Source organism: Pantoea sp. CFSAN033090, assembly GCF_001264395.1.
Taxonomy (GTDB): domain Bacteria; phylum Pseudomonadota; class Gammaproteobacteria; order Enterobacterales; family Enterobacteriaceae; genus Pantoea; species Pantoea agglomerans.
Window position 1 is genome coordinate 173,015 of record NZ_LGYX01000011.1, and the last position, 42,658, is coordinate 215,672.

Here is a 42,658-nt window from a genome sequence, read left to right on the forward strand (position 1 = left end):
CTGTTCGGTCTGGATATCGGCGTTATCGCCGGTGCTCTGCCGTTTATCGCAAAGGACTTTAACGTCACCCCTCATCAGCAGGAGTGGATCGTCAGTTCCATGATGTTTGGTGCGGCGGTCGGTGCTATCGGCAGCGGCTGGATGTCATCCCGCCTGGGCCGTAAAAAAAGCCTGATGGCCGGTGCGATTCTGTTCGTTATCGGTTCACTCTGGTCGGCGATGTCGCCAAACCCGGAAATGCTGATCAGCGCCCGCGTTCTGCTGGGCCTGGCAGTCGGTATCGCCTCTTATACTGCCCCGCTTTATCTTTCTGAGATCGCTCCGGAGAAAATTCGCGGCAGTATGATTTCGCTTTATCAGCTGATGATCACCATCGGTATTCTTGGTGCTTACCTGTCCGATACGGCGTTCAGCTTTACCGGCAACTGGCGCTGGATGCTGGGCATCATCACTATTCCGGCACTGTTGCTGCTGGTCGGCGTTTTCTTCCTGCCAAACAGCCCACGCTGGCTGGCGGCGCGAGGCAACTTCCGCGATGCACAACGCGTACTGGATCGTCTGCGTGACACCAGCGAGCAGGCAAAACGTGAGCTGGAAGAGATCCGTGAAAGCCTGAAGATCAAACAGTCTGGCTGGGGTCTGTTCACCAGCAGCAGCCACTTCCGTCGTGCGGTCTATCTCGGCATCCTGCTGCAGGTGATGCAGCAGTTTACCGGCATGAACGTCATCATGTACTACGCGCCAAAAATCTTTGAAATCGCGGGCTTTACCAACACCACCCAGCAGATGTGGGGCACGGTGATTGTGGGTCTGGTTAACGTACTGGCGACCTTTATTGCCATTGGCCTGGTGGATCGCTGGGGTCGTAAACCTACCCTGATTCTGGGCTTTATGGTGATGGCAGCCGGTATGGGCGTTCTGGGTACGATGCTGCACTTCGGCATTCACTCGCCGGGCGCACAGTACTTTGCGGTAGGTATGCTGCTGATGTTCATCATCGGTTTTGCGATGTCAGCCGGTCCGTTGATCTGGGTACTCTGTTCCGAAATTCAGCCGCTGAAAGGCCGCGATTTCGGTATCACTGTCTCCACCACCACCAACTGGATCGCGAACATGATCGTAGGTGCGACCTTCCTGACGATGCTGAATACGCTGGGCAATGCGAACACCTTCTGGGTCTACGCACTGCTTAACCTGTTCTTCATTCTGCTGACGGTGATGCTGATCCCTGAGACCAAAAACGTCTCGCTGGAACACATCGAACGTAACCTGATGGCAGGTAAAAAACTGCGCGACATCGGTTCACGCGACTAACTTTACCCGGTAAAAAACGCGGTAACAAAAACGGCGGGGTTTCTCTGGAAACCCCGCCGTTTTTATTTGTTCAACGCCCCACTACGCTGTGGTTACCCGCGTTACCGGCAGGGGCCGCCGTATGCAGCAGAGCGCCAGCGCCATAATGAAAATGGTCGCGGTCTGATTATAGGGCAGCACCGAATCGGTCAGTCCGGTGGTAAACAGTGCCACCATCGGCAGCGCCACGCCACGCAGATCACACTTCTTCAGCCAGCCCGCCAGCACCGTCAGATAGAGCAGCGCCAGCGACGCCGTACCCAGCCAGCCCTGCAATGACGTCACTTCGAGGAACTCGTTGTGCATGTTGTATTTAACGTTGGTAAAGCCTTCAACATTGAGAGGATAGTGCGCAGTGATGAACTGACGCGCCTCAGTGGTGCGCGCATCCGGCGTCGCAAAACCGCCATGGTGCTCAATAAAGTTGACCGCCCCGCCCCAGATGGCGACACGTGCGCCCAGCGAGGTCGAACTGTTTGAACCAAAGTTCTCAATATCCTGCACTCCCTCTACCCAGCGGTTGCTGGTCATCAGAATCAGCACCGCCATTACGCCCACCAGCAAAGCGCTAATCCGCCAGTTAGTCAGCAGCGACAGCCGGTAGGTCTGCACCAGGAACAGCAGCCCCACTGCAATCAGCGCAATCAGAGTCACACGGGTGCCGCACAGGTAGAGCAAGGCAAAGGTCACTGCCAGCACAGCGATATCGGCCACCTTCCAGTAAGCGTGCGTCTCATAGCGGCTTAGCCACAGCCAGGCACAGTAGATAAACAGAATCATGTAAGAAGACATGGAGGCGGCTTCGGTGGTGAGCTTGATGCGGATATTCTCAGTGTAGAGATGCTCGTGGATACCAAAGCCCAGCGTAATCAGCAGGCCAAGAAGGATGAGCCCTTTTCCGACGCGTAGCGTAGTCAGGGAGACACGATCCCCATAAACAGCCAGACTGAGCAGCACAAAGGCCCCCATCAACAGCCGCTTCGCGCCCAGCAGATAGTTGCCCATATTAGTGATGGCATCGCCTGAGGGCGCGGTTTCGATCCCCTTCACGTGAATCGCCCAGAACAGCCGAATCAGGGCAAAGATAATCACCACAGCAAACAGGGCGATATAAAAACCGTTCTCTTTAAAGTCCACCCGCCTGCGCACCAGGCCATACAGCACGGACGCGATAGAGAGATAAGAGACCAGATAGAATATTTTTTGCGGCAGGCCGGTAACAAACATATTCAGTGACAGCGCCAGGCAGAGCGCAATAACTGAAAAATTAACCATTAACGTTAATCCATTGCGACTGATTTTATTCGTCATGCTTAACCTCAGTAAGGCGGTTAAACACACTCATCAGGTGCTTCATATAATTTTCCTCATAAAAACCGGTGATGCTCGCTTTAATAGCCTGATGATCGGGGAAGTGGAAATCCCCGCTCATGGCGTTGAGAATCGCGGCCAGCGCCATGCTGTCATGGGTGGGATAGAGCTGACCATTAATACCGTTCTGAATAATTTCCGCCGGGCCGCTGATGCAGTCGGATGAAATACAGTAGACGCCGCGCGACATCGCCTCCAGCAGGATCAGCGGGAAGCCTTCGAAGTTAGAGGTCATGACCAGGCAGGTGACCTGTCTGATATGGCGGATGACATACTCCCAGGCATTCTCCTGCCAGCCATGCCAGGTGATGCGATCCTGAATGCCGAGTTGCGTCACGTAGTGCTGACATTGCGTCAGATCTTCCCCGTCACCCACTATCTCCAGCGTCCAGGGCGCATCCAGCTGCTGCAGGGCATCAAACAGATCTTTAAGCTGTTTCTGCCGCTGATAATGGACGCGACCAATATAGAGAAACTTCAGCGCCTGGGGTCTGCCGATTACCGTGTCATTGCGTTTGATCGGGTTATAGATCACGTCAACGTCAGTGGCGCGTGCACCCAGTTCCACCAGCTGCTCTTTAATCTGATTACTGATCGCAAAATGGTGATCGGCCCGCAGCAGATAATGGGGACGATAACGTTCACGCGGAGGCAGGTGCATCCAGCTCGACAATACGATTTTACGTCCTGAAAGCGTGATTGCCCGGCGCGTCATCAGGCAGGGAATGGTGTTGAGGGTCAGGACATGATCGGGCTGATAACGACGAAAGAAGGCGGCCATTCTCAGCGTATGAATAAGATTTTTTATTTTCTTATTCCGCAGCGTGCAGACGCTCTCAGCCAGAACAGCATTGGCGGTCCAGGCGCGGGAGTGGCTCTCCTCTCCGCTGTTGATAATAAACAGCCCTGCTTCGGTACCGGGTTCCGCATTCAGGGCCGTGATCAACTGACCGGTCACATTTTCCATCCCACCACGACCGGCCATCAGATCCGTCACCAGCACAATCCGTTGTTTCCTGACGTTATCATTATTTTTCATTGGTTTATCCATGCCCTGTGCCGTTCGCTTTTCATCCATCCACTCTGCGGTGAATGTCATTAATAGAATATTCTAAAAAAGCCCATAACAATATTTAAACCAGAAATTTTCCCCCAGCCAGAACCACACTTGTCGCTGGCGACGTTGAGTTCCTGCGTGGCGGCGATTATTCTGAGCGCCATGAAAACGCCTCGTCTCCCCATTGCCCTGCAGCAGGCCGTAATGCGCTCGCTGCGCCAGTCGCTTGAACGTGCGAATCAGGCGCTGAAAACCCGTTATCCGGAACCGAAGCTGCTCTACCAGCAGCGTGGTACGGCGGCGGGCACCGCCTGGCTGGCGTCCTGGGAAATTCGCATCAATCCTGTGCTGCTGCTGGAAAACCAGCAGGCATTTATCGATGAAGTGGTGCCGCATGAGCTGGCGCATCTGCTGGTCTGGAAGCAATTTGGTCGCGTTGCGCCGCACGGCAAAGAGTGGAAGTGGATGATGGAGCAGGTGCTGGGCGTTCCGGCACGGCGTACTCACCAGTTTGAGATCGCATCCGTGCGCAGCAACACCTTTGCTTACCGCTGTCAGTGCCAGCAGCATCAGCTGACCGTGCGCCGCCACAATCGTATACTGCGCAAAGAGAGTGAATATCGCTGCGTGCACTGTGGCAGCCTGCTGATCGCGGGTGAATTTGTCGCGTCCTGAGAAGAATCCCCATTCCGCCCTATTCCACATTCTGTTACCCTGCCGCCCTTTTTCGTACTGAGTAGAAATCTGGAATATGTCTCGCATACTAAGTCTGGCGGTTGCGCTGCTGTTTGCGCCCGCCGCTGACGCCCTTAACCTGAATAACTATCATCAAAATAACTTTCAGCAGGCCAAAACCTTTGCGGCGGCGATCAACGCCGATGCGCCGGGTTCTTTTTACTGTGGCTGTAAGATTCAGTGGCAGGGAAAAAAGGGGATTCCCGATCTCAACAGCTGTGGCTATCAGGTGCGCAAAAACGCCAATCGCGCCGCACGCATTGAGTGGGAACATGTGATGCCGGCCTGGGAGTTTGGTCATCAGCGCCAGTGCTGGCAGGATGGCGGTCGTAAAAACTGCAGCAAAGATCCCGACTACCGCCGCATCGAAACCGACCTGCACAACCTGCAGCCTGCGGTGGGTGAAGTGAATGGCGACCGTGGCAACTTCGCCTACAGTCAATGGAACGGCAGCGAGCAGCAGTACGGCCAGTGTGAGATGAAGATCGACTTTAAACTAAAACAGGCGGAGCCACCTGCGCGGGCGCGAGGTGCCATTGCCCGCACCTATTTCTATATGCGCGACCAGTATCATCTGCGTATTTCGCGCCAGCAGACGCAGCTGTTTACCGCCTGGAACAAGCTCTATCCCGTGACAATTTGGGAGTGCGAACGCGACCAGCGCATTGCAAAGGTTCAGGGCAATCACAATCCTTATGTGCAGCAGGCTTGCCAGCGCTAAAATCCCTGCCCTACACTAGCTCTTTTTCCAATGACGCCGCTGCAGCGCGGCGTCCGGTCTCAGGAACCTTATGCGTATACCTCGCATCTATCACGCCGGGCCATTAAGCATCGGCAGTGAAATTACCCTGGATGAAGATGCATCCAATCATGTGGGCCGGGTGCTCCGGATGACGGCAGGTCAGCGTCTGGAACTCTTTGATGGCACTAATCTGACTTTTGCAGCAGAGATCACGCATGTAGATAAAAAGCGTGTAAAAGTATCGGTCACAGAGAGCCAGCCGGACGATCGCGAGTCACCGTTACATCTGCATTTAGGTCAGGTGATGTCGCGCGGTGAAAAAATGGAATTCACTATCCAGAAATCGATCGAACTGGGCGTGAATGTCATTACACCCTTGTTTTCCGAGCGCTGTGGCGTAAAGCTTGATGCTGAGCGTCTGGCGAAGAAGATCCAGCAGTGGCAGAAAATTGCTATTGCCGCCTGCGAGCAGTGCGGCCGTAATCGCGTGCCGGAGATTCGTGAAGCGATGACGCTGGAAGCCTGGTGTGCAGAAGCAGATAGCGGACTGAAGCTTAATCTGCATCCGCGCGCCAGCCACAGCATCAACACGCTGCCACAGCCTGTTGAGCGGGTAAGGTTGCTGATTGGCCCTGAAGGCGGTTTGTCTGCGGACGAGATTGCGATGACGGCGCAGCACGATTTTACTGACATTCTGCTTGGCCCACGGGTATTGCGAACCGAAACTACCGCGCTGACGGCCATTACGGCACTTCAGGTGAGGTTTGGCGACCTGGGTTAAGCGATACTTTCAGCGGAAAGAGAGCAGGCATGATGTCCTGACCGATCGGCCCACTGCAGACCGAACCAGACGAGGCGGTAAATACCGCCTCACCGAGGAGATAATAATGATTAAACTTGGCATCGTGATGGACCCTATTTCGTCCATCAATATTAAAAAAGACTCCAGCTTCGCTATGCTGCTGGAAGCACAGCGCCGTGGTTATGAAATTCACTACATGGAGATGCACGATCTCTCCCTGCGCGGTGGCGTGGCCTCGGCCCGCACCCGCCTGCTGACCGTCGAGCAGAACCCTGAGAACTGGTATCAGTTTGGCAGCGAGCAGGTGATCCCGCTGGCTGACCTGAATGTGGTGCTGATGCGCAAAGATCCGCCATTCGATACCGAGTTCATCTATGCGACCTACATTCTGGAGCGCGCTGAAGAGCTGGGTACGCTGATCGTGAACAAACCGCAGAGCCTGCGTGACTGTAACGAAAAGCTCTACACTGCCTGGTTTGCCGAGTTTACGCCTGACACCCTGGTGACCCGCAGCAAAGCGCAGCTGCGCGCTTTCTGGCAGGAGCATGGCGACATCATCATGAAGCCGCTCGATGGCATGGGTGGTGCGTCGATTTTCCGCGTGAAGAAAGATGATCCTAACTTTGGCGTGATTACCGAAACCCTGACCGAGCATGAGAGCCGTTTCTGCATGGCGCAGAATTATATTGCGGCGATCACCGAGGGTGACAAACGCGTGCTGGTCGTCGATGGCGAGCCGGTGCCTTACTGCCTGGCGCGTATCCCGCAGGGCGGTGAAACGCGTGGTAACCTCGCCGCCGGTGGTCGCGGTGAAGCGCGTCCGCTGAGTGAAAGCGACTGGGAAATCGCGCGCCGTGTTGGTCCGACGCTGAAAGCAAAAGGGCTGATTTTTGTCGGTCTGGACATCATCGGTGATAAACTGACTGAAGTTAACGTGACCAGCCCAACCTGCATTCGTGAAATTGAGGCTGCGTTCCCGATCTCCATCACCGGCATGTTGATGGATGCCATTGAGAAGCGCCTGGGCTGAGCATGACGCCGGGGCGAAGCTCCGTGATCAACCCAATACCGGTGCGGCCGTCGCGTGCCGGTTATTTTTTTGGTACATCGTGTGAGAATGAATTTACAACATCACTTTTTGATTGCCATGCCTTCATTGCAGGATCCTTTCTTCAAACGTTCCGTAGTCTATCTCTGCGAACATAACGAAGAGGGTGCAATGGGACTGATCATCAATAAACCCATGGAAAACCTGACGGTTGAAGGCATTCTGAAGAAGCTTAAAATCTCTGCTGACGATCGCGATCCGGCGATCAAGCTGGATAAACCGGTGTTTACCGGCGGTCCGCTGGCGGAAGATCGTGGCTTTATCCTGCACTCCGCGCAACGCACCTTTACCTCCAGTATTCGTGTTTCAGATAACACGATCATCACCACGTCCCGTGACGTGCTGGAGTCGATCGGTACGGCGTCTCAGCCCACTAACGTGCTGGTAGCGCTGGGTTACTGCGCCTGGGAAAAAGATCAGCTGGAGAATGAGCTGATGGAAAATGCCTGGCTGACCACGCCCGCTAACAGCAACATCCTGTTCCAGACGCCGATTTCAGAGCGCTGGCGCGAAGCGGCGCGCAGTATTGGCGTCGATATTCACAACATGGCCAGCGACGCCGGACACGCCTGATGTCAACTCAAACTCTGTTAGGATTCGACTTCGGCACCAAAAGTATTGGTGTCGCCGTAGGTCAGCAACTCACTGGCAGCGCCCGTCCGCTGACCGCCCTGAAAGCGCAGGATGGCATCCCGGACTGGCTGGTAATTGAAAAACTGCTGAAAGAGTGGCAGCCCGATTTCGTGGTGGTGGGATTACCGCTGAATATGGATGGCACCGAGCAGCCGCTGACCGATCGCGCACGTAAATTTGCCAACCGCCTGCACGGGCGCTTTGGCATCCGCGTGGAGCTGCAGGATGAACGACTCAGCACGGTAGAAGCGCGTGCTGGCCTGTTTGAACGCGGCGGCTATCGCGCGCTCAATAAAGGATCGGTCGACTCACAGTCTGCTGCCATCATTTTGCAGGACTGGTTCGAAAACCATTACTGACATCCTCACTCAATCAGTCCGGCAGCCTGACGCGCCAGCCTGCTCTGCTCAAACGTCTGCATACCGGCCTGTGCGCCGGTTTGTAACAGCGCAGGGATCTGGTGCATCTTGCCTTCTCTGATCAGATTGGTGATGCCCGGTGTGGCGATCAGTACCTCAAACAGTCCGATGCGCGAACCGGCAACTGATGGCACCAGCCGCTGTGCAATTACCGCTTTCAGGCTGCCCGCCAGCTGAGTACGCACCAGCTGTTTCTCCTCTGCCGGAAAGACATCAACCAGCCGATCCACCGCCTGCGCTGCGCCACGGGTGTGCAGCGTCGCCAGCACCAGATGGCCGGTCTCCGCAGCAGTCAGCGCCTGACGAATAGTGTCGCTGTCGCGCAGTTCGCCCAGCAGGATGACGTCGGGATCTTCACGCAGTGCTGCCTTTACCCCCAGCGAGAACGAACCGCAGTGCAGGCCGATTTCACGCTGCTGTATCAGCGACTGCTGGCTGTGATGGATAAATTCAATCGGATCTTCCAGCGTGATGATATGCCGCGCCTGCTGGCGGTTCAGCGCATCGACCAGCGCCGCCAGCGTGGTTGATTTACCGCTGCCGGTCGCACCCGTCACCAGAATCAGCCCATCCTGCTGCTCCAGCAGCGTCGGGACAATGGCGGGCAGTTGCAGGCTCGCAAGCGTCGGACATGCCGTGGCGATGATGCGCAGTGCCAGTGACAGGCCGTTGCGCTGCATAAAGAGATTGGCGCGCAGACGCTGACCATCGGCCAGGCTCAGGGCGAAATCGAGCTGCCCTGCGCGCTCCAGCTCCTGACGCTGCGGGTCACTGAGCCAGCGGGCCATAAACTGCGCCATCCATGCGCCAGAAAGCGGGCACTGCTGCGGCATCGCCTCCAGCCTTCCCTGCCGCCGCCAGTAGGGCAAATGTCCGCTGCAAAGGTGCAGATCGGCGGCATTATGCTTTACACTAAGCCCCACCATTTCATCCAGATTCATAATTTCTCCTGACTATGACCTCAATCCAGCAGAACCTACAGCAAGTGCGGCAGCGAATCGCTGCTGCTGCCGCGAGTTGCGGCCGCGCACCAGAAGAAATTACCCTGCTTGCAGTCAGTAAAACCAAACCTGCGAGCGCGGTCGAAGAAGCCTTTGCCGCTGGCCAGATTGCCTTTGGTGAAAATTACGTTCAGGAAGGGGTTGAAAAGGTCCAGGCACTGGCCGCACATCCTGAGCTGGAGTGGCACTTCATCGGCCCGCTGCAGTCCAATAAAAGCCGTCTGGTGGCAGAACATTTCGCCTGGTGTCACACCATTGACCGTCAGCGCATCGCGCAGCGGCTCAACGATCAGCGGCCTGCTTCGCTGCCACCGCTGAATGTGTTAATTCAGGTAAATATCAGTGACGAGAACAGCAAATCTGGCATCATGCTGGAGGCCGTTTCCGGGCTGGCGGAGCAGATCGCTGCCCTGCCGCAACTGCGGCTGCGCGGATTAATGGCGATTCCGGCAGCAGAGAGTGATTACGCGCGGCAGCTGGCGGTGTGTCAGCAGATGGCGGAAGCCTTCCGGCAGCTGCAACAGCACTATCCGCATGCAGACACGCTTTCGCTGGGAATGAGCGATGACATGGAGGCGGCAATCGCCGCAGGCAGTACGATGGTGCGTATCGGCACCGCCATTTTTGGCGCACGAGATTATGCGCACAACTCACAACAATAACAGAGGAACTTCATGTTAACACTGACGTTTTTAGTAAAAACGCTGATCGATCTCTACGTCATGGTGCTGCTGTTACGCATCTGGATGCAGTGGTCCCGCTGCGATTTTTACAATCCAGTGGCGCAGTTTGTCGTAAAGGTGACACAGCCGATTGTTAAGCCGCTGCGCCGTATACTGCCGGCACTGGGACCGATAGATACCGCCTCGCTGCTGCTGGCATTTGTGCTGACTACGCTGAAATACCCGATTTTATTGCTGATTCAGGTGGGCGTCTTCTCAGTCGACCCAACCAATCTGCTGGTCGGCCTGCTGTCGCTGGTTAAATCCGCCGGCTATCTGGTCTTCTGGGTGATTATTATTCGCTCCCTGATGAGCTGGATCAGCCAGGGCCGGGGTCCTGTCGACTATCTGCTGGTGCAGTTAACCGAGCCGATGATGGCACCTGTTCGCCGTATTCTGCCTGCGATGGGCGGCATCGATTTCTCAGCAATGATCGTCATCCTGGTGCTGTATGCCCTGAACTTTCTCGGCATGGACCTGTTCCCGGGTCTCTGGTATCTGCTGTAAATGAATCAAACTGGAACTGTTATGCAAAAAGTTGTCCTCGCAACCGGCAATCCCGGCAAAGTGCGTGAACTGGCGGAGTTACTCTCCGCCTTTGGTCTGGATATCGTCGCACAGACCGACCTTGGGGTTGAATCGGCGGAAGAGACCGGCCTGACCTTTATTGAGAACGCGATTCTCAAGGCGCGTCACGCGGCACAGATCACCGGATTACCGGCCATTGCCGATGATTCCGGCCTGGCCGTAGATGCGCTGGGCGGCGCGCCCGGCATCTACTCGGCGCGCTACGCCGGTGAAGAGGCCAGCGATCAACAGAACCTGGAGAAGCTGCTGCAGGCGCTGGAAAACGTACCAGACGGTCAGCGCCAGGCACAATTTCACTGCGTGCTGGTCTATCTGCGTCATGCGGAAGATCCGACCCCGCTGGTGTTCCACGGCAGCTGGCAGGGTGAGATCACCCGCGCCGCCGCTGGTGCCGGTGGTTTTGGTTACGACCCGATTTTCTTTGTCCCGGCGCTGGGTAAAACCGCGGCCGAACTGAGTAAAGCGGAAAAAGGTGCAGTTTCTCACCGGGGTAAAGCATTGACGCTGTTGCTGGAAGCGATGTGTAATGCCTAATCTGCCGCCGTTAAGTCTCTATATCCACATTCCGTGGTGCGTACAGAAATGTCCCTACTGTGATTTTAATTCCCACGCGCTGAAAGATGAGGTGCCGCACGTTGAATACGTGCAGCACCTGTTGCGCGATCTGGAGATCGATTTACCGCTGATCAATGGCCGGGAAGTGCGCACGATCTTCATCGGTGGCGGCACGCCCAGCCTGCTGAGCAGCAGCGCGATGCAGATGCTGATGGATGGTGTGCGGGAGCGTCTGACGCTCTCGCCCGATGCGGAAGTGACCATGGAAGCCAATCCGGGCACCGTGGAAGCGGACCGGTTCAGCGCCTATCAGCGCGCCGGTATCAACCGTATTTCGATTGGCGTACAGAGTTTCAGTCCGCAAAAGCTGCAGCGCCTTGGCCGCATTCACGGCCCGGAAGAGGCGGTCCGCGCCGCTGAACTGGCCGAGTCGCTCTCGCTGCGCAGTTTTAACCTTGACCTGATGCATGGCCTGCCCGATCAGTCGCTGGAAGAGGCGCTCGATGATTTACGTCAGGCGATTGCGCTTAATCCACCGCATCTCTCCTGGTATCAGCTCACGATTGAACCCAACACCCTGTTTGGCTCACGCCCGCCGGTGCTGCCGGATGATGATGCGCTATGGGATATTTTCGAACAGGGCGATCAGCTGTTGCAGGCTGCCGGTTATCAGCAGTATGAGACCTCCGCCTACGCGAAGCCGGGTTATCGCTGTGAGCACAACCTCAACTACTGGCGCTTTGGCGACTATCTGGGGATTGGGTGTGGCGCACACGGTAAGCTGACGCAACCGGATGGCCGCATAGTCCGCACGGTGAAAACCCGTCATCCGCGTGGATTTATGCAGGGGAACTACCGCGAAAAGCAGTATGACGTTGCCGATAGCGACAAGCCGTTTGAATATTTCATGAACCGCTTTCGCCTGCTGGAAGCCGCGCCGCGTGACGAGTTCAGCCGCTATACCGGTTTATCAGAGCAGGTGATCCGTCCGCAGATGGATGCCGCGATTGCCGCGGGTTACGTGACTGAAACCGCGGAGCAGTGGCAGATTACGGAGAAAGGGAAGCTGTTCCTGAATTCGCTGCTGGAGCTGTTCTTAGCGGAAGAGTAACAAAAGCGCCTCAGCCCGACAGGCTGAGGCGTTGACCTATTTTTTCAGTGCGCCGGTAAGCTGTTTACGCTGATCTTCCAGCGAAATAACGCGATTACACACCTCGTGACCGAAGTTCTGGAAATCCTGCTCCTGCTTGCTCCACTCAGCCTGAATCGACTGCTGCAAACCGCCCAGATTACCCATAATCGCCTGCAGCGGATTACTGCCGCCGCTGCCCTGCTTACTGCCCATCTCGTTCAGGCTATCCTGCATCACGCCGCCCAGCGTCGACTGCACCAGCCTTTCACCTTCGGCGCGAACCTGATCAATCGCCTGATGGTGGAACGTCAGCCCATCTTCACGGTGTTCAATGATGCGGTTCATCTGCTGTTTCAGCTGACCATTCAGCGTGGTCAGGCGATTACGCACGTTGCTGTCGGTGCCCAGTTTTTCAACGATGACCTGATCCAGTGCCGCACGCCCTTTCTCCAGACGTGATGTCGCCCCGCTGTCGATCCACGGCAGATCGCGACGCAGCGCGTTCTGATAGTCGATCGCTTTCTGGCGTCCGGCCGTATCGAGCGTGACCTTCTGTCCATTGAACTGCACGTCGCCCTGCGGCGAGATTTCCATATTGCCGTTGGCACCGACCACCTGCACGCTCTGCGGCTTAATCACCACATCGTCCTGCGGCTTAACGCTGCATTCATAGGCTGCCTGAGCCTGGGTTGCTGCCACCAGCAGCACAGCAAGAAGCGCTTTACGCATCATATCTACTCCCTAAGATCGGGTCTGAAACCCTCTGATCGGGCCTCAGCCCGACACTGTGTGACGACTTAGTCCCACCAGACGTCAAAGAGTTCAGTCATCTGAACGTCCTGCAGCTTGCGATCTTCCAGCCATTTACGAACCAGAGCACGATGCTCATCGGTGCATTTGCCGGTTTTCTGCAGGCAAACCAGACCTTCCCACACCAGGTAACCGCTGCCATCGAAGGCCAGGCCGTTAGGGTCGATCGCTTCATTGATGAACTGGTTCAGCGTCTCATCAATTTCGCTTTCGCTGGTGCCTTCCGGGAAGCGCCAGGCAACCGAGAAGCCCAGTTCCTGAAACTCATCAATGTGCAGTTTTTTACGTAAACGGCGGCTGCGTTGTGTGGCCATTATTTCACCCTCTCAAACATTAAATCCCATACGCCGTGGCCTAAACGCTGCCCGCGCTGCTCAAACTTGGTCAGTGGACGCGTCTCAGGACGCGGCACATAATTCTGTTGTTCTGACTGGTTGCGGTAACCATCGATGCTGTTCATCACTTCCAGCATATGCTCCGCGTAGGCTTCCCAGTCGGTCGCCATGTGGAAAACGCCGCCCAGCTTCAGTTTACGCATCACCAGCTCGGCAAAAGGCACCTGGACGATACGGCGTTTATTGTGACGCGCTTTATGCCACGGATCGGGGAAGAAGAGCTGAACCATGCGCAGCGAGTTATCCGGAATCATCTTCTCCAGCACTTCCACCGCGTCATGGCACATCACCCGAAGGTTCTGCACATCGGCTTCTTTGGCGGCGGCCAGACAGGCACCCACGCCCGGCGCATGCACTTCAATACCCAGGAAGTTCTGATGCGGCGTGTTCTGCGCCATCGTTACCAGCGAAGCGCCCATGCCAAAGCCAATTTCCAGCGTCACCGGGGCTTCGCGGCCAAACAGCGCGGGCAGATCGACAGGCTCCGGCTGATATTCCACCCCCATGACCGGCCACAGGGTGTCCAGCGCCTGCTGCTGGCCTTTGGTTAAGCGGCCCTGGCGGCGCACAAAGCTGCGGATCCGGCGTAATGGCCGCCCGTTCTCATCAAATTCTGGGGTGATGACGTCATTAATCATGTAAAAGCCTGCTGGTTAGCCTGTTCCGGGAAACGGGCATTATGCAAAGTTCATAAGCAGAAGCAAGCCTTTGCAATCTTCCGGTTTACACCCAGGTGCGCATGTGCTGGAATTCCTGCCTGAGTGTAGAGTAAACACGGAAAATTTCCTTCTTATGATGCAAGCGCCGCAGTTCGCGCAACAGGTGCTGGACTGGTATCAGCGCTTTGGTCGCAAAACCCTGCCGTGGCAGCTGGAGAAAACGCCTTATAAGGTGTGGCTCTCCGAAGTGATGCTGCAGCAAACCCAGGTTGCCACGGTTATTCCCTATTTTGCACGCTTTATGGCGCGCTTCCCCACGGTTACCGATCTGGCTGCGGCTCCGCTGGATGAGGTGTTACATCTCTGGACCGGCCTCGGCTACTACGCCCGTGCGCGTAATCTGCATAAAGCCGCAAAGCAGATTGTCGAGGTTCATCAGGGCGAGTTCCCGCGTAATTTCGATGATGTCTCTGCCCTGCCCGGCGTAGGCCGCTCCACGGCGGGCGCGATCCTGTCGCTGTCACTGGGGCAGCATTTCCCGATTCTGGATGGTAACGTCAAGCGCGTGCTGGCCCGTTGCTATGCTGTCAGCGGCTGGCCGGGTAAGAAAGAGGTCGAAAAGCGGCTCTGGCAGATCAGCGAAGAGGTCACACCCGCCGAGGGCGTCAGCCAGTTTAATCAGGCGATGATGGATCTGGGTGCTATCGTCTGTACCCGATCAAAGCCGAAGTGCGAAATCTGCCCGCTGAACAGCGGTTGTGAGGCGTATGCCAGCAGCAGTTGGGCTAGCTATCCCGGTAAGAAGCCTAAGCAGGTGCTGCCAGAGCGCAGCGGCTGGTTCCTGATGATGCAGGATGGTGATGATGTCTGGCTGGAGCAGCGCCCGCCTGTGGGCTTGTGGGGCGGCCTGTTCTGCTTCCCGCAGTTCACAACTGAAGCGGCGATGACCGACTGGCTGGCGGCCCGCGGCATCCATGCAAAACCGCAGCAGCTTACTGCGTTCCGTCACACCTTCAGCCATTTCCATCTCGATATCGTGCCAATGTGGCTGACGTGGCCTTCTGTCGGGGCGGCGATGGATGAAGCAGGCGGTCTCTGGTATAACTTAGCGCTGCCACCATCTGTGGGATTAGCCGCACCCGTTGAGCGCCTGTTACACGAGCTGCGCCATCCCCGACAACTGGCTTTGAACAGTTGTGAGATTAATGAGGAAGAATAATGAGCCGCACTATTTTTTGTACTTTTTTACAGCGCGACGCGGAAGGACAGGATTTTCAGCTCTACCCGGGCGATCTGGGTAAGCGCATTTACAACGACATTTCTAAAGAAGCCTGGCAGAAGTGGATGGCGAAACAGACCATGTTGATCAACGAGAAGAAGCTCAACATGATGAATCCCGAAGATCGTAAAGTGCTGGAGAAGGAGATGATCAATTTCCTGTTCGAAGGTAAAGACGTTCATATCGAAGGCTATACACCGCCAGAAGCGTAAACATTCCGGGCCTCATCGCTGAGGCCGGTTATCCAGGTCAGGCTTGCATTCCCAATGAATAAAAAATTAATCGCCCTGCTGGTGATAGCACCACTTTTGGTTTCCTGTTCCGGGTCAAAGAAACAGCAGTCCCACGAGGAGTGGGTAAAAGATACCAACGCCTTTGATATTCTGATGGGGCAGTTTGCTCATAATATTGAGAATATCTGGGGTATCAATGAGGTCCTGATCGCCGGACCCAAAGATTACGTCAAATATAGCGACAACTATTACACCCGCAGCCACATTAACTTTGAAAGCGGTAAGCTGACCATCGAGACGATTTCTGGCACCGATCCTATGGCCAGCCTGCGTCAGGCAATCGTGACCACCCTGTTGATTGGCGAAGATCCGGGTAATGTCGATCTCTACTCTGACGCCAACGATATTGAAATCAGTAAAGAGCCGCTGCTGTATGGGCAGGTGCTGGATAATACCGGTCAGCCGATTCGCTGGCAGGGTCGCGCGGAAGCCTTTGCTGACTATCTGATTCAGAATAAATTGCAGCGCCGCACCTCGGGTCTGCATGTGATTTACACCATTTCGATTCCGATGGTGCCGAACCACCTGGATAAGCGTGCGCACAAATACCTGCCGATGGTGCGTAAAGCCGCCGATCAGTATGGTGTTGATGCCTCGTTGATTCTGGCGATTATGCAGACCGAGTCGAGCTTTAACCCCTACGCCGTGAGCCATTCTGATGCGCTGGGTCTGATGCAGGTGGTGCAGCATACTGCCGGTGTTGACGTGTTCCGCATGAAGGGTAAATGGGGCAAGCCGAGCCGCAGCTATCTGCTTGATCCGGAGAACAATATTGATGCGGGTACCGCTTATCTGTCGCTGTTGCAGCGTAGCTATCTGGGCGGTATTCAGGATCCGGTGTCACGTCGTTATGCGGTGATCACCGCCTATAACGGCGGCGCAGGCAGCGTGCTGCGCGTCTTCTCCAGCGATAAAGATCGGGCGTTTTCGATGATTAACGGCATGTCACCGAGCAAGGTTTACCAGACACTGGCGAACCAGCATCCGTCGGCGGAGTCGCGTCGTTATCTTTATAAGGTGAGTACCGCGCAGAAGAGTTATCGGGGATTCTGATGGGGGCTGCGCTAAAGCGGGGGAGTGTTCGCTGCGCGAACGGGCTTAGGTGCAGCGCCTGAAGCTGGGATTGTTCGCTGCGCGAACAGGCTATGAGAAGGTTTCGTTCGCTTAGCAGCGGGTATGCACTGAGCGGGTTCCGCCCGCCAGGCGATCAGGAGTGCAGCGCCTGAAGCTGGGATTGTTCGCTGCGCGAACAGGCTATGAGAAGGTTTCGTTCGCTTAGCCGCGGGTATGCACTGAGCGGGTTCCGCCCGCCAGGCGATCAGGAGTGCAACGCTGAAGCTGGGATTGCTCGCTGCGCGAACAGGCTATGAGAAGGTTTCGTTCGCCTGGTAAGCCGGGCAGTTTCAGATTCGCCTCTGCAGGCGACCGACAAGGGGGCGCCAGTCGCCGCGCCCCCTTGACCCCGGGCTCCGGCCTGCTTCACCGCCGCTTCGCGGTTCCTTCGCTACTTCAGGATTTCTCACGGAACGGCGGGACGCGCCATCCCTGGCGCGAACCCGCCTCTTCGCGACATCCCTGTCGCTCGTCCTGAAATCCCTCATCCGCTCAGCGGCTCTGACGGCCTCCCCACCCCCTCGCTGTTATCTCTTCTTTTTATGTTGGGTTCGCTGTCGCTGTGAGTTTGGAATTGCCTCTGACTTTCGGCTCAGCAAACAGAATGGCATTCAACTCGCCCGCTGTTATTTCTGCTTTTATGTTGAGTGCTTTTTCGCTGTAGTTTTTTTGGGATTGCCTCTGACTTTTGGCTCAGCAGACCGAATGTTATTCAACCCACCCGCTGTTATCTCATCTTGTTATGTCGGGTACTTTATCGCTGTATTTTTTTGGGATTGCCTCTGACTTTTGGCTCAGCACACAGAATGGCATTCAACCCTACCCGCTGTTATCTCGTTTTCAGGTAACTAAGATTGTTGCGGTGAACTTCAGGAATTGAGACTGGCTTTCAGACCACCAGAAAACTGTGCACCAAAGAAAACATAAAGAAATCACAGGCGGGGGTTTCCCAGAGGCGTCCGAAGCGCTGAGGAACAACCGTAGGCCAGGATGAGCCGACAGGACGTCGGCGAAAGGACGGTACGAGCCAGGGATGGCGAGTCCGGACGGTCCGTCGGCCGCAGGGCGTGACGAAGGCACCCCGCACAGCGGGGCGCGCAGGCAGCCGGACGCCGGGATTGTTAAGGGGCGGGCGTCCGCCCCTTGACGCGTCCGCCTGCTCAGGCAACCTGAAACTCCCCATCGCCTGGCGGGCGGAACCCGCTCAGTATTAGCCCGCTGCTAAGCGAATGAAACCTTCTCAGCCCCGTTCGCGCAGCGAACAAAAAGGCAGGCGGGCCGCTACCCGCCTCTGCCCACGCTCAGATCAGCGCCCCACTATCATATTGGCCACCAGATACTTCTGTCCCTGGTCATCCTCTTCGGTGTAAACGCCCTGCAGCTCTGGTGAGAAGCCAGGCAGCAGATTAAGCCCCTCTTCCAGCGCCAGGAAGTAACGCTGCACCGCGCCGCCCCAGACTTCCCCCGGGACGACGCACAGCACACCCGGTGGATAAGGCAGTGCACCTTCCGCGGCAACCCGGCCTTGCGCTTCGGCTATCGGCACCAGCTCCACTTCGCCGCGAATATAAGCCTGATGCGCATCCTGCGGATTCACCCTGACCGGCGGGAACTCCGCGGCGCGGAACATCAGGCGCTGCAGATCCTTGACGTTGTGACTGACGTAAAGGTCGTGCATCTCCTGACAGAGGCGACGCAGGGTATACCCGGCATAGCGTTCGGCATTTTTGCGGTAAATGGTCGGCAGCACTTCGGCCAGCGGCGCATCCTCTTTGACGTGCTGTTCGAACTGCGCCAGCATCGCCACCAGATTCGCCATCTTCTCCGGACTCTCTGCCGGGGTCAGCAGGAACAGGATTGAGTTGAGATCGCACTTCTCCGGCACAATGCCGTTTTCGCGCAGATAGTTCGCCAGAATGGTCGCCGGAATCCCGAAATCACTATACTCACCGCTGGCCGCATCAATCCCCGGCGTGGTCAGCAACAGCTTGCAGGGATCCACCCGATACTGATCGCGCGCATAACCCGCGAAACCGTGCCACTTCGCCTGCGGTTCAAAGCTGAAGTAGCGCAGATCGCGGGCGATCGTCTCAGTGGGCGCATCCTGCCAGCGCTGGCCATCCACCGTCTCCGGCACAAACGGCAGGATCATCTCACAGCGATCCAGGATCGATTTACGCGCCTCAATACCCAGCGTGACGCACTCATCCCACATGCGACGCCCCGCTTCGCCCTGATGCATTCTGGCGTTGATATCCAGCGCGGCAAACAGCGGATAAAACGGACTGGTGGATGCGTGCAGCATAAAAGCGTTATTCAGTCGCTTATGCGGGCAGAAGCGGCGCTGTCCGCGAATATGATTATCTTTTTTATGGATCTGCGAAGTCTGCGAAAAACCTGCCAGCTGCTTATGCACTGACTGCGTGACAAAAATGCCGGGATCGTTCTCATTCAGTTGCAGGGTCAGCGGCGAACAGCCTTCCATCAGTGGAATGAACTGCTCATAGCCCAGCCACGCGGAATCAAACAGGATGTAATCACACAGATGGCCGATGCGATCCACTACCTGGCGCGCGTTGTAGACCGTGCCGTCGTAGGTGCCCAGCTGGATGATCGCCAGACGGAAAGGCCGCTCTTCAGCCGCGCGCTGCGGAGCCACGGCCGCGATCTGCTCGCGCAGATAAGCCTCATCAAAACAGTGCGCGTCAATGCCGCCAATAAAGCCGAAAGGATTGCGCGTCGCTTCAAGATAAACCGGGGTCGCGCCCGCCTGAATCAGCGCGCCATGATGGTTCGACTTGTGATTGTTGCGGTCGAACAGCACCAGATCGCCACGCGTCAGCAGCGCATTGGTCACCACTTTGTTGGCACTTGAGGTGCCGTTGAGCACAAAGTAGGTTTTATCGGCGTTAAACACCTTTGCCGCATACTTCTGCGCATCTTTAGCCGAGCCTTCGTGGATCAGCAGATCGCCCAGTTTGACGTCGGCATTGCACATATCAGAGCGGAAAACATTCTCGCCGTAGAAGTCATAAAACTGTTTGCCCGCCGGATGCTTTTTAAAGAAAGCACCGCCCTGATGTCCGGGACAGGCAAAGGTGCTGTTCTGCATATCGACATAGCGGGTCAGCGTCTCGAAGAAAGGGGGCAGCAGCGCCGCTTCATACGCCTGCGCAGCCGCTTCCAGCGCGATCCACTCCTGAGGATCGCCATTCAGCTCACCGCTGACGCCGGGCAGGTGCATCACCTCTTCTTCAAACGCGTTAGCGACAAACACCGGCAGATTAAAGCCGGTATGACGCAGCAGCGCCAGCACGCCGCTACGGGTATCCGCCAGCGAGACGACAACCGCCGCCACATCAGTGAAGTCGGTGTTATCCAGCGTCACCACGTCTCGCGCAGTGTTCAGGGTCAGACTGGGCGCCACAGCGGCGCTGGCAGCAATTTTCAGTGGAGTCATAACAGAATCCCTAACGTCAGGGAGGAAGTGCCAGAGGCACAATTATGGGGACAGTGCCCCGGCGAATACTTAACAGTCAGAAGGCGTTACGCAGCCCGTGGAGAGCAGATCCATAGCCGCTGCCCGGCAGGCCTCACCGCATGGTGAATAACGGAGATATCGGAAAAGAGGATAACCCGGTGAGCGCCGGAAAAAGCGAACGGTAATCCGGGCGGATGCGCGGTGAACCGGACATGGCGACGTCCTCTGTGGCAAAGAAGCAGGGTCAAAAAGTGGCGGTCATGATGTCATCTTTTTCAGGCATGGACAACCCGAACCAGGTAATTATTCAGTCACCCTCTTCGCATGTAACAACATGATTTTTATAGTCTATTTATCATAAAAAATTCATAATGCGACTAATTATCTGAATTATATGCAGATTTATGCACTTAACTCACTGCCGCTGTCAGCGTGCTTTTCCGCTCGTGTTGTCTCCATTGCCTGCAGACGCGACCATTGCCCTACCGCATTGCATCTGCCAGGCGTAAACTGATCTTCTCTTTCCCACTCTGCCGGAGGCTGCATGTTCAAGGCACTGGTCATTGAAAATGACGAACAAGGTTACCGTTCCCTGCTGAAAGATCTCCCCGAATCTCAACTGCCTGACCACGATGTTACGCTCGACGTCAGCTACTCATCCCTGAACTACAAAGATGCCCTGGCTATCTGTAACAAAGGCCCGATTGTGCGCCACTTCCCGATGGTGCCAGGTATCGATTTTGTTGGCCGGGTGACGGCCAGCCGCCATCCCGACTGGAAAGAGGATGATGTGGCGCTGCTGACGGGCTGGGGCGTGGGCGAAAAACAGTGGGGCGGCCTGGCACAGAAAGCCAGCGTCAGTGGCGACTGGCTGGTGCGCCCGCCCGCCACGCTGAGTCCGCTGCAAACCATGGCAATCGGTACGGCGGGACTGACCGCAATGCTCTGCGTGATGGCGCTGGAAAAACAGGGCATTACACCTGAACAGGGGCCGGTACTGGTAACCGGTGCCAGTGGCGGCGTCGGCAGCTATAGCGTCAGCCTGCTGGCGCGTCTGGGTTATCAGGTGATCGCTTCCAGCGGGCGCACCAGCGACCATGCCTATCTGATTGATACGCTGGGCGCGGCATCGGTCATTGACCGTGAAGAACTCTCCCAACCCGGCAAGCCACTGGCAAAAGAGCGCTGGGCCGCCGCGATAGACAGCGTAGGCAGTCACACCCTGGCGAATGTGCTGGCCGCCACCCAGCGCGACGGCGCGGTTGCCGCCTGTGGTATGGCGCAGGGACTCGACCTGCCAGCCAGCGTCGCACCCTTTATTTTGCGTGGCGTTACGCTGGCCGGTGTCGATAGCGTGATGTGTCCGAAGCCGCTTCGTCAGCAGGCGTGGCAACGACTCGGTGAGCTGATGGATAGCGAACGGCTCAGTAAGCTGAGCCGGGTGATCCCGCTAAGTGAAGCCAGAGAAGGTGCGCAGGCATTGCTGGATGGTAAAGTGCAGGGTCGTCTGATTGTCGACTGCCGCTAAGCCTGTTTAAAGGCGCGTTTCGCGCCTTTAACGATCGGCTCGCTGCAGCCGTTTTATAAGTCCTTCCAGCGCGAACTGTGTCCCCTGCTCCATCACCGATTTCGGATCGCCGCTGAACTGATGGCACTCCGCTTCGTCTCTGCCGTCGGGCAATACCCAGCCAAACCAGATGGTGCCCGCCGGTGTACCATCTTCGCCGCCATCCGGTCCGGCATAGCCGGTAATGGATAATCCCACCGGCTCGCCGGAGCGGGCGCAGGCGCCCTGCACCATCTCCCGCGCCGTCTGTTCGCTCACCGCCGTATGCTGTTTCAGCGTGTCAGGGCGCACCCCCAGCAGACGGATTTTGGCATTTTCGCTGTAGGTCACAAAGCCGCTGGTATAAAAGTCTCCGCTGTTTTCCACCGCGGCCAGCGTCATGCTGATCAGCCCGGCGGTACAGGATTCGGCGGTCGCCAGATGAAGTCCGGAAGAGAGTAAAATATTCCCCAGTTGCTCAGCGGTCTGATCTAATGATTTTGCCATTATGGTCTCCTTGAATCTGTCCGGAACTCCAGGTATAGCGCAAAATCAGCGAATAAAACCGCGCAAGGCAATGTTTTTAAAGCGAAACGGTCTAAATACGCAGCTGGATATGCGGCTGTCCACTCCCGGTATGCGCCACTACCTGCAGATCGGCCTGGTACCAGCGCGTCAGCGTCGATTCCGTCATCACCGTCTGCGGCGAGCCTTGTGCCACCAGTCGGCCTGCGTGCAGCAGCAGTATGCGATCGGCCCATAATGAGGCCTGATTAAGGTCATGTAACACGGTACAGACGGTGAGATCTCCTGCGCGCGTAAGCTGGCGTAGTAAACGCAGGGTTTGCTGTTGCCAGAAGAGATCCAGCGCCGAAGTCGGCTCATCCAGAAACAGCCAGCCGCGTGGCCTTCCCTCATGCCAGAGCTGTGCCAGCACCCGCGCCAGCTGCACCCGTTGTTGTTCACCGCCAGAGAGCTGGCGGTAATCGCGCTGCGCCAGCCCTTCACAACCGGTCAGCCGCATAACCTCAGCCACAATCTGCGACGTCTGCGCCTCCGGCCAGGGCGCACGGCCCATCGCCACGACCGACTGCGCCGACTGCGCAAAGGTCAGGTTGTTCTGCTGGCGCATCACTGCCCGGCGTCGTGCCAGCTGCTCACGCGGCCATGCCGTCAGCCGTCGATCGCCCAGCCAGCACTCGCCCCGATCGGGCGACAGAAATCCCGTCAGCATCCGCAGTAGCGTCGACTTACCCGCGCCGTTGGGGCCAATCAGCGCCACCAGCTCGCCACCTGACAGCGTGACGTCGAGATTATCGATAACGGTTTTGCCGCCGCGCGCGAGACACAATCCCCTGGCCTGTAAAATGTCCATCACTCCAGCCCTCGCTGTTGACGCAGAATCAGCCAGAGAAACCACGGACCGCCAATCAGGCTGGTCAGCAGCCCCACCGGCATCTCTGCCGGAACCACCAGAGTGCGCGCCAGCGTATCGGCCAGCAGCAGCAGAATCGCCCCCGCCAGCGCTGAGCCGGGCAGCAGCCAGCGATGATCGCCGCCAAGGCAAAAACGCATCACGTGTGGCACCACCAGTCCGACGAAGCCGATCACGCCGCTGACCGAGACCGCCGTACCGACCAGCAACGCACTGAGGATCAGCAGCTGATGCTGAGTACGCTTCACATCAACGCCCATGTAGTGCGCATCCTCTTCGCCCGCCTGCAGCAGGTTAAGGTGGCGGGCGCGAGTCTGTAAAAGCAGCAAGGCTGGCAGAATCAGCAGCAGGCAGATCAGCAGTGCAGGCCACTGTGCCTGGCTGAGGCTTCCCATGCCCCATAACGACAGCTGGCGCAGCTGCTGGTCGTTGCTCAGCCATGACAGCACGCCTACCGCCGCCCCGCACAACGCATTAATCGCAATGCCGACCAGCAACAGCCGCGAAAGATTGCCGCGCGCCAGCCGACTGAAACTGAAGATCAGCAGTGTAACCAGCAGACTGCCGATAAACGCGGCGATCATCGGTAGCCACAATGCCAGCGGTGCTGGCAACGCCAGCGGAATAATGATTGCCAGCGCCACCGCCAGTCCCGCCCCGCTGCTGATCCCCAGCAGACCGGGATCGGCCAGTGGGTTACGAAAAACACCCTGCATCACTGCGCCAGAGACTGCCAGCGCCATGCCCATCACCACCGCCAGCAGCACGCGCGGCAGACGGATATCCAGCCAGATCTGCCAGATAAGATCGCTGAGCGGTGCCTGCCACAGCGCCCGCACTGAAAGCGACATCGCCCCCAGATTTGCCGCCAGCACCATCGCCACCAGCAGGAAGATCAGCATCAGCACCAGGCCACGCAGCGCATTATCCTTAATCATGGTTCAGCGATTCCGCCGCCTGACGCAATTTCACGATTGCCCGCGGCGTATCAAGGCCAAACCCCAGCAGTGCCATGGTGTCGATCACCAGCAGACGATGCTGCTGCCCGGCAGGCGTCAGCGCCAGACCCGGTAACTGCCACAGCTGCGCTTCGCCGCCCAGGGTTTTCAGGCCATCCTCGCCTATTACCACCAGATCCGGCGCGGCGGCGATCACCCCTTCCTGCGACAGTGCCTGATAGTGCGGCACCGAGCCCATAGCATTCTCCAGCCCGGCGCTGCGAATGGCGCCATCGGCCGCAGTCTGATTTCCCGCCGCCATCGACTTCATGCCGCTGTTCGCCATGATGTAGAGCACTTTTACCGGCAGCGGTTGCTGCGGCAACTGGCGAATCTGCTGCGTCATTTGCTGCGCCAGTGCCTGAGCTTCGCTTTCACGCTGCAGCGCCTGGCCCACAGTGATAATTTTCTGAGGAATCGCCTGCAGGCTGCTGTCGCCGCTGACCGTGACCACCCTGACGCCCGCGCGGGCAATCTGTTGCAGCACCAGCGACGGTTGCGCCTGCGCGCTGGCGATCACCAGCGTCGGTTTCAGTGCCAGAATGCCTTCGGCGTTGAGCTGGCGCATATAACCCACGTCCGGCAGTCGGGCGGCCTGCGCCGGACGCAGACTGGTGCTGTCGCGCGCCACCAGCTGTGACTGGGCATCCAGCGCATAGATAATCTGAGTGACGTCACCACCAATCGACACCACCCGCTCCGCCGCCAGTGATGGCAGCGTCATCAGCAGCCATAACAGCATCGCTCTTTTCATGCCGCCGCTCCCGGCGTGCGGAGTGCGCCAATCTGCTCGCGCCAGCGTGACTGCTCTGGCGTACCTTCCGTGCGCTGACCGTAGAGCTGGGCTATCTGCGTGCCGTCGGCGGCGAACAGTTCCAGGCTGGTAACAAAGCCATCGCCCGTTGGCTTGCGTGTTACCCAGCTTTCGCTGATCTGATCAGCCATCAGATGCAGGGTGAACTTCGGATTGAAGATGTTGAGCCAGTTTTCCACTGGCTGCAGCTTCTCTACCCTTCCGGTGAAAATCTGAGTACAGCCACGGTTGCCGACAAAAATCATAATTTCATTGCCCGCCTGCTGTGCCATCTGTAGCAGGCGCTCAAGCGCGTCGTTGCCGGTCTGCCAGGCGAGATCCTCACCCACCGCGCGAAAGGCCTGCGGCCGTGACACCTGGTGGCGCTTCAGCAACGCGAAAAACTGATGAACATCGGTCATGGCGCGCCATTCACGGTCGATGGCGGTGGCATCAATCGCCTCCGTCAGGGGAGCAGCGGCAACCGGCTCAACCACGAGCGGCGTCGCCACGGCGTCGGTAAAGTCGGCGATCAGCGTCTGCCACACTGCCATGCTGGTCTGCTCCGTGGCGTAAACTTTCAGCACCGCATCGCCATGACGATCAAAAATCTGAATGCTGTGACGAACGCCCTGCCCGGTCGGCTCCTGCAGAGCAAAGGCGCTGCACCACTGACCGACGAACAGGCGCAGATCGAGCGCACGGGGATTAAGCACCAGGCCACCATGTGCGCCAATCTGCACATTGTGGTATTCACCCAGATGTTCATGTACCGCATAAGCGTTACGGGTAATGTTTTTGGTTTCGCCGACTGCGCCCAGTGCCTTCAGCAACGCCGGAAAATCGCGTTTCAGCGCCACGGCATCAACGCCGATGCGCGCTTCACACAATTCCGCTTCGCTGATGCCGATCAGCGCGGCCAGGTCGCGGGCATATTTGTTCGGTTGTTCACCTTTAAGGACAAGATAGTGCTGATAAATCAGGTTCATGACTCAGGCTCTCTTAGTAGTGCCCTGCATCAGCGCAGGGCGACGGCTATCAAAAATCGACGTTAACACCTAACTGGAAAGTACGGCCCGGCATCACGGCCAGTGCCTGATCGTTGCGCTCCTGCTGAGTGGCGCTGGTCAGTTCACGGCTGCTGAGGTAATCCCGGTATTTGCGATCGGTTATGTTGTAAAGCCCGCCACTCAGCCTGACGTTGTGCGCGACACGCCAGTAAGCGGTCATATCCACCATGCCATAACCCGGCACCCGCATGTAATCGGTGCTGGAGTCGGCCAGGCTGCTGCCGTTGTTAGCGAAGCTTTCGCGGTTAGTCGCGCTGGCTTGCTTACCTTTGACAAAGGTAGCGGTAACGGCGGCACCGTAGCCGCGCGCCTCATCATCCCAGGCGAGTCCGACGATCGCTTTCATCGGGGCAACACTCTCAAGGTCGATGTAGCGGTCACCAAGGTAGCTCGACTTTGCCGCACCCTGCGTGTAACCAAACGCCAGATTGGCGCTCAGACCTTCGACCTCGCTGAACCAGCTGCCGAAGTTCACTTTACTGCTGATTTCAGCCCCGTAGATGTAGGCTTTATCGCGGTTCTCCGCCTGATAGGTGGTGTAAATGTTGGCGGGCACATTGACGAACTGACCCGGATTAGCCGCCCGGCTGTAGCGGGTAAAGGCAATAAAGTTTTTATAGTCGTTATAAAAAGCGGCAGCGTTAAGCGTGACGCCTTTTGCCACCTCTCCTTTTACACCCCACTCGTAGTTGTTGCTGGTTTCGGTTTTCAGATCTGCATTACCAATCAGCGCATACTGCGCGGTGCCGGCATAGCTGGAGCCAAGGTTCCATGAACCATAAAGCTGGGTATCGTTGGGGAACTGCGCGCCACGGGTATATTGCAGATAAGTCATCAGCTTCGGTGTCAGATCGTACTGGAAGGCGATCGACGGCAATACCTGCGTGTCGCTGTTTGGCGATCCATAGAGCGCTGAAACTTCGCTGGCGTCGAGCACGCTACTGTTCGTGGTCAGCGTCGCCACATCACGCGGTCGGGTGTTCTGATAGGCCACGCGCGCGCCCGGCACGATGGCCGCCCGATGTCCGTCAGCATCGAAGCTGATGGTATCCTGCAGATAACCACCCACGGTGTAGCTGCGACTGTTAGCCTGCGGCTGCATGATCGCAGTAAAAGTACTGGCTGGCGGTGACTGACGGAAAGGTCGCTCAGTATCCACCAGGCGCGCATTCAGCCCGGCACTCAGTTCATGTCGCCCGACGCTTTTAAGCGCGCGGGTGTCAAAACCGAAGCTGTCGCTGTTGTAATCGGAATAGACGGTTTGCCTGGCGGTGGCACTCGACGGCATGCGGGTGTTGTCATGCGCCTGGGTCTGCTGCCAGTAAATGCGGGTCGTCAGGCTGTCGATCAGGTCATTGTAAGGGGTGTACTCATCCGCCAGGCTGATGCCCCAGCGGCGGGTATCACTCTGCTGCTGTGCCGTCCCCCAGACTGTATTGCCTGAAGTGCTCCAGCTGTCGTAATGGCTGTGGTGGGTTTTGTGATAGTAATCGACCGTCGCGCTGAGCTTGTGAGCATCATTGGGCTGCCAGATGCCGGAGGTCATAAAGGCGTCGGAGTGCCAGTTAGCGGGATACGCATCCAGCGTATCGCTGTTGTTACGGGTCTGATGTCCGTCACGGCGGCTGTAAACAAAGATGCCGCGCAGCTCATCGTCACCGGCAGCGGCGGTGATGCCGTTATGCCAGCTGCGACTGGATGAGTCATAGTCGCTCTGATAACTGAACGCGGTCGCTTTTCCGGGATGCAGGTAATCGTCGGGAGACTTATTACGGAACGAGACGTTGCCGCCAATCGAGGTGTTCGGCTGTTCCACTGCTGTGGCGCCCTTCTCAATCTCAATACGGCCAAACATATAAGGATCGATGTAATCGCGGCCAATGCCAAAGCTGTCGAGACCTGCGCGTCCTACATAGCTGCGGCCAGTGGCCTGCGGCAACGGAATGCCGTCCACATCCAGACCGACGCGGTTGCTCTCGAGGCCACGAATGTTGTAGCCGGTATAACCGGCCCGATCAAAACCGCTCTTACCGGCTGATGAACCGCCACGGGTACCGGTAGCACTGATCAGCGGTTCATAGCGCATGATCGATCCAAAGTCAGTGGCACCACGCTGTTGCAGATCGCTGGCAGAGAGCGAGGTTTTACTGCCTGCCGTTTTTTTGATTTCCGGTGCTGTCACCGTCATTACCGGTTCGGCACTGCTGCCATAGCGGTCAGAAAGGGCTAGCGTGGCAGATTCACTGCCCGCAGCATAAGTGCAGGTGGTATTGATGAAGGTGGCGAGCAACGCCAGTTGAGTCAGACGCGGTTGCGTCAATCTCCGAAAACGTGGTGACATAGGCGCGAATTACCTGATTAATTGTTAGTATTCGCTCACTTGCTTGCTGGCAACAGTAAAACGGCTCCGCATAAAAGCCGTGAAAAGTCAGAACATCATGCTGGTGTAGTAATTATCGCCCGGAATTTAATGCAACTGATAATCATTATCAATCTTATTTACATTTAGATATAAACCACAGCGCACAAATTGTTAACCCGAATGCATTGGCATTTATCAACACGTAAAGGAATAGAGTTATGGCGCAAAAACCTGTGGTTGTTATTCACTACTGTATGCAATGCAACTGGCTGATGCGGTCAGCGTGGATGGCACAGGAACTTCTGCATACGTTCGCTGAGGATCTGGCGGAGGTGACGCTGAAACCGGGCACCGGCGGTATCTTTGAGATTACGCTGGATGAGCATCTGCTGTGGGAACGTAAGCGGGATGGTGGCTTCCCGGATGCGACCACGCTGAAACAGCGTGTGCGGGACATCTGCTTCCCGGATCGTACGCTGGGCCACATCGACAAACACAAAACTGAAGTCAGCTAACTCCGCGATTAGCTGAGGGTGATTTTTTCTGCCGCGTCGTGCAGCGCCTTAATCAGCGTCTGCAGCGCGGCTTCTGAGATATCTTCCTGCGCAAGCCGCCGGTTCAGCGCGACCTTCAGCCCATGAATCGCCTGCTCAACAGCAGGAATGCTGCGGTTATTGACCAGAATTGCCAGCGTAGAGAGCCGTGTAATCAGGCTGGTGACCGTTTCACGATTCTCTGCCAGCTGCGCTTCTCCCGCTGCCGTCAGGCGGTAGGCTTTACGCGTTGCCTGCGCATCCACCACCTGAATCGCCTCCATCTCTTCCAGCAGCGTCAGATTGGGGTAAATGATCCCCGGACTGGGCGAATACTCTCCCTTTGACAGCTCCTCAACAGACTTGATCAGCTCATAGCCATGCGCGGCATTCTGCGCCAGGAAATGGAGCATCAGCAGGCGAATCTCACTCGCTTCCAGCATCTTTTCACGTCGCTTGCGCCGTCCGCTGCAACTTCCTGCGCGCGCATTCTGATCGTCAGATGAAGTGGAAGTCGGATGCTGTTTCATGGTCTGCCCTGCTGCGAAAAAAGTGGGATTGATGGTAGTGCGCCGCCTGGCAAAACTCAATTGCCTTAGCGGCTTACTTCTGGTGCCAGTAGGCCACCGCCCGCACGAAGTCACTGTTGAGGCCGCGCTGCACCGTAAAGTAGTCACACAGCGCTTTAACAAACTCACCTTCGCCGGTCAGCCAGACAAAGTAATCTTCCGTCGGGATAGTGATCTGATCCAGCCGGGCAATCAGCTGGCTGAGCTGCGCTTTCTGCATCTGGCCGCTGCCGAGCCAGTTTGTCGTCACATCAGCCGTATCAGATAAATAGTCGCGGCCCGTCGCTTCATCGGTAAAAGCATAGAGATGCAGCGCCTGCGCCCGGGCGTCACGCTGACGGCGCGCAAAAGCCGGCAGCCCGGTTTCATCACAGACATAGAGCTGGAATGCGTAATCGGTCGGCACCACCAGCGAACCGCGTGGGCCGCCGACAATCAACCGATCGCCAGGCTGCGCCTGAGTTGCCCAGTCACTGGCTACGCCCTGCTCATGAATATAGAAATCGAGGGTCAGTGAAGATTCACCATCGAATTCCAGCGGTGTGTAATCACGCGCCTGCGGACGCAGCCCTTCGGGCCAGACAATCCCCGCATCGGTGATTTGTGGCAGAGCCAGTGTGGCTCCTTCAGCGGAAGGGAAGAAAACCTTAATGTGGTCATCAAAGCCTGGCGACGTAAAGCCCGCCAGATCGCTGCCGCTGAACCGGATGCGCCAGAATTTACCGGCAATGTTAGTTTTACTCGCGACCTGAATATGACGGAAACGCAATTCATTACGGACGCGCTGTGGTACACGCTGATCGGCTGATACAGGCAAAATTTCTCTCCTGAAACGGGATGGATGCCCGTGACTCAAGGGCATGCTGACAATCATGGAATAACAATCATTCTCATCTGAAGTGCCAAGATTAGCTATGATATATCTTCACTGCAAGAACGAAAAATGCGATCCAGCGGCTTAAGATATATTTTATGCCTGTACGGGTGTGCGTAGTGCAGACGAAGAGCGGCCCTGATAAGAGCGTTCAGTGAGAGGTAAGCAGCAGGTGCGGGGTGTTTACGGGTCAGGCAGAGAAGGCGGAAACTGTCCGGCTCCTGACGAGCCGGGCATGATGTTGCGCCGCACATTCTGGCAGCGCGTGACCACTTACAGTGTGTCGTTGAATCCTGAGAGGGAAGGATTGCTGCTGGAGTGTTCCGGCAGCTCACCATCACCCAGAATTTCATGCTGGGTGGCCTGAGAGTGCGGATGCAGTCCGGCAGGAGGTGAAAAAGGTTCAGCCTGTTGTGCCATCGCCATGACAGGCAATGCCAGGATCAGTGAAATCATTAAGCGTCGCATAGTTGTCTTCGTTTGTTTTTTTGACCAGAAAAGGCCTGAAATGCAGGTAAATATTCCAGCCCTGGCACAGATGCACGATGATTCAGGCATGGCAGGGTTTCGGGAGAGGATTTTACGCCAGAACGGCGAGTTATTTTATAAAATCGTGCGGTTTGTCACGGTTTACCGCACGAATTATGCATTAACAGGGTCGGGAGCCACACACCCTGCCCTGCTGGCTACGCCTGCATCACCGGAATAGAAAAAACGCCGCTCAGCCAGTCGGGCTTACAGTGCGCAAAATCGAGACGCAGCAGATCTTTACCCGGACGACGTGACACACCCAGTGCTGGCAGATGCTGATAGTAGATATCCTCGATAAAGCGTGTCAGCTGCTCCGGGCTGCCGCTCCAGCGGATCGACGCATAGAGTCCACGAACCTCGCTCCAGCTGGCGGTGTTGTCACCCAGCAGCCCGGCATGTTGCGGCTCCAGCGCCTGAAACAGGCTGATATTTTGCTGATCAGCAGAGCTATGGCCGGGGCCATACTGAAAGCCTAACCAGCCCTGCGACACGCGGCCGCCCGCCAGCGCCACCAGTTGCCGCGCCTGTTCAGCCACCCGGTGATCGCGATCGGCAATGTAATCGCCAAACTTACACTCCCACTCCAGCGTTTCTCCGCACAGATGCAGCTCTTCCTCACGCTCCACCAGCGTTGCACGCTCTGCCAGCGATCGCACCAGAATGCGGCCATGGAAGTTTTTAACCGGCAAATGGGGAATACGGCGAAACGCGCCAGGCGTCAGCGAAAAGTGACCTTTGAATACCCGGGTAAAATTTTGCTGGTTATCAAAACCAAAACGTACGGCGATATCGATCAGCGTCATGCGGGTCAGACGCAGCGCCATAGCGGCCATCGTCAGACGCCGTTTACGGGTGTAAGCCGCCAGGGTCTGTCCGGTCATCTCCTTAAACATGCGCTGCATGTGCCATTTGGAATAACCTGACTTGAGGGTAATCTGATCGATATTAAGATCGTCGGTGAGATTGGCTTCAATCCACTCGACCAGATCGTTGATGTGCTGTTTTTTAATGGCCTGACTGAGCATGATGGCGATTTACGACGCGGGTTAGGACTGGGATTTCAGTTACAAAAGGATAACAAAAATCGCAAATCGGTGTAAGGAAAGGGTAAGCATTGCGCGTCCGTTCAGGGCGTTTCCGCATTAATTGCTTAGGTTACTAACTAAAAAAGGCTGACTGTCGTCAGCCTTCTGATTATTGATAAAAACTGCGCCGGATAGCTGTAAGATGGAGCCTGCGACAACTAATGACTGCGCATTCCGGCCGCTGTCATCATCATGCGGAACAGCGAGGCGACAACGCCCAGCGCCAGTACGCTGGCGGCATAGATAAACACCAGCCACATCACACGCTTCCACCATGGCGCTTTCGTTTCTTGATTGTGATTGTGGTCTTTCATGCTGCTGAGGCTTTTCATATCAATGATATCCTGCGTCTGCTTTGATTTTTCCACGGAACACGTAGTAGCTCCAGAAGGTGTAGCCCAGGATCATCGGGATAATCAGCAGGCTACCCACCAGCATAAAGGCCTGGCTCTGCGGCGGTGAGGCGGCAGCCCAGATGGTCACTGATGGCGGAATAATGTTTGGCCAGATACTGATGCCCAGCCCGGAGAAGCCCAGGAAGATCAGCGCCAGCGTCAGCAGGAACGGTGAATAGTGCGCCTCGCGTTTAATGGCGCGCACAATGCCCCACGAACAGAGCAGCACCAATACCGGAACCGGCAGGAACAGGAACAGGTTGGGTTTGCTGAACCAGCGATGCGCGATATCCGCATGCGCAAACGGTGTCCACAGGCTGATGATGCCGATAATCACTAACAGCGCAATCACCAGCGGCGTAGCCAGCGCAGACATTTTACGGTGCAACTCATTCTCGGTCTTCATGATAAGCCAGGTGCAGCCCAGCAACGCGTAGGCAACAACCAGACCCACGCCGCAGAACAGCGGGAACGGTGCCAGCCAGTCCATTGCGGAACCGGCAAAACGGCGTCCCTCAACCGGAATACCATCCAGCAACGCACCCACGGCCACACCCTGACTGAAGGTGGCGATGACTGAACCGGCAATAAACGACTTATCCCAGAACGCCCGATGGCCTTCTACCGCCTTGAAACGGAACTCAAAGGCGACACCACGGAAAATCAGGCCAATCAGCATAGCGGTCAGCGGAATCGACAGCGCATCGGCAATCACCGCATAGGCCAGCGGGAACGCGCCGAACAGGCCAGCGCCACCCAGAACCAGCCAGGTTTCATTTCCGTCCCAGACCGGCGCGACGGTGTTAACCATCATGTCGCGCTCGCCAGCATCTTTATTGAACGGGAACAGCAGACCAATACCCAGGTCGAAGCCATCCATCACGATATACATCAGGGTTGCGAAAACGATAATCGCAAACCAGATAACGGAATAATCGATCATCTTAGTGGTCTCCATCCTTAAAGGTGGCAGCGGAAAGCGGACGCGCCGGGGTTTTCTTCTGACCAGGACCACCCTCTTCGGTGATATGGCCTTCGCCGGTAACCGGTCCCTGCTTAATCAGACGCATCATGTAGTGATACCCCACGCCGAACACCGAGCTGTAGACCAGAATAAAGGCCAGCAGGCTGATGCTCATGTGCATATCCCCATGTGCCGAGACCGCATCAATCGTGCGCTGCACGCCATAGACCACCCACGGCTGACGACCGATTTCAGTGGTAAACCAGCCTGCCAGAATCGCAATCAGACCCGACGGCCCCATCAATAGCGCAAACCACAGGAAAGGACGCGACTCATAGAGACGCCCTTTGAAACGCAGCCACAGGCTGACCACGCCCAGCGTAATCATCAGCAGGCCCAGCGCCACCATCACGCGGAAGGACCAGAAGATGACCGTTGAATTAGGCCGGTCCTCTTTCGGGAAGGACTTCAGCGCCGGGACCTGCTTGTCCAGGCTATGCGTCAGAATCAGGCTGCCAAGATAAGGCACCTCCAGCGCATATTTGGTACGTTCCTGCTCCATGTCGGGGATGCCGAACAGGATCAGCGGTGTGGCTTCACCCGGTGGGTTTTCCCAGTGCCCTTCAATCGCCGCGATTTTGGCAGGCTGGTGTTCCAGCGTATTCAGACCATGAGCATCACCAATCATCGCCTGAATCGGCGCGACAATCAGCGCCATCCACAACGCCATTGAGAACATTTTGCGGATAGCGGGATTGTTATTCCCCTTCAGCAGATGCCAGGCCGCCGACGATCCCACAAAGAAAGCACTCGCCAGGAACGCCGCTACGGACATATGGAACAGGCGATAAGGGAATGAGGGGTTAAAGACGATTTTGAACCAGTCCTGCGGAACCACGATGCCATTCTGGATGATGTAGCCCTGAGGCGTATGCATCCAGCTGTTAGAGGCCAGGATCCAGAAGGTGGAAATCAGCGTACCGAGGGCGACCATGCAGGTGGCAAAGAAGTGCAGCCCGGGACCCACGCGATTCCAGCCAAACAGCATCACGCCCAGGAAGCCCGCTTCCAGGAAGAACGCCGTCAGTACTTCATAGGTCAGCAGCGGCCCGGTAATACTGCCAGCAAACTCCGAGAAGCCGCTCCAGTTCGTCCCGAACTGATAAGCCATGACCAGTCCTGATACCACACCCATGCCGAAGTTAACGGCAAAGATTTTCGACCAGAAGTGGTAGAGATCGCGATAGGTGTGATCGCGGGTTTTGAGCCACATACCTTCGAGCACGGCCAGAAAACTGGCGAGACCGATGGTGATGGCGGGAAAGATAATATGGAAGGAAACAGTAAATGCGAACTGAATCCTGGCCAGATGAAAGGCATCTAATCCGAACATTGCTTACCTCTTTGCCACATAGAACACCATGTATTTACTTATAATTAACAACTTAAGCCTGATGCGCCTGGTTCTCTGCGCTTATTGAAATTCCCGCCGCAAATTTAAAACTATTCGCGGCGAGGAAATAGAAACAGTGGGGTTAATGAAAACTATAACAGTCTTTATTGATTCTGATCATTGTTTTTGACGGGAATTATTTATTTAAAAATAAGGCCTAAAGGTTAATCAGAGCGTGTTTATGTGTCGTTAATGTTACGGTAATTTGTACTTTAAAAATCGATAGCGCTAAAGCGAACCTTGCCTGAAAAATGCCTTCAACAGGCTGTTTTCAGGCACTATTTTGTTATAAACCCTGATTGAGTAAAGGTCAAATTTTAGAGCCTCCAAATTAAATACCCTTATTTTTTAACAGGTTAAAAGAGTAAATAGTTACCTCTGCCGCTTTGTTTGCTTTTTTGCTTTTGCCTGGCTAATGCAGCTATAACTTCTGACAGAAAAAACGCAGAACGGCGCTTTTAAGCGCCATCAGAGATGTTAATAAAATGAGTCAAAAAGAAGGTATGAATTAACAGCGCGCTGCGGGTAGTCGATTATTCCGGGCCAGAGATTCATAAAACGATTTAATAACCAGCAACCGTGCGAAAAGATCGACTGGATTATTTTCGCTGCCGTTACGTTATCGCGCTTTCAGGAAGTGAGATGACAGACAAATGGGGTCAGAAATTTTGCAGCGAGTATACCCATGCCGTCACGTTATGACGGCTGATACAGGGTGATTTTACTCTGCCGCAGATTTTTCGCGCTGTGCCAGAATCCGGCTCAGGTTCAGCTCCAGCCAGTCAGCCAGCCCCACAACCTGTTCACCGACTTCGCGTCCAAGCGGGGTTAAGCGATATTCCACGTGCGGTGGCACCACATCGTAGGCGATACGCTGCACGAAGCCATCTTCTTCCAGGTAGCGCAGATTCTGCGCCAGCATCCGCTCGCTGACGCCACCGACCGTCCGGCGCAACACGCTGAAGCGCAGCGTCTGGTCCTGCAGGGCCAGCAGAATTAATACGCTCCAGCGGCTGGTTACGCGTTTCAGCACGTCACGTGACGGGCAGTTGACGTTGAGCAATTCGCCGCGGATAAATTTTTCACTAATTTTTTCAGACATTTAACTTATCCACCTCAAACTAACAATTCTGTAAGTACTTACTAAAAATTAGTTTATACACTAGTCTGAATTTCACCAACAGCCACAGGAGTATTAACATGATTGCAGTTACAGGTGCCACCGGCCAGCTGGGCCGTTTCGTGATTGATGCATTACTGAAAAAAGTCCCGGCGGGAGAAATTATTGCCGCCGTCCGTACGCCTGCCAAAGCGGCCGATCTCGCAGCGCTGGGCGTCATTGTCCGTCAGGCCGATTATGGTCAGCCAGAGACGCTGGAGGCCGCTTTTGCAGGCGTGGATAAGCTGCTACTGATCTCCGGTAGTGAAGTGGGCCAGCGTGAAGCGCAGCATAAAGCCGTCATTGAGGCTGCTCGGGCGGCGGGCGTGGGCTTTATCGCTTACACCAGCCTGCTGCATGCGGATACCTCGCCGCTGGGCCTGGGCGTTGAACACCGCGCAACAGAAGCGCTGCTGAAAGCCTCTGGCATCCCGTTCGCCCTGCTGCGTAACGGCTGGTACAGCGAGAACTACGCAGCGAGCATCCCACCGGCGCTGGCGCATCATGCGTTTATTGGCGCAGCAGGCGAAGGTCGTATCGCCTCGGCAGCGCGTCAGGATTACGCCGAAGCGGCGGCAGAAGTAATGACCCGTGAGGATCAGGCGGGCAAAGTGTATGAACTGGCAGGTGATGACAGCTACACGCTGGCGCAGTTTGCTACGGAGATTGCCGCACAGAGCGGTGAAAAGGTTGATTACGTCAATCTCTCTCAGAGTGAGTTTGCGGCGGCGCTGAAAAACGCAGGCCTGCCAGAAGGTCTGGCGGAAATGCTGGCGGATTCTGATGCCGGTGCAGAGAAAGGCGGTTTGTTCGATGACTCCCGTCAGCTGAGCCAGCTCATCGGTCGCCCCACCACCACCTGGCAGGCGGTCATTCGCGCGGCACTGGCAAATCGTTAATTCTGTCATTCATGAGCGGGCAATCGGGTCCGCTCACCTCACTCTCCTGCCGAATTCCCGTTGGGTATGCCACTTTCTGCACTCTTTGCGGCTGCGGTTTCTTTTACAAAATGTGAATAAACGCCAGTTTTCTTCAGGTTAAATTTTTTTATTCAGGTCGCTAAGAGATTCATCTGAAATGCGTTTTTTGTGAACAGCGTTATATTTGGTTGAATTGTCTGGAATTTATCCAAAAACCTCGATTAATCGACAATATTTATTACGTTCATAGATATTCTGCATTGTTGTTCCGGGGGAGGAGAGGTCTATAATTTGTCCTTTGTGCAACCACGCCCGCTCAGGAGGCCGTTATTAATACCCATCGCCAGCAACAAAATGCACTTGAAGAGGTTCGTGCCGGGGCGGAAGTTGAGTATCAATACGATCCCCATGAACTGAAGCTGGATCGCATGCAGGATTCTGAACCGGAGCCGGAGCTGATTGAAGGCTTGCCGGCGCCGGATGCGCTGACCCCTGCCGATCGTTATCTGGAACTGTTTGAACATGTTCAGATGTCGCGGATTTTCGAGGACAGCAAAACCTTCCCCGACTGTTCGCCCAAGTACGATCCGCTGGATGTGCTGATGCGCTATCGTCGACAGAAACGCAGCAGTGATTTTGACCTGTCGCGTTTTGTCGCCGATCACTTTTATCTGCCTGGCGTAAACGAAAGCTTTTATGTCTCCAACCCGGATAAAACGCTCAATGAGCATATCGACGACCTGTGGCCGGTTCTGACCAAAATGCCGCAGCAGCATATGCCGCACTCATCGCTGCTGCCGTTACCCAAACCCTATGTGGTGCCGGGCGGACGTTTTGGCGAAACCTACTACTGGGACTCTTACTTCACCATGCTCGGCCTGGCAGAATCGGGCCGCGACGATCTGCTGCGTCACATGGCGGATAACTTTGCCTGGCTGATCGATAACTACGGTCATGTGCCAAACGGCAACCGTACCTATTATCTCAGCCGCTCGCAGCCGCCGGTGTTTGCCCTGATGGTTGAGCTGTTCGAAGAAGATGGCGTGCGCGGTGCTAAGCGCTATCAGGAACAGCTGATGAAGGAGTATCAGTTCTGGATGGACGGTGCCGGTTCACTGATGCCGAACCAGGCTTATCGTCACGTAGTGCGGATGCCAAACGGCTCACTGCTGAACCGCTACTGGGATGACCGCGATACGCCGCGCGATGAGTCGTGGATCGAAGATGTGGAAACCGCCCGCGAATCGAAACGTCCGGCCAGCGAAGTGTATCGTGACCTGCGTGCCGGAGCGGAATCGGGCTGGGATTACTCCTCGCGCTGGCTGCGTAACCCGAAACGGCTGTCGAGCATCCGTACCACTCAGTTTATTCCTATCGATCTGAACTCGTTCCTGTACAAGCTGGAGCTGATGATCGCCACCCTGTCGCACGCAAAAGGCGAAGAGCTGACCGCGCTGGCCTGGCAGAAAAAAGCGGAAGCGCGCAAGCGTGCGATTACCCGTTATCTCTGGGACAGCACCGCCGGTGTGTTCCGTGACTACGACTGGCGTCGGGAGCGTTTCGGTGCCTTTACCGTCGCCTCCGTGGTTCCGCTGTTTGTCGGTCTTGCGACGCCGCATCAGGCGCACCTGCAATCGATCTCGCTGCGCCATCTGCTATTGAGCAACGGCGGCCTGCTGACCTCAATGGTGGAAAGCGGTGAGCAGTGGGATCGACCCAACGGCTGGGCACCGATGCAGTGGATGGCGGTTGTTGGCCTGAATAATTACGGTGAAGAGACGCTGGCGACTGAAGTGGCAGTGAACTGGCTCAACACGGTCAACAACTTCTATCAGTTGCACCATAAGCTGGTAGAGAAGTATGACATCAGCGGCGAGCGCGCCCGCCCAGGCGGTGGTGGTGAGTATCCGTTACAGGATGGATTCGGCTGGACTAACGGCGTTACACGTAAGCTGATGACGATGTATGGGCATTTAATGGCTGACTGAGTATCGCAGCCGGTAAACCTTTAAAACGCAAAAAGCCGGGTTATCCCGGCTTTTTCATGTTTCATGCAGGCTATTCAGCGCTACTTCTTCGCTTCAGTACCTGGTTGTGACGCACGTTGCAGGAACTGCTGTGTCACTTCAGGCAGGTGCTGCAGCAGCCACTCCGCCATCGCCACTTCCTGATCGCGGATCTCATTCAGTATGCGCACGCCCTGCGCATCACCGACCTGCTCAGCCGCGGCGATCAGGCTGGTGTAGCTGGCGATCTCGGCATTTTCGAATACATAGCCACTGATAGCGCCCTTCACCACTTCATCTGAGTTAAACATGCCGCCCACGGCCTGGCCGGTGGCTGCCATTTTGCCCATCGCATCTTTCATTACAGAGTGATCGATACCGTGGCTGTCGAGCAGCTGTTCCAGCAGAGTCAGCTGATGTTTAGTTTCATCGAGATGTTGCGCCAGACGCTGTTCCAGCGCCGGATAGTGTTCAAGACGACCTGACATCTTGCTCAGCATGCTTTCTGCTTGTTTTTCCATCGCATGCGCATCGCGCAGCCAGTCGTGATAATGTTCAATCGCAGTCATGTGTTGCTCCTTAAGAGACGGTAATAGACTCAGCTACCGAGGTGAGCTTCTCATCCGTTTGCTTCTCTTCATTCAGGGTTTCTTCCAGCAGCTGTGCGGCTTTGGTGTAACCCAGCTTCAGCGCCAGCGCATGCAGCGTACCGTAGGTGGCAATCTCATAATGCTCAACTTTCTGCGCCGCACCGATCAGCCCCTGATCGCGAATCTCGCCCTTCTCGACCGAGTCGATAATTTCCTGCGCTTCTTCAACCAGACCTTCCAGCGCATGACATTTCATTCGTTTGATTTTGACTTCAGGTGTTACTTCCACCAGTTCGTCGAGTCGTTCAATCTGAGCACGGGTCTCTTCCAGATGCTGATTAAACGCAGCGATAAGATTTTCGTCACTGGCTGCACGCGCCATTTTAGGCAATGCACGGGTTATCTGCTTCTCAGCGCTGTATACATCGGATAAGTCATGGATGAACAGATCGTTTAACGTTTTCACTGTCATAAGATAGCCTCATTGATTAAAAAGCTGCGTCTGTAATAACGCAGCGCCAGTCATATCGTTGACACCTGAAAAGTCTAGTGGAGATTCTTAATATCGCACGCTGCATCAGTATGAATTTAAGACAAAAGTGGCATGTAAAATGCATTTTCCTTTTTACAGCAAAGATTTAGCTGAATAATGTTTTTATCGTTGCCGCTTCGTTAGCTGCGCTGGATTTTGTACAAAGTAATAAATCGTTGTATACATTTTTTAAGATTAACTGCATAAAAAAGTACCAGTCAAAAACTTACCTGTACAAAGTTCTATTTAACCGTATAGCTTTAATCGATCGGAAATAAAAAACCGGAAGGGTAAACCCTTCCGGTTCAATTAACAGCTCCCGCCATTGCCAATGATGGAGCAATGACATAATTCAGGGTGTAATTATCTTCACGAGGAACTAAACAGATTCAAAATGCCCGGCTAACAGAGTAACCCTGCCGTCACAGCAGTGTTAAAGACGTTCAGCTCCGGCGGCTAACCTTACCTCCCTTGCGCCCCGCTTCAATGGCACGTTCAGGATCGTTCTTGAAGTTACCGCCGCTTTTCTGGCCTCCTTTGCGTCCTGCTTCAGCAGCACGCTCTTTGTCGGCCGCAAAATTCCCGGCCCCACCGCGATATTGAGTCATATGCGTCCTCTTTGAATTTTAAAAATTGGAATTTGCACAGTTAACGCTTCATCAGGCCGATTCAGCAACATAAATGTAGACAGAAAATCGGACCGATCAAGTGAGATAAATAAAAAACCCGTCACAGTTCTGGCTTAATGATCGTACTACCCTCAACCGAAATGATAACGGATTCCAACCATCGCTCTTTTCAATTCATAAAAGAGCCGCGGCATGAAAAATCTTTATAACGAAAATCGCCGCGCCCTATTAATCGATCATTTTCAAAAAAAGTCCAATTGAAAAAAATATAAGCGAAGCGGTAAATAGATAGATTAATCAACATCAGGTAGTGAAGATGATCAACAAACGATCAATTTCCCCAAGCGAAGCGCTAAATAGAAATCTGAAACCCTGCTTTTACGTCAAAAATAAGCGAAGCGTGACGCATTGATGGCACCAGTTAAAAATAGCCGGAATCGATCAATAAACGATCAATTCTGCTGATTTAATGAAAATTTTTATTAAAAAGAGAGGTCAGATTTAGCGATGAAATTTGAATCTAAGCGAAGCGGATGAATTTCTGCTTCCTGAGGGCAAAAAACAGGTTTTCGGAATAGTACTAAAAAGCATTTTCTGCGGGGATACGCATAAATTTTGCATGCCTGCGAAAAGGGGAATTCAACGTTATGAATGAGATGGCGCAAAGCCATGAGGGGGAGCTTGTGCGTTAATGGCAGGCAAAACATATGCCCTGTTCAGCAGAGTCAGAGGGAGTCGGGAAAAGTGGAATCAAAAGCGACACCGCGCTTGCCATTTTTCTTGATGCGGTACATCGCTTCATCAGCACGCTGCAGTGCAGTATCAAAGTCATCTTTGTCCTGCGCCTGAGACACACCGACAGACGCCCCAATGAGGGCATGCCCGTTTGCCATATCAAAAGGTGTCATTACCGCGTCAAGACAGGCGTGCGCCAGTTTCTTTACCCGCGGATGGTTCAGCGCCCAGGGTATTAACAATACAAACTCGTCGCCGCCCAGTCGGCCAATGATCACTTCTGCCGGAGAGAGTTCCGTAAACCGCTGACTTAACTGGATGAGGACTTCATCTCCGCTACGGTGCCCCAGGGTGTCGTTGACGTGTTTGAAGTTATCCAGGTCAATAAAGACCACGCAGAGCGGACCCTGAGCTTTCATTTCACAGAAATAATTCTGCAGAGCATGACGATTGTTGAGCAGCGTAAGGGGATCGTGCAGCGCCAGCAGGGCGAGCTGCTCCTCATATTGCTTCTCTTTGGTCATATCGATGTGAGTGCCGATCACTTTAACCGGCTCTCCGTACGCATTCCATTCGCTGACCCGGCCCCGATCCAGCACCCACGTAATGCTGCCATTTTTGGCGATCATGCGGTGCAGAGCCTCGTAATAAGGCGCTTTCCCGGCGATGTGGTCGTTGAATGCCTGTAGAACGTCGGCGGCATCATCGGGATGCAGGCTCTCTTTCCAGGATTCAAAGTTGGCGTCGGTCTCTTTCGGCTGGAAGCCCAGCATCGCCCCCCAGCGCCGGTTGAAGATCACCAGTTTGCCGCTGGGAATATCCAGCTGCCACAGGAACAACCCGGTACCATCCAGCGCCGCATTGAGTTTTGTGCGGGCGTCATGCGCTATACGCTTCAGACGCGCATTGTGCTTTTTGAGGTTCTGTATCTGCAGACGCAGCGCTTCTTCTGACATAACCGTGTGAGAGGAGGAAAAAGGGGTATTGTGCCTGTCAGGCTGATTCTGTAAAGGGTGGCTTATAAAACACGATTAGCCGCGGTCAATTGCAGGCTGGACAGGATATCAGGCGGTGCCAGTCTGGCAATGCAGCACAGAGGCAAACCTGGCAATTGGTTTCGCCATGAAATCTGTTTGTGTTGCTACAGGGTTGAGAAGTGGAATGGGCGCGGGAGAGGCGAAATTCGGAATGTTCGGGAATGGCGGGAGTCTGTCGAACCTTCGATAACGGG

The 42,658-nt window shown here is 55.5% G+C and carries 43 protein-coding genes (1 of these 43 only partly in view); 18 read left to right on the forward strand and 25 right to left on the reverse strand.

Features of this window, described 5'->3' with window-relative positions; genetic code table 11:
* Positions 1-1,314: the 3' portion of a sugar porter family MFS transporter gene (locus AFL22_RS12450; RefSeq protein ID WP_010248855.1), read on the forward strand. The gene continues 84 nt to the left of window position 1, outside the view; only the last 1,314 of its 1,398 coding nucleotides appear in the window; the start codon falls outside the window, past its left edge; the stop codon is at positions 1,312-1,314.
* 81 nt (positions 1,315-1,395) lie between these two features.
* On the opposite strand, the gene AFL22_RS12455 is transcribed toward AFL22_RS12450, so the two are convergent.
* The gene (locus tag AFL22_RS12455; protein WP_082239208.1) at positions 1,396-2,628 is read right to left on the reverse strand and encodes an O-antigen ligase family protein; all 1,233 of its coding nucleotides are present in this window, start codon (positions 2,626-2,628) and stop codon (positions 1,396-1,398) included.
* Between the two features lie 25 nt (positions 2,629-2,653).
* Positions 2,654-3,802, reverse strand: coding sequence for a glycosyltransferase (locus tag AFL22_RS12460; RefSeq protein ID WP_052271519.1), 1,149 nt, complete (start codon positions 3,800-3,802; stop codon positions 2,654-2,656).
* A 141-nt stretch (positions 3,803-3,943) separates the two neighbouring features.
* Here AFL22_RS12460 and AFL22_RS12465 point away from each other — a divergent pair, with 141 nt between their 5' ends.
* The 6 genes from AFL22_RS12465 (at position 3,944) to ruvX (ending at position 8,160) form a co-directional block, all read left to right on the forward strand.
* Positions 3,944-4,456 carry a SprT family zinc-dependent metalloprotease gene (locus tag AFL22_RS12465; protein ID WP_010671067.1) on the forward strand — a complete coding sequence of 171 codons (513 nt, stop codon included), beginning with the start codon at positions 3,944-3,946 and terminating at the stop codon, positions 4,454-4,456.
* Positions 4,457-4,532: 76 nt separating this feature from the next.
* The gene (endA, locus tag AFL22_RS12470; RefSeq protein WP_031594098.1) at positions 4,533-5,237 is read left to right on the forward strand and encodes a deoxyribonuclease I; all 705 of its coding nucleotides are present in this window, start codon (positions 4,533-4,535) and stop codon (positions 5,235-5,237) included.
* Between the two features lie 70 nt (positions 5,238-5,307).
* Positions 5,308-6,039 carry a 16S rRNA (uracil(1498)-N(3))-methyltransferase gene (gene rsmE / locus AFL22_RS12475; protein ID WP_010248866.1) on the forward strand — a complete coding sequence of 244 codons (732 nt, stop codon included), beginning with the start codon at positions 5,308-5,310 and terminating at the stop codon, positions 6,037-6,039.
* 106 nt (positions 6,040-6,145) lie between these two features.
* On the forward strand, positions 6,146-7,090 hold the full coding sequence (gene gshB / locus AFL22_RS12480; protein WP_010248868.1) for a glutathione synthase: 945 nt from the start codon (positions 6,146-6,148) through the stop codon (positions 7,088-7,090).
* A gap of 87 nt (positions 7,091-7,177) precedes the next feature.
* Complete coding sequence (locus tag AFL22_RS12485) at positions 7,178-7,741, forward strand: YqgE/AlgH family protein (RefSeq protein ID WP_010248870.1); 564 nt, start codon at positions 7,178-7,180, stop codon at positions 7,739-7,741.
* Positions 7,741-8,160, forward strand: coding sequence for a Holliday junction resolvase RuvX (ruvX, locus tag AFL22_RS12490; protein ID WP_003853387.1), 420 nt, complete (start codon positions 7,741-7,743; stop codon positions 8,158-8,160). Before AFL22_RS12485 ends, ruvX begins: the two co-directional genes overlap by 1 nt.
* A gap of 5 nt (positions 8,161-8,165) precedes the next feature.
* On the opposite strand, the gene AFL22_RS12495 is transcribed toward ruvX, so the two are convergent.
* Positions 8,166-9,161, reverse strand: coding sequence for a type IV pilus twitching motility protein PilT (locus AFL22_RS12495; RefSeq protein ID WP_033780717.1), 996 nt, complete (start codon positions 9,159-9,161; stop codon positions 8,166-8,168).
* A 14-nt stretch (positions 9,162-9,175) separates the two neighbouring features.
* Between AFL22_RS12495 and AFL22_RS12500 the strand changes: the two genes are divergently transcribed.
* The 4 genes from AFL22_RS12500 to hemW are packed head-to-tail and all read left to right on the forward strand — an operon-like array spanning position 9,176 to position 12,197.
* A complete protein-coding gene (locus AFL22_RS12500; RefSeq protein ID WP_010671071.1) occupies positions 9,176-9,883 on the forward strand; it encodes a YggS family pyridoxal phosphate-dependent enzyme in 708 nt (235 codons plus the stop codon).
* 12 nt (positions 9,884-9,895) lie between these two features.
* Positions 9,896-10,450 (forward strand): YggT family protein, encoded by a 555-nt coding sequence (locus AFL22_RS12505; RefSeq protein ID WP_010248879.1) that lies wholly within the window; start codon positions 9,896-9,898, stop codon positions 10,448-10,450.
* A 21-nt stretch (positions 10,451-10,471) separates the two neighbouring features.
* Entirely contained in the window at positions 10,472-11,065 is a 594-nt protein-coding gene (locus AFL22_RS12510; RefSeq protein WP_033769898.1) for an XTP/dITP diphosphatase, read from the forward strand.
* Positions 11,058-12,197: a radical SAM family heme chaperone HemW gene (gene hemW / locus AFL22_RS12515; RefSeq protein ID WP_010248883.1), complete on the forward strand. Its 1,140-nt coding sequence runs from the start codon at positions 11,058-11,060 to the stop codon at positions 12,195-12,197. Before AFL22_RS12510 ends, hemW begins: the two co-directional genes overlap by 8 nt.
* A 36-nt stretch (positions 12,198-12,233) precedes the next feature.
* On the opposite strand, the gene AFL22_RS12520 is transcribed toward hemW, so the two are convergent.
* The 3 genes from AFL22_RS12520 to trmB form a co-directional block, all read right to left on the reverse strand.
* Positions 12,234-12,950 carry a DUF2884 domain-containing protein gene (locus AFL22_RS12520; RefSeq protein ID WP_010248885.1) on the reverse strand — a complete coding sequence of 239 codons (717 nt, stop codon included), beginning with the start codon at positions 12,948-12,950 and terminating at the stop codon, positions 12,234-12,236.
* 65 nt (positions 12,951-13,015) lie between these two features.
* A complete protein-coding gene (locus AFL22_RS12525) occupies positions 13,016-13,342 on the reverse strand; it encodes a YggL family protein (RefSeq protein WP_003853403.1) in 327 nt (108 codons plus the stop codon).
* On the reverse strand, positions 13,342-14,061 hold the full coding sequence (trmB, locus tag AFL22_RS12530) for a tRNA (guanosine(46)-N7)-methyltransferase TrmB (protein ID WP_010248887.1): 720 nt from the start codon (positions 14,059-14,061) through the stop codon (positions 13,342-13,344). Before trmB ends, AFL22_RS12525 begins: the two co-directional genes overlap by 1 nt.
* Before the next feature lie 154 nt (positions 14,062-14,215).
* On the opposite strand from trmB, the gene mutY reads away from it, so the two are divergent.
* The 3 genes from mutY to mltC are packed head-to-tail and all read left to right on the forward strand — an operon-like array spanning position 14,216 to position 16,707.
* Complete coding sequence (gene mutY / locus AFL22_RS12535) at positions 14,216-15,301, forward strand: A/G-specific adenine glycosylase (protein ID WP_052271520.1); 1,086 nt, start codon at positions 14,216-14,218, stop codon at positions 15,299-15,301.
* On the forward strand, positions 15,301-15,573 hold the full coding sequence (locus AFL22_RS12540; RefSeq protein WP_003853409.1) for an oxidative damage protection protein: 273 nt from the start codon (positions 15,301-15,303) through the stop codon (positions 15,571-15,573). Before mutY ends, AFL22_RS12540 begins: the two co-directional genes overlap by 1 nt.
* Before the next feature lie 54 nt (positions 15,574-15,627).
* Positions 15,628-16,707, forward strand: coding sequence for a membrane-bound lytic murein transglycosylase MltC (mltC, locus tag AFL22_RS12545; protein WP_033758737.1), 1,080 nt, complete (start codon positions 15,628-15,630; stop codon positions 16,705-16,707).
* A 1,366-nt stretch (positions 16,708-18,073) separates the two neighbouring features.
* Here the strand turns inward: mltC and AFL22_RS12550 are convergent.
* On the reverse strand, positions 18,074-20,227 hold the full coding sequence (locus AFL22_RS12550) for an ornithine decarboxylase (protein WP_052271521.1): 2,154 nt from the start codon (positions 20,225-20,227) through the stop codon (positions 18,074-18,076).
* A 565-nt stretch (positions 20,228-20,792) separates the two neighbouring features.
* Between AFL22_RS12550 and AFL22_RS12555 the strand changes: the two genes are divergently transcribed.
* Complete coding sequence (locus AFL22_RS12555) at positions 20,793-21,776, forward strand: MDR family oxidoreductase (protein ID WP_050679660.1); 984 nt, start codon at positions 20,793-20,795, stop codon at positions 21,774-21,776.
* 27 nt (positions 21,777-21,803) lie between these two features.
* Here the strand turns inward: AFL22_RS12555 and AFL22_RS12560 are convergent, their stop codons facing one another.
* The 6 genes from AFL22_RS12560 to AFL22_RS12585 all read right to left on the reverse strand — a co-directional run bounded on the left by AFL22_RS12560 (position 21,804) and on the right by AFL22_RS12585 (position 28,431).
* On the reverse strand, positions 21,804-22,301 hold the full coding sequence (locus tag AFL22_RS12560; RefSeq protein WP_010671076.1) for a CinA family protein: 498 nt from the start codon (positions 22,299-22,301) through the stop codon (positions 21,804-21,806).
* Positions 22,302-22,392: 91 nt separating this feature from the next.
* Positions 22,393-23,169 (reverse strand): heme ABC transporter ATP-binding protein, encoded by a 777-nt coding sequence (locus AFL22_RS12565; RefSeq protein ID WP_082239209.1) that lies wholly within the window; start codon positions 23,167-23,169, stop codon positions 22,393-22,395.
* Complete coding sequence (locus tag AFL22_RS12570) at positions 23,169-24,167, reverse strand: iron ABC transporter permease (RefSeq protein WP_010671078.1); 999 nt, start codon at positions 24,165-24,167, stop codon at positions 23,169-23,171. Before AFL22_RS12570 ends, AFL22_RS12565 begins: the two co-directional genes overlap by 1 nt.
* The gene (locus AFL22_RS12575) at positions 24,160-24,981 is read right to left on the reverse strand and encodes a hemin ABC transporter substrate-binding protein (protein ID WP_033772557.1); all 822 of its coding nucleotides are present in this window, start codon (positions 24,979-24,981) and stop codon (positions 24,160-24,162) included. The genes AFL22_RS12570 and AFL22_RS12575 overlap by 8 nt, the downstream gene beginning before the upstream one ends.
* Complete coding sequence (locus tag AFL22_RS12580; RefSeq protein WP_052271523.1) at positions 24,978-26,009, reverse strand: hemin-degrading factor; 1,032 nt, start codon at positions 26,007-26,009, stop codon at positions 24,978-24,980. The genes AFL22_RS12575 and AFL22_RS12580 overlap by 4 nt, the downstream gene beginning before the upstream one ends.
* Before the next feature lie 49 nt (positions 26,010-26,058).
* Positions 26,059-28,431, reverse strand: a complete 2,373-nt coding sequence (locus AFL22_RS12585) for a TonB-dependent receptor (protein WP_052271524.1) — start codon at positions 28,429-28,431, stop codon at positions 26,059-26,061.
* Positions 28,432-28,670: 239 nt separating this feature from the next.
* On the opposite strand from AFL22_RS12585, the gene AFL22_RS12590 reads away from it, so the two are divergent.
* Positions 28,671-28,967, forward strand: coding sequence for a SelT/SelW/SelH family protein (locus AFL22_RS12590; protein WP_010248912.1), 297 nt, complete (start codon positions 28,671-28,673; stop codon positions 28,965-28,967).
* An 8-nt stretch (positions 28,968-28,975) separates the two neighbouring features.
* Here the strand turns inward: AFL22_RS12590 and AFL22_RS12595 are convergent, their stop codons facing one another.
* The 8 genes from AFL22_RS12595 to AFL22_RS12625 form a co-directional block, all read right to left on the reverse strand.
* The gene (locus AFL22_RS12595; protein ID WP_052271525.1) at positions 28,976-29,515 is read right to left on the reverse strand and encodes a PadR family transcriptional regulator; all 540 of its coding nucleotides are present in this window, start codon (positions 29,513-29,515) and stop codon (positions 28,976-28,978) included.
* Between the two features lie 73 nt (positions 29,516-29,588).
* Positions 29,589-30,371: a siderophore-interacting protein gene (locus AFL22_RS12600; protein WP_022623856.1), complete on the reverse strand. Its 783-nt coding sequence runs from the start codon at positions 30,369-30,371 to the stop codon at positions 29,589-29,591.
* Between the two features lie 330 nt (positions 30,372-30,701).
* Positions 30,702-30,896: a hypothetical protein gene (locus tag AFL22_RS12605; protein ID WP_052271526.1), complete on the reverse strand. Its 195-nt coding sequence runs from the start codon at positions 30,894-30,896 to the stop codon at positions 30,702-30,704.
* Positions 30,897-31,114: 218 nt separating this feature from the next.
* The gene (locus AFL22_RS12610) at positions 31,115-31,984 is read right to left on the reverse strand and encodes a helix-turn-helix domain-containing protein (protein WP_010248922.1); all 870 of its coding nucleotides are present in this window, start codon (positions 31,982-31,984) and stop codon (positions 31,115-31,117) included.
* A gap of 218 nt (positions 31,985-32,202) precedes the next feature.
* On the reverse strand, positions 32,203-32,376 hold the full coding sequence (locus AFL22_RS23450) for a DUF2474 domain-containing protein (protein WP_064689978.1): 174 nt from the start codon (positions 32,374-32,376) through the stop codon (positions 32,203-32,205).
* Position 32,377: 1 nt separating this feature from the next.
* A complete protein-coding gene (gene cydB / locus AFL22_RS12615; protein ID WP_010248926.1) occupies positions 32,378-33,382 on the reverse strand; it encodes a cytochrome d ubiquinol oxidase subunit II in 1,005 nt (334 codons plus the stop codon).
* A 1-nt stretch (position 33,383) separates the two neighbouring features.
* Positions 33,384-34,796 (reverse strand): cytochrome ubiquinol oxidase subunit I, encoded by a 1,413-nt coding sequence (locus AFL22_RS12620; RefSeq protein WP_010671087.1) that lies wholly within the window; start codon positions 34,794-34,796, stop codon positions 33,384-33,386.
* 781 nt (positions 34,797-35,577) lie between these two features.
* On the reverse strand, positions 35,578-35,958 hold the full coding sequence (locus AFL22_RS12625) for a helix-turn-helix domain-containing protein (protein ID WP_052271527.1): 381 nt from the start codon (positions 35,956-35,958) through the stop codon (positions 35,578-35,580).
* 98 nt (positions 35,959-36,056) lie between these two features.
* Here AFL22_RS12625 and AFL22_RS12630 point away from each other — a divergent pair, with 98 nt between their 5' ends.
* Positions 36,057-36,914, forward strand: coding sequence for an SDR family oxidoreductase (locus AFL22_RS12630; RefSeq protein WP_052271528.1), 858 nt, complete (start codon positions 36,057-36,059; stop codon positions 36,912-36,914).
* A gap of 350 nt (positions 36,915-37,264) precedes the next feature.
* A complete protein-coding gene (gene treF, locus AFL22_RS12635) occupies positions 37,265-38,923 on the forward strand; it encodes an alpha,alpha-trehalase TreF (protein WP_045139632.1) in 1,659 nt (552 codons plus the stop codon).
* Positions 38,924-39,003: 80 nt separating this feature from the next.
* Here the strand turns inward: treF and AFL22_RS12640 are convergent, their stop codons facing one another.
* The 4 genes from AFL22_RS12640 to AFL22_RS12655 all read right to left on the reverse strand — a co-directional run bounded on the left by AFL22_RS12640 (position 39,004) and on the right by AFL22_RS12655 (position 42,383).
* Positions 39,004-39,510, reverse strand: a complete 507-nt coding sequence (locus AFL22_RS12640) for a DUF892 family protein (RefSeq protein ID WP_033758779.1) — start codon at positions 39,508-39,510, stop codon at positions 39,004-39,006.
* 10 nt (positions 39,511-39,520) lie between these two features.
* On the reverse strand, positions 39,521-40,003 hold the full coding sequence (locus AFL22_RS12645; protein ID WP_033758778.1) for a DUF892 family protein: 483 nt from the start codon (positions 40,001-40,003) through the stop codon (positions 39,521-39,523).
* Positions 40,004-40,506: 503 nt separating this feature from the next.
* Positions 40,507-40,671, reverse strand: a complete 165-nt coding sequence (locus tag AFL22_RS12650) for a general stress protein (protein ID WP_004571242.1) — start codon at positions 40,669-40,671, stop codon at positions 40,507-40,509.
* Positions 40,672-41,417: 746 nt separating this feature from the next.
* Entirely contained in the window at positions 41,418-42,383 is a 966-nt protein-coding gene (locus AFL22_RS12655; RefSeq protein WP_052271529.1) for a sensor domain-containing diguanylate cyclase, read from the reverse strand.
* Positions 42,384-42,658 lie beyond the last annotated feature (275 nt).

Excerpts from the sequence above, each read along its gene's own strand:
- AFL22_RS12585 (WP_052271524.1), bottom strand. The coding sequence starts at position 28,431 with ATGTCACCACGTTTTCGGAGATTGACGCAACCGCGTCTGACTCAACTG.
- AFL22_RS12540 (WP_003853409.1), top strand. The coding sequence starts at position 15,301 with ATGAGCCGCACTATTTTTTGTACTTTTTTACAGCGCGACGCGGAAGGA.
- endA (WP_031594098.1), top strand. The coding sequence starts at position 4,533 with ATGTCTCGCATACTAAGTCTGGCGGTTGCGCTGCTGTTTGCGCCCGCC.
- AFL22_RS12510 (WP_033769898.1), top strand. The coding sequence starts at position 10,472 with ATGCAAAAAGTTGTCCTCGCAACCGGCAATCCCGGCAAAGTGCGTGAA.
- AFL22_RS12555 (WP_050679660.1), top strand. The coding sequence starts at position 20,793 with ATGTTCAAGGCACTGGTCATTGAAAATGACGAACAAGGTTACCGTTCC.
- AFL22_RS12570 (WP_010671078.1), bottom strand. The coding sequence starts at position 24,167 with ATGATTAAGGATAATGCGCTGCGTGGCCTGGTGCTGATGCTGATCTTC.
- AFL22_RS23450 (WP_064689978.1), bottom strand. The coding sequence starts at position 32,376 with ATGAAAAGCCTCAGCAGCATGAAAGACCACAATCACAATCAAGAAACG.
- AFL22_RS12560 (WP_010671076.1), bottom strand. The coding sequence starts at position 22,301 with ATGGCAAAATCATTAGATCAGACCGCTGAGCAACTGGGGAATATTTTA.
- AFL22_RS12495 (WP_033780717.1), bottom strand. The coding sequence starts at position 9,161 with ATGAATCTGGATGAAATGGTGGGGCTTAGTGTAAAGCATAATGCCGCC.
- AFL22_RS12460 (WP_052271519.1), bottom strand. The coding sequence starts at position 3,802 with ATGGATGAAAAGCGAACGGCACAGGGCATGGATAAACCAATGAAAAAT.
- AFL22_RS12640 (WP_033758779.1), bottom strand. The coding sequence starts at position 39,510 with ATGACTGCGATTGAACATTATCACGACTGGCTGCGCGATGCGCATGCG.
- trmB (WP_010248887.1), bottom strand. The coding sequence starts at position 14,061 with ATGATTAATGACGTCATCACCCCAGAATTTGATGAGAACGGGCGGCCA.
- AFL22_RS12605 (WP_052271526.1), bottom strand. The coding sequence starts at position 30,896 with ATGCGACGCTTAATGATTTCACTGATCCTGGCATTGCCTGTCATGGCG.
- AFL22_RS12565 (WP_082239209.1), bottom strand. The coding sequence starts at position 23,169 with ATGGACATTTTACAGGCCAGGGGATTGTGTCTCGCGCGCGGCGGCAAA.
- cydB (WP_010248926.1), bottom strand. The coding sequence starts at position 33,382 with ATGATCGATTATTCCGTTATCTGGTTTGCGATTATCGTTTTCGCAACC.
- hemW (WP_010248883.1), top strand. The coding sequence starts at position 11,058 with ATGCCTAATCTGCCGCCGTTAAGTCTCTATATCCACATTCCGTGGTGC.
- AFL22_RS12505 (WP_010248879.1), top strand. The coding sequence starts at position 9,896 with ATGTTAACACTGACGTTTTTAGTAAAAACGCTGATCGATCTCTACGTC.
- ruvX (WP_003853387.1), top strand. The coding sequence starts at position 7,741 with ATGTCAACTCAAACTCTGTTAGGATTCGACTTCGGCACCAAAAGTATT.
- AFL22_RS12550 (WP_052271521.1), bottom strand. The coding sequence starts at position 20,227 with ATGACTCCACTGAAAATTGCTGCCAGCGCCGCTGTGGCGCCCAGTCTG.
- AFL22_RS12525 (WP_003853403.1), bottom strand. The coding sequence starts at position 13,342 with ATGGCCACACAACGCAGCCGCCGTTTACGTAAAAAACTGCACATTGAT.
- AFL22_RS12650 (WP_004571242.1), bottom strand. The coding sequence starts at position 40,671 with ATGACTCAATATCGCGGTGGGGCCGGGAATTTTGCGGCCGACAAAGAG.
- mltC (WP_033758737.1), top strand. The coding sequence starts at position 15,628 with ATGAATAAAAAATTAATCGCCCTGCTGGTGATAGCACCACTTTTGGTT.
- AFL22_RS12590 (WP_010248912.1), top strand. The coding sequence starts at position 28,671 with ATGGCGCAAAAACCTGTGGTTGTTATTCACTACTGTATGCAATGCAAC.
- AFL22_RS12580 (WP_052271523.1), bottom strand. The coding sequence starts at position 26,009 with ATGAACCTGATTTATCAGCACTATCTTGTCCTTAAAGGTGAACAACCG.
- AFL22_RS12520 (WP_010248885.1), bottom strand. The coding sequence starts at position 12,950 with ATGATGCGTAAAGCGCTTCTTGCTGTGCTGCTGGTGGCAGCAACCCAG.
- AFL22_RS12610 (WP_010248922.1), bottom strand. The coding sequence starts at position 31,984 with ATGCTCAGTCAGGCCATTAAAAAACAGCACATCAACGATCTGGTCGAG.
- AFL22_RS12455 (WP_082239208.1), bottom strand. The coding sequence starts at position 2,628 with ATGGTTAATTTTTCAGTTATTGCGCTCTGCCTGGCGCTGTCACTGAAT.
- AFL22_RS12575 (WP_033772557.1), bottom strand. The coding sequence starts at position 24,981 with ATGAAAAGAGCGATGCTGTTATGGCTGCTGATGACGCTGCCATCACTG.
- mutY (WP_052271520.1), top strand. The coding sequence starts at position 14,216 with ATGATGCAAGCGCCGCAGTTCGCGCAACAGGTGCTGGACTGGTATCAG.
- AFL22_RS12485 (WP_010248870.1), top strand. The coding sequence starts at position 7,178 with ATGAATTTACAACATCACTTTTTGATTGCCATGCCTTCATTGCAGGAT.
- AFL22_RS12645 (WP_033758778.1), bottom strand. The coding sequence starts at position 40,003 with ATGACAGTGAAAACGTTAAACGATCTGTTCATCCATGACTTATCCGAT.
- AFL22_RS12655 (WP_052271529.1), bottom strand. The coding sequence starts at position 42,383 with ATGTCAGAAGAAGCGCTGCGTCTGCAGATACAGAACCTCAAAAAGCAC.
- AFL22_RS12620 (WP_010671087.1), bottom strand. The coding sequence starts at position 34,796 with ATGTTCGGATTAGATGCCTTTCATCTGGCCAGGATTCAGTTCGCATTT.
- AFL22_RS12595 (WP_052271525.1), bottom strand. The coding sequence starts at position 29,515 with ATGAAACAGCATCCGACTTCCACTTCATCTGACGATCAGAATGCGCGC.
- gshB (WP_010248868.1), top strand. The coding sequence starts at position 6,146 with ATGATTAAACTTGGCATCGTGATGGACCCTATTTCGTCCATCAATATT.
- AFL22_RS12625 (WP_052271527.1), bottom strand. The coding sequence starts at position 35,958 with ATGTCTGAAAAAATTAGTGAAAAATTTATCCGCGGCGAATTGCTCAAC.
- rsmE (WP_010248866.1), top strand. The coding sequence starts at position 5,308 with ATGCGTATACCTCGCATCTATCACGCCGGGCCATTAAGCATCGGCAGT.
- AFL22_RS12500 (WP_010671071.1), top strand. The coding sequence starts at position 9,176 with ATGACCTCAATCCAGCAGAACCTACAGCAAGTGCGGCAGCGAATCGCT.
- AFL22_RS12465 (WP_010671067.1), top strand. The coding sequence starts at position 3,944 with ATGAAAACGCCTCGTCTCCCCATTGCCCTGCAGCAGGCCGTAATGCGC.
- AFL22_RS12630 (WP_052271528.1), top strand. The coding sequence starts at position 36,057 with ATGATTGCAGTTACAGGTGCCACCGGCCAGCTGGGCCGTTTCGTGATT.